Genomic DNA, 52,764 nt, shown 5'->3' with positions numbered 1-52,764 from the left:
CCGCGCTTTGGCCGGCGCCGACCCGAAAGATGCGCTCCCGTGAGCCTGCCGCTGATCACCGATCCCTTCTTCTACGCCGTGGCCATTCCCGCCGTGCTGCTGCTGGGCATCAGCAAGAGCGGCTTCGGCGCGGGCTTCGGCTCGCTGGCCGTGCCCATGATGGCGCTCAGCGTCACCGTGCCGCAGGCTGCCGCCATCCTGATGCCGGTGCTGCTGCTGATGGACCTGCTGGGCCTGGCGGCCTTCCGCAGCGACTTCGACAGGAAGCTGCTGCGTTTCATGCTGCCTTTCGGCCTGCTGGGCATCGTGGTCGGCACGGTGACCTTCAAATTGCTCGACGCCAAACTGGTGGCCGGCATCGTCGGGGGCTTCACCCTGCTGTTCCTGGCCCAGCGCCTGGTCTTTCCGCCGCGGTCCGACAGCGCGCCGCCGCCGCGCTGGTTGGGTGCGCTGCTGACCACTACCTCGGGCTTCACCAGCTTCGTCGCCCACGCCGGAGGGCCGCCGGTCAGTGCCTATGTGATCCCGCTCAAGCTCAGCCCCGTGGTCTTCACCGGCACCATGGCCTTCCTGTTCTTCTTCATCAACCTGGCCAAGTGGATTCCCTATGCCTGGCTGGGACTGCTGGACATGCGCAACTTCGCGACCTCGCTGGTGCTGCTGCCGCTGGCGCCGGCCGGCGTCTGGATCGGCGTGCGCATCGCGCGGCGCATCCAGCCGCAGCTGTTCTACCGCTTCGTCTACGGCGGCATGTTCCTCACGGGCGTGAAGCTGCTGTGGGACGCGTTTCGCTAGCGGGGGACGAGGCGGCTGCGCGCTGCCGCTCGCGCTCGGCGCGCTCCTGCGCCATCTGCTCGGCCAACTGCTGGCGGCCCTGTTTGACCAGGGCGATCAGCTTGGCCTGGTCCTTGTGGTGCGGGTACATCTGCTCCAGCAGGGCCAGGTTGTGGCTGCGGAAGCGCTCAGTGGTCTGGCGCGCCGCTTCGGTGTTGTGGCCCAGCAGTTCCATGACCGAGCGGGCGCTCGCCAGGCTGCTCTCGAACAGCTCGCGCTGACCGTGGGCGATGCCGCGGTCGCGCAGCGCATACCAGTGCGTCACGTCGCGCGCGCGGGCCACGATCTGCAGCTGCGGGAAATGCGCGCGCGCCAGGTCGATGATGGCCAGCGAAGCCTCGACGCCGTCCACCGCGACCACCAGCACCCGGGCCTGGGCCGCGCCCGCGGTGCGCAGCAGGTCCAGCCGCGTGGCATCGCCGTAGAACACCTTGTAGCCGTACTGGCGCGTGGTCTCCACCATGTCCGCGTCGTGGTCGAGCACGGTGGATGCGATGCCCTGGCTCAGCAGGGTGCGGCCGACGATCTGGCCGTAGCGGCCGAAGCCCGCGATGATGACGGGCGCGTCCTGCGGCTCGGAGATCTCGGCCAGCGTGGTGGCCCGGCCGCGCGCATGGCGCGGCATCAGCCAGCGGTCCGAGGCTGCCAGCAGCAGGGGCCCCAGCAGCATGGACAGGGCCACCGCGCCGATCAGCAGCGAGGCCGTCTCGGGCGAGAACACCCGGGCGCCGGCCGCGGCCTGGAACACCACGAAGGCGAATTCGCCGCCTTGCGCCAGCAGCAGCGTGAACAGTGGCCGCTCGGGCACGGGCAGGCCCAGGCCGCGCGCCAGGCCCCCGATCACGGCCAGCTTGATCAGCATGAAGCCCAGCAGCACGGCCAGCATGCGCCCGGGCGAGGCCAGCAGCACGCCGAAGTCGATGCTCATGCCGACCGCCATGAAGAACAGGCCGAGCAGCAGGCCCTTGAAGGGCTCGAGGTCGGTCTCCAGCTCGCGCCGGTACTCGCTCTCGGCCAGCAGCACGCCGGCCAGGAAGGCGCCCAGCGCCATCGACAGGCCCACCGCCTGCATCAGCGCGGCGATGCCGACCACCAGCAGCAGGGCCGCGGCGGTGAAGATTTCGGGCGTGTTGCTCTTGGCAATCCAGCGCAGCACGGGGCGCAGCAGCAGGCGGCCGCCGAGGATGACCACCGCGATCGCGGTGACGACGCGTGCGGCCTCCAGCGCGAGGCCCGCATCGTCGCCGGCGTCCCTGATGCCGCCGAGCAGCGGCACCAGGGCCAGGATGGGGATGGCAGCCACGTCCTGGAACAGCAGGATGGAAAAGCCCGCCTGGCCGCCGCCGGTGCGCTGCAGGTTGCGCGCCTGCAGCGTCTGCAGCGCCATCGCGGTGGACGACAGGGCCAGGCCCAGCGCGGCGACCAGGGCGGTCTTCCAGCCTATGCCGAAGGCCATGGCGGCGGCCGCCAGGGCGGCGGCGCAGGCCAGCAACTGCGCGCTGCCCCAGCCGAAGATGGGCCGGCGCAGGCTCCAGAGCCGGCGCGGCTCGAGCTCGAGCCCGATCAGGAACAGCATCAGCACCACGCCGAACTCGGCGAAGTGCAGGATGTCGTCCACATTGCTGACCAGGCGCAGGCCCCAGGGGCCTATGGCCATGCCGGCGGCCAGGTAGCCGATGATGGGCCCCAGGCCGATCGCCTTGAACAGCGGGACGGCCAGCACGGCGGCGGCGAGGTAGACCAGGCTGTAATTGAGCCAGATGGGGGCTTGTTCCATGCCGCTAACATAGCGGAAAACCCGTGCCGCCTGTCACGGCCTGGACAGGCGCGGACGACCCGCGCCGCTACAGTGGCCGGCATGAGAGTCTTTCAAAGCTTCGACGCGCTGGCCGCCTGCGTGGGCCAGGAGGTCGCCGTCAGCGACTGGGTGGAGGTGACGCAGCAGCAGGTCAACCAGTTCGCCGAGGCCACCGGCGACCACCAGTGGATCCATGTGGATCCCGAGCGCGCCCGGGCCGGCCCGTTCGGCGCGCCGATTGCCCATGGCTTTCTCACGCTCTCGCTGTTGTCCCGCTTCATGGAAAGCTCGATCCGGATGGCCGAGGCGCGCATGGGTCTGAACTATGGCCTCAACCGGGTGCGCTTCACCGCGCCCGTGCCGGTGGGCAGCCGCCTGCGCGCGCGCATCCGGCTCATGGCCGCGGCCCCGATCGACCCAGGGGGCTGCCAGGCCACCTGGGACATGGAAATCGAACGCGAGGGTTCGGATAAATCCGTTTGCTTTGCCGAGTTTCTCACCCGGCATTACGCATAAAAAAAGCGCCAATAACCCGGCCCTCCTGGCCGGCTTATTGGCGCCTCCTTCAGGGAAGTGTTCCTGATTACGGACGGGGCTTGACGTCGCCCGCCGGGCCAGGCATCTTGGCGGCCTTCTTGGCCTCTTCCTTGACCTCGGCGCGCGGGCGGTCGCCTGCGCTCTTGGCCGGTGCCGTGGCGGGCATCACCTCGCCACCGGGCTTGGCCGCATGTTCCTTGGCTGCCACCTTGGCTTCGGCCTTCACGTCGGCACGCGGCTTGCTGCTGGTGCTGCGCTTGGGCTTGCTGGTATCGACGTCACCGACGTCTTTCTTTTCCTTGTTGGCCTGGGCGGCTTCGGCTTTCACCTCGGCGCGGCTCTTGGTCGCCGCGTCCTGGGCAAGGCTGAGGGTCGATGCCAAACCAGCGGCCACAACCAAAAGTGAAGCGATCAATTTCGATTTCATAGCGGATCCCTTTCTGAAGTCGATTCACACGCCTGGACAACTTCCAGACGAGCCCATTCTAGCCATCCCGTTTTACTTATGGACACGCTTTTCTTGTGCTTCATCAAGTAAATCAAATCTAGATCCGAAACGCTGAAAGAAAAACGGCAGCCTCTGCAATGAAATATTTCGGAAAAAGCAACAATAATCCAGCTTGACGGAGGGATGGCCATGGACCGTTTGCAGTCAATGCGCGTGTTCCAGCGCGTAATCGACGAAGGGGGCTTTGCCGCGGCCGCGCGCGCGATGGACATGTCGCCCGCCGGCGTGACCCGCCTGGTCGGCGACCTGGAGCAGCATCTGGGCGTGCGGCTGATCCAGCGCTCCACGCGCCGCCTGGCCCTGACCGAGGCGGGTGAGGCCTATCTGCAACGGGTGCGCAGCATCCTGCACGAGGTCGAGGACGCCGAAGCCGCGGCCACCGCCAGCACGCGCGAGCTGCAGGGCACGCTGCGCATCCTCGCCACCCAGGTGCTGGCGACCTATTTCCTGGCTCCCAGCGTGGCTTGCTGGCGCGAACGCTATCCCAAGGTCGGGCTCGAACTGGCCGTGGACCCCTTTCCCCTGACGCGGGTGGACGAGTTCGACGTGATCTTCATGGCCGTGGAAAACGGCTTCGACGCCAGCGTGGTCGCGCGGCCGCTGGTCAGTACCGAGTCCATCGTCTGTGCCTCGCCGGCCTACGTGCAGCGCGCGGGCATGCCGCTCGAGCCGGACGACCTGCAGCGCCACGATTACCTGAAGTTTCCCTGGCGCGAAGGCTCGGGCCAGGGGTTGCGCCATTTGCGCCTCAAGCCCCTGGAGGAGGGCGGCGCGGCGGTGGAGGTGGACATGCCGGTGGTGCTGCAGTCGGCGAGTTTCGACGTGATCTTCCGCGCCGCGCTCGACGGTGCCGGCGTGGCCATGCTGCCGCGCCAGCTGGTCGCGCCCCAGCTGTCCAGCGGCGCCCTGGTGCACCTGCTGCCCGAATGGATCCTGGGCCGCTACACGACCTACGCCGTGCTGCCCACGCGCAAGCTGATTCCTGCGCGCACGCGCGCCTTTCTGGACTTCCTCACGGAGACGGTGGCAGGGCAAAGCCATTCTGGCGCCAGGCCTCGAACACCGTGACGGCCACCGCGTTGGACAGGTTCAGGCTGCGCTGACCGGGCCGCATGGGCAGCTTCAGGCGCTGCGCCGGCGCGAAGGCTTCCAGCAATTCGGCAGGCAGGCCGCGCGTCTCGGCGCCGAACACCAGCCAGTCGCCGGGTTCGAACGCCACCTCGTGCACCCCGCGCGTGCCGCGGGTGGTCAGCGCGAACATGCGGGCGGCATCGGGCCGTTCGGCGGCCAGGAAGGCCGGCCAGTCGGCATGGCGGCGCAGCTCGGCGTACTCGTGGTAGTCCAGCCCCGCGCGGCGCATGTGCTTGTCGTCCATGGAGAAGCCCAGCGGCTCGACCAGGTGCAGGGTGCAGCCGGTGTTGGCGGCCAGGCGGATCACGTTGCCGGTGTTGGGCGGGATTTCGGGTTCGACCAGGACGATGTGGAACATGCCCGGATTGTCGCCGCCCCGGGCGAGGGTTCTCTCTTCTTATTCGGTTCGCGCCACCACCATGGCCGTGATGTGGGCCACGCCGGCCTGGCGCAGGGCCAAGGCCGCGGCGTGCAGCGAGGCGCCGCTGGTCATCACGTCGTCGACCAGCACCACGCGGCGGCCGGCGAGCTCGGCGGCGCGCAGCGGCTCGACCGCGAAGGCGCCGCGCAGGTTGCGCAGGCGCTCGCGGCGCGGCAGCGCGTGCTGGGCCGGCGTGTCGCGCGTGCGCAGCAGCAGGCCGGCATCGGTCTTGCGCGGGGCCAGCTGGCGGGCCAGCAGCAGCGCCTGGTTGAAGCCGCGCTCGGCCAGGCGCTGGCGCGACAGCGGCATGGGCAGCAGCAGATCGGCCTGTTCGAGTGCCGGCTCGACCCAGGGCTGGCTGCGCAGCAGGGCGGCCAGCGGGCGGGCCCAGCCGCTGTGCTGGTGGAACTTGAAGCGGGCAATCCCCTGCGACCAGGGCCAGGCGTAGGGCACGGCGGCCAGGCAGGCGTCCAGTGGCGGTGGCTCGCGCAGGCAGGCGCCGCAGCGCGTGAGGCCGGCGGGCAGGGGCAGGGCGCAGCCGCTGCAGCGCGGCAAGGGCTGGGCGAAACGCGTCACGCAGGCCTCGCAGACCGGGCGTGCCGGCCAGGCGCGGCACACGGCGCACTGGCTGGGCAGCCGGTCGGCCAGGGGCTCGCCGGCGACCCGGGCGAGGCGCGCCGAGGCCCGGTTCAGCAGGCGGAGGAACATGGAGTCAATATACTGCGCGCCTGATCCCGCCTGCCTATGCCCGCCGACTGTCCCCCCACCATCGATCCCGTTGCCGCCGCCCGCTGGGCTGCAGGGCCGTCCGGCGCCGCCTCGCCCTGGCTGCACGAGGAAGTGGCGCGTCGCATGGCCGAGCGCCTGTCGTGGATACGCCTCAAGCCGCAGCGCTGGGCCCATTGGGAGGCGGTGCGCGGCGGCCTGCAGGCGCAGGCCGAGCTCGCGCGCCGCTATCCGCAGGCCGAGTGCTTCGTGGTCGAGGGCAGCGCGGGGCGCGCCCGGCAGGCGGCCGCGGCGCTGGCCAGGCCCTGGTGGCATCCGGCGCGCTGGCAGGGCGCGGCGCTGCATGTGCAGGCGCCGCCCGAGGGCGGCGTGCAGATGGTCTGGGCCAATATGCTGCTGCACCAGGTGGCCGAGCCGCAGGCGCTGATGGCGGCCTGGCACCGCGCCCTGGCCGTGGACGGCTTCCTGATGTTCTCCTGTCTCGGCCCGGACACGCTGCGCGAGTTGCGCCCGCTCTACCAGTCCCTGGGCTGGCCCGAGCCGGCCCACGAGTTCACCGACATGCACGACTGGGGCGACATGCTGGTGCAGGCCGGCTTCGCCGAGCCGGTGATGGACCAGGAGCGCATCACCCTGAGCTTCGAGACGCCCGAGCGCCTGCTGCAGGAGCTGCGCGAGCTGGGCCGCAACCTGCACATCGGCCGCTTCGCCGGGCTGCGCGGGCGGCGCTGGCGCGAGCAGCTGCTTGCGGCCATGGCGCGGGGCCTGGCCCGCGCCGAGGACGGCGGCCGCCTGAGCCTGAGCTTCGAGGTCATCTACGGCCATGCGCTCAAGCCCGCGCCGCGGCTGAAGCTGCAGGCGCAAAGCGCGATCACGCTGGACGACATGCGCTCCGCGTTGCGCCAGCACAAAAAGAATCCGCCGGCCGTTTGAGAATTGTCAAAGCCCTGTTTCGACTCGGTTAAAATCTGCCGCGGCAAAGGGGGGCCTCCGGGTTTCTCCGTGCGCAGCCGCTGTCCAGAGTTTGGCCCGTGTCAAATCCGGTATTCCATTTCGCCAGAGTCTCCGGTCAAGGGATTGACTGGGTGCTCAAGCGCAATTGCTCCGTCACACCCGCGCAGCTGGGCAGGTGGTACGGCTCCCTGTGCCTGGTGTCGCTGGGCATAGGCTTGTGGTTCTGGTGGCAGGGAGCGAAGCTGGTGATCGGCTTCGCCGGCCTGGAGCTGCTGGCGGTCGGGCTGGCCTTCCTGGTCTATGCGCGGCATGCCACGGACGGCGAGACGATTTCGCTGCGTGGCGCGCGGCTCGTGGTCGAGCTGGAGACGGCAGGGCGGCGTGAGCGGGCCGAGTTCAACCGCGACTGGGTGCGTGTCGAGCCCAGGACCGGCGACCGTTCGCTGATCGAGCTGTCCGGCCAGGGGCGGACGGTGGAGGTGGGGCGCTATGTGCGCCCCGAATTGCGCCCGGTGCTGGCGCGCGAGATTCGATGGGCATTGCGCCAGGCGTGATGCTCCGGTGTGGCGGGTCCGTCCCAGGCGGCTGCCGTGGCGGGTGGTTGGTTCAATAGAGACTTGGAAGTTAGTGAGAACTATGAAAAGCATTCCCAACAAATTGGCGTCGCTGCTGGGTCGTGCCGGCATCTGGACGGCGGCCTGGGTGACGACGGCCGCGCACGCCGTCAACGACCTGCCTGGCGGGCCGGCCGTCAACCAGCTCAACCTGCACCCACCGGTCACCAAGATTGCCGAAGAGCAGCAGTGGCTGCACTGGATGATGCTGATCCTGTGCACGGTGATCTTCATCGCCGTGTTCGCGGTGATGTTCTATTCGATCTGGAAGCACCGCAAGTCCCTGGGCCACAAGCCCGCCAGCTTCCATGAGTCGGTCACCGTCGAGATCATCTGGACCATCGTGCCCTTCATCATCGTGATCCTGATGGCACTGCCCGCGACCAAGGTGCTGGTGGCGCAGAAGGACACCACCAATGCCGACGTGACCATCAAGGCCACGGGCTACCAGTGGAAGTGGGGCTACGACTACCTCAAGGGCGAGGGCGAGGGCATAGGCTTCGTCTCCACGCTCGACGCCAGCCAGCGCGCCCTGTCCGACGCCGGCAAGCCCGAGGGCGACAACTACCTGCTCAAGGTCGACAACCCCCTGGTCGTGCCGGTGGGCAAGAAGGTGCGCATCATCACCACCGCCAACGACGTGATCCACGCCTTCATGGTGCCGGCCTTCGGCATCAAGCAGGACGCCATCCCCGGCTTCGTGCGCGACACCTGGTTCCGCGCCGACAAGACCGGCGACTTCTACGGCCAGTGCGCCGAGCTGTGCGGCAAGGAGCACGCCTACATGCCCATCCACGTGAAGGTGCTGTCGGCCCAGGACTACACCGCCTGGGTGGAAGGCGAGAAGAAGAAGCTCGCCGCCAAGGCCGACGACCCGAACAAGGTCTGGACCCAGGCCGACCTGGTCGCGCGTGGCGAGAAGGTCTACGCCGCCAATTGCGCCGCCTGCCACCAGGCCAACGGCAAGGGTGCCGGCCCGATCAAGGCCCTGGACGGCTCGCCCGTGGTGCTCGACGCCGACAAGGCCAAGCAGATCGCGATCCTGCTCAACGGCGCCGCGGGCGGCGCCATGCCGGCCTGGAAGCAGCTGTCGGACACCGAGATCGCCGCCGTCGTCACCTTCACGAAGAACAACTGGTCGAACAAGACCGGGCAGATCGTGCAGCCCGCCGAAATCAAGGCCGCGCGCAAGTAAGAGCGCAGCGATCTGGACAGTATCGAAAAGGAAACCAAGATGAGTGCCGTTCTCGACCCGCACGATCACGCCCACGACGACCACCACGCGCACGCGCCCTCGGGCTGGCGGCGCTGGGTGTTCGCGACCAACCACAAGGACATCGGTACCCTGTACCTGCTGTTCAGCTTCACCATGCTGATGGTGGGGGGCATCCTGGCCCTGCTGATCCGCGCCGAGCTGTTCCAGCCCGGCCTGCAGCTGGTCAACCCGGAACTGTTCAACCAGTTCACCACCATGCACGGCCTGATCATGGTGTTCGGCGCCATCATGCCGGCCTTCGTCGGCTTCGCGAACTGGATGATCCCGCTGCAGATCGGCGCATCGGACATGGCTTTCGCGCGCATGAACAACTTCAGCTTCTGGCTGATGATCCCGGCCGCCATCATGCTGGTGGCCTCGTTCTTCATGCCCGGCGGCGCACCCGCCGCGGGCTGGACGCTGTACGCGCCGCTGACCCTGCAGATGGGTCCCTCGATGGACGCCGGCATCTTCGCCATGCACATCCTGGGCGCCTCGTCCATCATGGGCTCGATCAACATCATCGTGACCGTCCTCAACATGCGCGCCCCCGGCATGACGCTGATGAAGATGCCGATGTTCGCCTGGACCTGGCTGATCACCGCCTACCTGCTGATCGCCGTCATGCCCGTGCTGGCCGGCGCCATCACCATGACGCTGACCGACCGCCATTTCGGCACCAGCTTCTTCAACCCGGCCGGCGGCGGCGACCCCGTGATGTACCAGCACATCTTCTGGTTCTTCGGCCACCCCGAGGTCTACATCATGATCCTGCCGGCCTTCGGCATCGTGAGCCAGATCGTGCCCGCCTTCGCGCGCAAGAAGCTGTTCGGCTACGCCTCCATGGTCTACGCCACCTCGTCGATCGCCATCCTGTCGTTCATCGTCTGGGCGCACCACATGTTCACCACCGGCATGCCGGTGACGGGCCAGCTGTTCTTCATGTACGCCACCATGCTGATCGCCGTGCCGACGGCCGTGAAGATCTTCAACTGGATCGCCACCATGTGGAAGGGCTCGATGACCTTCGAGACGCCCATGCTGTTCGCCGTGGGCTTCATCTTCGTGTTCACCATGGGCGGCTTCACCGGCCTGATCCTGGCCTTGGCGCCGATCGACATCCAGCTGCAGGACACCTACTACGTGGTGGCCCACTTCCACTACGTGCTGGTGGCCGGCTCGCTCTACGCGCTGTTCGCCGGCTACTACTACTGGGTGCCGAAGTGGACCGGCGTGATGTACAACGAGACGCGCGGCAAGATCCACTTCTGGTGGTCGCTGATCAGCTTCAACATCACCTTCTTCCCGATGCACTTCCTGGGCCTGGCCGGCATGCCGCGCCGCTACGCCGACTACCCCATGCAGTTCACCGACTTCAACGCCATTGCTTCCGTGGGCGCCTTCGCCTTCGGCCTGGCCCAGGTCTACTTCTTCCTGTTCGTCGTGCTGCCCACGATGAAGGGCCAGGGCCAGAAGGCCGCGCAGAAGCCCTGGGAGGCCGCCGAGGGCCTGGAATGGGAAGTGCCGTCGCCGGCGCCCTTCCACACCTTCGAGACCCCCCCGAAGCTGGACGCGACCGCCACCAAGGTGATCGGCTGAGGAGCGCCAGATGACGCCGCAGCAAAAGAAGGGCAACCTGCGCCTGGGCCTGATCCTGGCCTCGGTGGCGCTGGTGTTCTTCCTCGGGTTCATGGTCAAGATGGTGCTGCTGCGCCCCTGACCGGATCCTTGCCATGAGCCTTCGCGCCGAGAACGTCAAGATGGTGGGCAAGCTGGCCGTGGTCGCGGCCGGCATGTTCGCCTTCGGCTACGCCCTGATCCCGATCTACAAGCACATCTGCGAGCTGACCGGCATCAACATCCTGTCGCTGAGCGAGCGCCAGGTGCCCGGCAACGGCGTGGCGGGCAAGGACGTGCGGCTGCCGGCCAACACCCAGGTCGACACCAGCCGCACCATCACCGTCGAGTTCGACGCCAACGCGCGCGGCCCCTGGGACTTCAAGCCGGCCCAGCGCTCGGTGCAGGTGCATCCGGGCCAGCTGACCACGGTGATGTACGAGTTTCAGAACGTGCAGAACCGGCGCATGGCGGCCCAGGCCATACCGAGCTACGCGCCGCGTCAGGCGGCGGCGCACTTCAACAAGCTGGAGTGCTTCTGCTTCAACCAGTACACGCTGGAGCCGGGCGAGAAGAAGCAGTGGCCGGTGGCCTTCGTGATCGACCCCAAGCTGTCCAAGGACGTGACCACGATCACGCTGTCCTACACCTTCTTCGAGGTCGGCGGCAAGACGCCGGCGGCGCCGGCCACCGCCAATGCCGCGACGGCGCTGGGCCAGGAGGCGGGCACATGAGCGATCCGGTGCAGAAGCCGCCCAAGGCCTCGCTGTGGCGCACCGCCCGCGCGGTCGCCTGGTCCTTCGTCGGGCTGCGCAAGAACAGCGAATACCAGAAGGACCTGGCGCAGCTCAATCCCTTCCACATCATCGCGGTGGGCATCGCCGCGGCCGTGATCTTCGTGCTGGGGCTGGTGGCCCTGGTGAATTGGGTGGTGGCGAAGTAAGCCGCCGCCGCACAAAGACAATGCGTATTTGAGAGAGCAGGAGCAACAATGAGTTCAACCGCACAAGGCAGCACGCCCTACTACTTCGTCCCGCACGCCTCGCGCCATCCCGTGATGGCCGCCATCGGCCTGTTCTTCGTGATCCTGGGCGCGGGGCAATGGGTCAACGGCGCCGGCTGGGGCAAGTATTCCCTGTTCTTCGGCCTGGCCTGGTGGCTGGTGGTGCTGTACCAGTGGTTCCGCGACGCCGTCCACGAGAGCGAAGGCGGGCTGTACGGCCATAAGGTCGACCTGTCCTACCGCTGGAGCATGAGCTGGTTCATCTTCTCCGAGGTCATGTTCTTCGGCGCCTTCTTCACCGCGCTGTGGTGGGCCCGCGTGCACTCCGTGCCGGCGCTCGGCAGCCTGGACAATGCCCTGCTGTGGCCCGACTTCAAGGCCGTCTGGCCCAGCGTGGTTGCCGGTGCGACCGCGTCGCCGGCGGGCATCATCGAGCCCTTCCAGACCATGGGTCCGTTCTGGCTGCCGACCATCAACACCGCGCTGCTGCTGAGCTCGGGCGTGACCCTGACCATCGCCCACCACGCGCTGCAGCACGGCAACCGCGGCAAGACCATCGCCTTCATGTGGATGACGGTGATCCTGGGCTTCGTGTTCCTCTGCGTGCAGGGCTACGAGTACTTCCACGCCTACACCGACCTGAACCTCAAGCTCACCTCGGGCGTCTACGGCTCGACCTTCTTCATGCTGACCGGTTTCCACGGCTTCCACGTGCTGGTCGGCATGCTGATGCTGCTGTTCATCACCCTGCGCCTGATGAAGGGCCACTTCACGCCCGAGCGCCACTTCGGCTTCGAAGGCGCGGCTTGGTACTGGCACTTCGTGGACGTGGTGTGGCTGGGCCTGTACATCCTGGTCTACTGGATGTAAGCCGCCCCCGCGGAAAAAAAAGCGCCGGCAGGCGCTTTTTTCGTTTCAGGGAAACCGGCTCACTTGCCCGCAGGGATGCCGGTCGGTTGGATGTAGCCCAGCTTCCAGGCCACCAGGATGCAGATGAACAGCACCACGGACAAGCCGACCCGCAGCGCGAGCGCGCGCACCATGCGGCCGCTGCGGGGCTGGCCGTCTGGCGTGCGCCCGCTGCCTTTCATCATGAAGAACAGGGCCGAGGCCAGGCTGGCGATGATGCCCAGGAACGCGAGCGCGACGAGGAATTTCATGCCCAGGATTATCCCGTGAGCCCACCGCGCGCCGACTGGCGCTTCGGACTGATCACGCTGGCCACGCTGGCCGGCATGGTCACCACCGCCTCGCTGGGGCGCTGGCAGCTCTCGCGCGCCTCCGAGAAAGAGGCGCTGCAGGCCGGCATCGAGGCCAGGCAGCAGCTCGCCGTGCTCGGCGCCGCCGAACTGCTGGCCACACCCGAGGCAGACCGCATGCACCGCCGCGTGCAACTGCGCGGGCGCTGGCTGGCCGAGCGCACCGTGTTCCTCGACAACCGGCAGATGAACGGCCAGCCCGGCTTCTACGTGCTGACCCCGCTGCAGTTGCAGGAGGGCGGGGCCTGGCTGCTGGTGCAGCGCGGCTGGGTGCCGCGCAATTTCGTCGACCGCAACGCGCTGCCCCGGGTCGACACGCCGGCCGGCGAGGTCGCGTTGCAGGGCCGCATCGCCCCCGCACCGTCCAAGCTTTACGCCTTCGAGGGCGCGGAGCAGGGCGTGATCCGGCAAAATCTAGCCCTGGACGCATTCCGCGCCGAAACCCGTCTGCCCCTGCTGGACCAGACCGTGGTGCAAACCGGTCCGCCCTCCGAAGGCCTGCTGCGGCAATGGCCCGAGCCCGCCAGCGGGGTGGAGAAGCATTACGGCTATGCGTTCCAGTGGTTTGGCCTCAGCGGCCTGATGGCAATCCTTTATGTCTGGTTCCAAATTGTCCGACGCTTCCTTTTCCCGCCGCGCGCCTGAGCCCCGGGCCCGGCAAGACGAGCCGCTGGGCCTGACCGTGCACGGCCTGCCGTCGCCGGCACAGGCCGCCCAGGCCGACGCCAAGCGCACCCTCAGCGGGCGCTGGAAGATGCTGGCCGTGCTGCTGGTCTGCGCCGCGCCGGTGATCGCTTCCTATTTCACCTACTACGTGGTCCGTCCCGAAGGGCGGCGCCATTTCGGCGAGCTGATCGACCCGCAGCGTCCGCTGCCCGCGCTGGCAACCACCAGCCTGGGCGGGGAGGGCGGCAACCTGAGCGCGCTCAAGGGCCAGTGGCTGCTGCTCAGCGTGGCCGGCGGCGCCTGCGATGCGGCCTGCCAGAACCACCTGTACCTGCAGCGCCAGTTGCGCGAGAGCCTGGGCAAGGAAAAGGAGCGGCTGGACTGGGTCTGGCTGGTCGACGACGCGGCGCCCATCCCCGAGTCCCTGCGCGCCGGCCTGGCCCAGGCCACGGTGCTGCGCGTGCCGTCCGACGCCCTGGCGCAGTGGCTGGCGCCGGCCGCCGGCCACCGCCTGTCCGAGCATTTGTACGTGGTCGACCCCATGGGCAACTGGATGATGCGCTTTCCGGCCGGCCTGGACCTGGCCGGGGCCGGCAAGGCCAAGCGCGACCTGGAACGCCTGCTGCGCGCCTCGGCGTCCTGGGATCAGGCGGGGCGCTAGATGCAAGCGACCTCGCTCTACGATCTCACGCCCGCGCTGCGCCTCATGCTGATGGGCGTGGTGCTCGCGCTGGCGCCGCTGGCCTGGGTCTGGCTGCGCAACCGCCAGGCCTCGCCCGCGCGCCGCCTGCAGGCCCTGACCGTGCTCACCCTGTTCCTGACTTTCGACCTGGTGCTGTTCGGCGCCTTCACGCGCCTGACCGATTCCGGCCTGGGCTGCCCGGACTGGCCAGGCTGCTACGGCAATGCCAGCCCGGTCGGCGCGCAGGCCGAGATCGCCGCCGCGCAGTCCGCCATGCCCACCGGCCCGGTCACGCACGGCAAGGCCTGGGTCGAGATGATCCACCGCTACCTGGCCACCGGCGTGGGCGTGCTGATCCTCACGCTCACCGTGGCGAGCTGGCTGGCGCGTCGCCGCGGCGCGGGCCAGGCGCTGGCCGTGCACCCGCTGTGGCCCACGCTGACCCTGGCCTGGGTCTGCCTGCAGGGCGCCTTCGGCGCGCTCACCGTGACCATGAAGCTGTTCCCGGCCATCGTCACCCTGCACCTGCTCGGCGGGATAGTCCTGCTGGTGCTGCTGTGCGTGCAGGCGGTGCGCTTCCAGCAGGCGTCGGGGGCGCGCTCGCCGCAGCCGCTGCCGCGCGGCTTGCGCGCGGCGCTCTGGCTGGCCTTCGTCCTGGTGCTGGTCCAGATCACGCTGGGCGGCTGGGTCAGCACCAACTATGCCGTGCTGGCCTGCGAGTCCTTCCCGACCTGCCAGGGCAGCTGGTGGCCGGCCATGGACTTCCGCCAGGGTTTCGAGATCTGGCGCGAGCTCGGCCGCAGCCAGGACGGCGGCCACATCGGTTTCAGCGCGCTCACCGCCATCCACTACACGCATCGCCTGGCGGCCTATCTGGTGCTGGCCGTGCTGGCCGGCCTGGCCTGGCGCCTGCAGCGTGCCGGCCGGCTCTTGGCCCAGGCGCGCTGGATCGCCGGCCTGGCGCTGTGGCAGTTCGTCACCGGCCTGTCCAACGTGGTGCTGGACTGGCCGCTGGTGGCCGCGGTCTCGCACACCGGCGGCGCGGCGGCCCTGGCGGTCGCCCTGACCTGGGCCCTGTGCGCCAGCCGCACCGCCGCCCGATCCGACCTTTCACCGCTGCCGGTGTCGAGCGACGCCGGGCGCCCCCACGCTTCGAGGTTTGCCGCATGACCGCTGCCACCGCCGTTTCCCCGGCATCCCGTATCAGCCAGTTCTACGCCCTGACCAAGCCGCGCGTGGTGCAGCTCATCGTGTTCTGCGCGCTGATCGGCATGGTGCTGGCCGTGCCGGGCTGGCCGAGTTGGCCCGAGCTGAGGCTGGCCCTGCTGGCCAGCCTGGGCATCTGGCTGGTCGCCGGCGCGGCCGCGGCCTTCAATTGCCTGGTCGAGAAGAGCATAGACGCCAAGATGAAGCGCACCGCCTGGCGTCCGACCGCCAAGGGTGAGCTGTCGGACCGGGAGGCGCTGGTTTTCTCGGGCCTGCTGTGCGCGCTGGGCTCGGCCGTCCTGTTCTTCTGGGTCAACCCGCTGACCATGTGGCTGACCTTCGCCACCTTCGTCGGCTATGCGGTGGTCTACACCGTGATCCTCAAGCCGCTGACGCCGCAGAACATCGTGATCGGCGGCGCCTCGGGCGCCATGCCGCCGGTGCTGGGCTGGGCGGCGATGACCGGCGAGGTGGGGCCCGAGGCGCTGATCCTGTTCCTGATCATCTTCCTCTGGACGCCGCCGCATTTCTGGGCCCTGGCCCTGTACCGCGTGGAGGACTACCGCCAGTCCGGCCTGCCCATGCTGCCCGTCACGCACGGCAACGAGTTCACGCGCCTGCAGGTGCTGCTCTACACCCTGGTGCTGTTCGCGGCCTGCCTGATGCCCTTCGCCTATGGCATGAGCTCCTGGCTCTACCTCGCGGCGGCGGTGGGGCTGTCCGGCGGCTTCATAGCCCACGCGTTCAAGCTCTGGCGCAGCTACTCCGACGCGCTGGCGCGCAAGACCTTCCGTTTCTCCCTGATCCACCTGAGCGGGCTGTTCGCCGCGCTGCTGGTCGACCACTACCTGTTCTGAGGTGCCTCCCATGCGCAAGCGCGACGCGCTCCGATTCATCGCCCTGTCCGCCGTCACGGCAGGGACGGCGGGCCTGCTGGCCGCCTGCTCCGAGCAGCGGCTGCAGTTCCAGTCGGTCGACATCACGGGGGCCGACTACGCCAAGGACTTCGCGCTGCCCGACCAGCACGGACAGACGCGCCGCCTGCAGGATTTCCGCGGCAAGGTCGTGGTGCTGTTCTTCGGCTACACCCAGTGCCCGGACGTCTGCCCCACCTCGATGCTCGAGCTGGCCGAGGTCAAGAAGCAGCTCGGCGCCGACGGCGACAAGCTGCAGGGCCTGTTCGTCACGGTGGACCCCGAGCGCGACACCCCCGAGGTGCTCAAGGCCTACATGGCCAACTTCGACCCGGCCTTCCTGGCCCTGCGCGCCAGCACGCCCGAGCAGCTCGCGGCCATGGCCAAGGACTTCAAGGTCTACTACAAGAAGGTCGAAGGCCAGGCCCCGGGCAACTACACCATGGACCACGCCGCGGCCAGCTACGTCTACGACACCCAGGGCCGGCTGCGCCTGTACAGCCGCTACGGCAGCGGGCCGGAGGCGCTGGGGTCCGACATCAAGCTGCTGCTCAGGCAGGCTTCCTGAGCCTGAGCCTTATTCGGCCTTGATGCCGCGCATCGCGATCACCCCGCCCAGCAGCGCGGTGTCGGTCTTGACGCGGTTGGCCAGGCCCTCGCCGGAGCTGCCCACCACCTGCCAGCCCTGCTGGAACAGCTTGATGCGCACCTCGGGGCTGCGCGCGATCTCGCTGACCAGGGTCGACAGCCTGGCCACGATGGGCTTGGGCAGCGAGGTCGGCGCCGCGAAGGCGTTCCAGATCTCGAGGTTGTAGCCCTGGATGCCGGCCTCGCTGAGGCTGGGGAAATCGGGCGCCAGCGTGCTGCGGCCCGAGGAGGTGATGCCGATCACGCGCAGCTTGCCCGCCTTGGCCTGCGCCTGGGCCAGGGCCGGCGGCATCATGGCCAGCTGCAGCTGGCCACCCTGGATCGCGTTGAACACCTGGGGGTAGCCCGGGTAGGGCACGTGGACCGGGGCTATGTTGGTCTTGGTCTTGAGCAGCTCCATGCCGATGTGGCCCACCGTGCCCACGCCCGGCGAGCCGTAGCTCCACTGCTTGCCGGCGTTGCGCGCCGCGACGAAGAAGTCCTGCGCGCTGGCGCCCGGCGAGTTGACCGGCGCGACCAGCACCAGCGGGGCGGTGCCGATCAGGCTGATCGGCACCAGGTCCTTGAGCGGGTCGTAGGGCAGCTTGCCGTTGAGCAGCCTGGCAATCGTCATGTTGCCGTTGATCATCAGGCCCAGGGTGTGGTTGTCCGTGGCCTTGGCCACCGCGTCGGCGCCGATGTTGCCGCCCGCGCCCACCTTGTTCTCGACGACGACCGGCTGGCCCAGCGCCTTGGACAGGGGCTCGGCGAACAGCCGTGCCGTGAGGTCGGGCGAGGAGCCGGCCGGGAATCCCACCACGATCTTGACCGGCTTGCTTGGCCAGGGGGCGGCCGCGGCCTTGGCAGCCTTCTGGGCCCAGGCCCCGCCCGACAGGGCGGCGAGCGCGAGCAGCAGGGCGGCGCGGCGGAAGGGGGTGGGGGTCATCGGAAATCCTCTCTGCTTGTGTTGACGGCGGAAAAAGACAAGGCCCGGAAATCCGGGCCTTGCGAGTCTAAATCGACGGGGCTGTCAGGCGTAGGCCGCCAGCGCCTTTTTCATCTTCTTCATGGCCGCCACCTCGATCTGGCGGATGCGCTCGGCGCTCACGCCGTAGTCGGCCGCCAGCTCGTGCAGCGTCATGCCGCCCGTGCCGTCGTCGCGCACCTTGAGCCAGCGCTCCTCGACGATGCGGCGGCTGCGCCCGTCCAGGGCCTGCAGCGCGGTGGCGATGCCGTCGCTGGCCAGCAGGTCGCGCTGGCGCGCCTCTATCATGGCCGTGGGCTCGTGGCTGGCGTCGGCCAGGTAGGCGATCGGGCCGAAGGCCTGCTCACCGTCGTCAGACGGGGCCGGGTCCAGCAGCACGTCGCCGCCCGACAGCCGGGTTTCCATTTCCACGACTTCCTCGCGCTTGACCTTGAGCTCGTGCGCGACCACGTCGATCTCGCGCTCGCTCAGGGTCTCGCGGTGCGTGGCTTCGCCGGCGTCCGCCTCGGCCTTGAAGCCCTGCTTCATCGAGCGCAGGTTGAAGAACAGCTTGCGCTGGGCCTTGGTGGTGGCCACCTTGACCATGCGCCAGTTCTTCAGGATGTATTCATGGATCTCGGCCTTGATCCAGTGCAGCGCGTAGCTGACCAAGCGCACGCCCTGGTCCGGGTCGAAGCGCTTGACCGCCTTCATCAGGCCCACGTTGCCTTCCTGGATCAGGTCGCCGTGCGGCAGGCCGTAGCCCAGGTACTGGCGCGACACCGAGACCACCAGGCGCAGGTGCGACAGCACCAGCTTTCCGGCCGACTCGAGGTCGTTCTCGTCGCGCAGCTTGCGGGCGAACTCCTGCTCCTGCTCCAGCGTCAGCATGGGCAGGCGGTTGACGGCCGAGATATAGGCGTCCAGATTGCCCAGCGAGGGCACCAGCGCCCAGGGGTTGGCCAGCGCCACCGCGTTCGCAGAAGATCCAGTCAATGCCGTCATCCGAGCAGTCCTTTCCAATACGCCTAAATATTAGCACTCTCTGAGAACGAGTGCTAAGCGCAAAGTTCAATGAAACGGACTGTTTCCGGAGCCGAAACGGTGCCCCGCCTCAAAGCGCGATGCCGTGGGTCTCGCAGAAGGCCTCGAACTGGGCATTGTCCAACTCCATGCCGGCCGCCCCGGCACCGGCCTGCACCGGGACCAGGGTGACCAGGAAGAAATCGGGGTCGTAGGCCTCGTCGGCCTCGCCCTCGACGTCCTGGAACACCGAAGCCACGCGCCAGGACTGGCCGTCGACGGCGGTCAGTTGCTCGCCTTCCCGGGGTGTCCTCATGCCGCGTCTCCTGAGAAAAGGCCCTTGGATTCACTATAGCCGGCCGGCGCCAGGGCGCCAGAGCGGTTCTTCTCTCGGCGCCCGTGATCCCGCGCCTGCGCCAACACACTTGCTGCGATCAAACCGATGAGGTTTAAAACATAAGACATCATATAACAATGGACTTGCTTCGCTGGAGCCGTCCCGCTTGTTCGGGCATCGCCAGCGGTGCGCGGGGATTGCGGCGTGGTGGCTTGGATAAAGGTGTTTTTTGGATGATCCTCCCAACGTCCGACAGGCTCCTGGCCCTGTATGTTTTGCCGCTGGGAGGATTGAAGGTGATTTTTCGGTTGGGGCTTGACAGCTTGGGCGTGCTTGATCAGAATTCATGTCATCAGACAACGTACAACACAATGTCGAGCCCCGAACTTCACCCCACCTTCTTGAAAGCGCAAGCATGAATCCGCAAGAACTCAAGTCCATCATGTCCCAGGGCCTGCTGTCGTTCCCGCTGACCGACTTCGACGCCCGGGGCGACTTCAACGCCCGCGGCTATGCCGAGCGCCTGGAGTGGCTGGCCCCCTACGGCGCCAGCGCCCTGTTCGCCGCCGGCGGCACCGGCGAGTTCTTCTCGCTCACCGGCGACGAGTACCCGGCCATCATCAAGACTGCCGTCGAGACCTGCCGCGGCAAGGTGCCCATCATCGCCGGCGCCGGCGGCCCCACGCGCTTTGCCATCCAGTGCGCCCAGGAAGCCGAGCGCGCCGGCGCGCACGGCATCCTGCTGCTGCCGCATTACCTGACCGAGGCCGGCCAGGAAGGCCTGATCGCCCATGTGGAGCAGGTCTGCAAGAGCGTGAAGTTCGGCGTCATCGTCTACAACCGCAACGTCTGCAAGCTCACGCCCGAGTCGCTGGCCATCCTGGCCGAGCGCTGCCCCAACCTGATAGGCTTCAAGGACGGCATCGGCGACATCGAGCTCATGAGCGCTATCTACATGAAGATGGGCGAGCGCTTCGCCTACCTGGGCGGCCTGCCCACGGCCGAGGTCTATGCCGCGGCCTACAAGGCGCTGGGCACGCCGGTGTACAGCTCGGCGGTGTTCAACTTCATCCCCAGGACCGCGATGGACTTCTACGAGGCCGTGCGCACCGACGACATGGCGACCCAGCATCGCCTGCTCAAGGACTTCTTCATGCCCTACCTGCGGATCCGTAACCAGGGCGCGGGCTACGCGGTCAGCATCGTCAAGGCCGGCGCCAAGCTGGTCGGCCACGACGCCGGCCCGGTGCGCGCGCCGCTGACCGAGCTCAAGCCGGCCGAGCTCGAGCAGCTCGACGCCCTGATCCGCAAGCTGGGCCCGCAGTAAGCCCTGTATCGAGACCCTGCTGACAAAGGAGACTTCATGAAAAAGCTGTTGCTTTCCCTGGCCGCCGCGTGCGCCATGACCTCGGCCCTGGCCTGGCCCGAGAAGCCGGTCACGCTGGTGGTGCCGTTCCCGCCGGGCGGCTCCACCGACCTGATCGCCCGCACCCTGTCGAGCAAGATGCCCGAGAAGCTCGGCGGCACGGTGATCGTGGAGAACAAGGCCGGCGCCACCGGCACCATAGGCGCGGCCCAGGTGGCGCGCGCGCCGGCCGACGGCTACACGCTGCTGGTGTCGTCGCTCGGTCCCTTCGTGATCGCGCCGCACCTGATCAAGGTGCCCTACGACGCGCTCAAGGACCTCGATCCGATCACCGTGGCCGTGCAGGCGCCCAACGTGCTGGTGGTGCCCGCCGCCTCGGCGCACAAGTCGCTGGCCGACGTGATCGCCTACCAGAAGGCCAACCCCGGCAAGATGACCTTCGCCTCCTCGGGCAACGGCAGCAGCGACCACCTGACGGCCGAGCTGTTCTGGCTGCAGACCGCGACCTCCGGCATCCATGTGCCCTACAAGGGCGGCGGCCCGGTCATGACGGACCTGCTGGGCAACCAGGTCGATGCGTCCTTCATGAACATCAACACCGCCATGCCGCAGATCAAGGCCGGCAAGCTCAAGGCCCTGGCCATCACCAGCGCCAAGCGCTCGCCCCTGCTGCCCGCCGTGCCCACGCTGGAAGAAGGCGGCGTCAAGGACGCCAACGTCTATTCGTGGCAGGCCATCGCCGCGCCGCGCGGCCTGCCCGCCGAGGTGAAGAAGCGCCTGCACGCCGCCATCGTGGCCGCCCTGAGCGACCCGCAGGTGACGCCGAAGCTGCTGGAGCTGGGCTTCGAGATGGTGCTCAACACGCCCGAGCAGTTCGCCGCCTACCAGGCCGCCGAGTACGCCCGCTGGCAGAAGCTGATCACCAGCCGCAAGATCACCGCCGACTGACCATGACCACCACTCCCCGCATCCAGCAGATGCGCGTCGTCCCCGTGGCGGGGCGCGACGGTATGCTGCTCAACCTCTCGGGCGCGCATGCGCCCTTCTTCACCCGCAACATCGTCATCGTCACCGACAACGCCGGCCACACCGGCCTGGGCGAGGTGCCCGGCGGCGAGAAGATCCGCCAGACGCTGGAGGACGCCCGTGCCATCGTCGAGGGCCGCCCCATCGGCCAGTTGCAGGCCATCCTCAACGAGATGCGCGCGCGCTTCGCCGACCGCGACGCGGGCGGCCGCGGCCTGCAGACCTTCGACCTGCGCACCACCATCCACGCCGTCACGGCCGTGGAAAGCGCGCTGCTGGACCTGCAGGGCCAGCACCTGGGCGTGCCGGTGGCGGCCCTGCTCGGCGAGGGCCAGCAACGCGAGCGCGTGCAGATGCTGGGCTACCTGTTCTTCGTCGGCGACCGCACCAAGACCGACCTGCCGTATGCCGATGGGGCTAGCGAGCCCGAGGCCGCCGACGACTGGCTGCGCCTGCGCCACGAGGCCGCGATGACGCCCGAGGCCGTGGTGCGCCTGGCCGAGGCGGCCCAGGCCCGCTACGGCTTCCAGGACTTCAAGCTCAAGGGCGGCGTGCTGCGCGGCGAGGAAGAGGTTGAGGCCATCCGCGCGCTGCACGCGCGCTTTCCCGAGGCGCGCGTCACGCTCGACCCCAACGGCGGCTGGCTGCTCAGGGACGCAATCCGCCTGATGCGCGACATGCACGGCGTGATCGCCTACGCCGAGGACCCCTGCGGCGCCGAGGAGGGCTTCTCCGGCCGCGAGGTGATGGCCGAGTTCCGCCGCGCCACGGGCTTGCCGACCGCGACCAACATGATCGCCACCGACTGGCGGCAGATGGCCCATGCGCTGTCGCTGCAGGCGGTGGACATCCCGCTGGCCGACCCGCATTTCTGGACCATGGCCGGCTCGGTCCGCGTGGCCCAGACCTGCCGCGACTGGGGCCTGACCTGGGGCTCGCACTCCAACAACCATTTCGACATCTCGCTGGCCATGTTCACCCATGTGGGCGCGGCCGCGCCGGGCAAGGTGACGGCGATCGACACCCACTGGATCTGGCAGGACGGCCAGCGCCTGACCCGCGAGCCGCTGCAGATCAAGGGCGGCTATGTCGACGTTCCGAACAAGCCGGGCCTGGGCGTGGAGCTGGACATGGCCGAAGTCGAGAAGGCCCACCAGCTCTACCTGCAGCATGGCCTGGGGGCGCGCGACGACGCCATCGCCATGCAGTACCTGATCCCGGGCTGGCGCTTCGACAACAAGCGGCCCTGCCTGGTGCGCTGAGCCGGGACCATAATGGTCGGCGTCCGAACCGGAGCCGACCCATGGCCGAGACCGACGCCCCCTCCATCCTCAGCATCACCACCACCGTGCCCGAGCGCGAGCAGGGGCTGGCGCTGGCCCGCGCGGCGCTGACCGCGCGCCTGGCGGCCTGCGTGCAGGTCGACGCGCAGCCCATCACCTCGGTCTACCGCTGGCAGGGCCGCGTCTGCGAGGAGGCCGAGTGGCGCGTCACCTTCAAGACCGCGCCGGGCTGCGAGCCGGCCCTGCACGAGATGGTCGCGGCGCAGCACCCCTACGCGCTGCCGCAGTGGCTGCTGAGCCCGTTGCAGGCTTCGCGCGCCTACGCCGACTGGGTGCGCGCGGAAACGGTGGGCTGAGGCTCGCTCAGCCCACCACCAGTCGCTTCTCGCCCGCGGGCAGCACCTCGCCGACCACGGCCGCGCGCTCGAAGCCGTGGCGCTGGAACACCGCGAGCACCTGGTCCACGCTGTCCGCGTCACAGGAGACCAGCAGGCCACCGCTGGTCTGGGGGTCACTCAGGAGGGCCTGGTCGGCCGGGTCGAAGCCGGCGGGCAGCTGCACCTCGGCGCCGTAGCCGGCCCAGTTGCGACCCGAGGCGCCGGTCACCATGCCCTGGGCGGCCAGCTCGCGCACGCCGGCCAGCAGCGGCACCCGGGCCCAGTCCAGGCGCACCGTGCACTGGGCGCCGCGCGCCAGCTCCAGCGCATGGCCGGCCAGGCCGAAGCCGGTCACGTCGGTCAGGGCATGCACGCCGGGCAGGGCGGCGAGCTCGGGGCCCGGGGTGTTGAGCTTGGTGGTGTTGGCGATCATCTGCGCATAGCCCTCGGCGGGCAGCGCGTCCTTCTTGAGCGCGGCCGAGAGCACGCCCACGCCCAGCGGCTTGCCCAGCACCAGGCGGTCGCCGGGCCGCGCGTCGGCGTTGCGCTTGACGCGCTTGGGATGCACCAGGCCCAGCGCCACCAGGCCGTAGATGGGCTCGACCGAGTCGATGGTGTGGCCGCCCGCGATCGGGATGCCGGCCGTGCGGCAGACCGAGGCGCCGCCTTCGAGGATCCTGCCTATGGTCTCGGTGGACAGCACGTTGATCGGCATGCCGACCAGGGCCAGCGCCATGATCGGCTGGCCGCCCATGGCGTAGACGTCGGAGATGGCGTTGGTCGCGGCGATGCGGCCGAAGTCGAACGGGTCGTCGACGATGGGCATGAAGAAGTCGGTGGTGGCGATCAGCGCCTGCTCGTCGTTGAGCTGGTAGACGGCCGCGTCGTCCGCGGTCTCGATGCCGACCAGCAGCTCCTTGGGGATGGGCATCTGGGTCGTGCCCTTGAGGATCTCGGACAGCACGCCGGGGGCGATCTTGCAGCCGCAGCCGCCGCCGTGCGAGAGCGAGGTCAGGCGCGGCTGGGCGGCGGCGAGGGGCGAGGCAGGGGTGGTCATGGCATCTCCAGCAAGTCTTGAACCAGTTGGCGCAGGGCGGCCTGCTCGGCGGCGGGGTCGAACAGGGGGGCGCGAAGCTGGCATTGTGCGCGAAGCCGGCCCAGCAGGTCGTCCCCAGGGTTGGCCGGGTGTTGCAGGCCGGCGCGGCAGCGCCTGAGCAGGGCCGCCAGGGCGCGCGCGTCGCCATGCTCGAAATAGCCCTCGTAATCCTCGCCCAGCATGCCCACGTTGCCCGGCACGCGCGAGGCCAGCACCGGCGTGCCGCTGGCCACGGCCTCCATCACCACATGGGCGCCGCCCTCCATGCGGCTGGCGTGCACCAGCACATGGGCGCGCTGTATGCGCCGGCGCACGGTCTCGTGCGGCAGCCCGCCTAGCCAGTGGTAGCCCGGGCATTCCCCGGCCGCGAGGCAGGCCTGGGCGCCCAGCGCCGTGTCCAGCGCCTCGCCCACATGGTCGATCCGGATGTCGGTCTCGTCGCGCAGCAGGTGGGCCGCCTGGAACAGGGTCTGCGGCGACTTCTCCTCGCGCAGGTGGCCCACCATCACGGCGCGCAGGTGCTGGCCGGTCTTGGGCAGGGCCTGGCGCGCCGTGGTCGACTGGAAGATCACGCGTGCCTTGGGGCGCAGCGCCTCTGGCAGGGCCTCGGGCCCGCGCTCCTGCAGCACCACCAGGCGCTGCGCCAGCGCCAGCGATTGCTGGGCCTCGGCGTCGGTCTGGATATCGCGGTACAGGTCGGTGCCGGTCAGCACCACGGCCAGGCCGCGGCCGCGATGGGCGCGCGCCCAGTCGGCGATGGAGAGGGCCGAGCGGCGCGCGTGCAGCGCCAGCATCACCGCATCCGGCCCGGTGCCGGGGTCGTGGTGCCATTCGCGGACGATGCGGGTAGGATAGAGCGGCGACAGCATGCGCTGCCAACGCCAGGCGGTCTGCCAGTTGCCGTTGTTGGCATTGGCGAGCGCCGGGCTGACGATGACCACCGATGTCTTCTTCTGCATGACGGGTTTATAACGCCATGAGGCCGTCGCTTCCCACCACCAGCCCTGCCGAGGCCGCGCGCCGCGCCGGCCGCATCGATCTGGCGCAGGCGCTGCGCGAGACCCGCGCGCGCAGCTTGGCGCTGTTCGCGGCCTACGAGTCGGCGCTGGCCGCCACCGGCTTCGCCGTTCCGCTGTCGCCCGAGCTCAATCCGCCGCTCTGGGAACTGGGCCACATCGCCTGGTTCCAGGAATGGTGGCTGGCGCGCAACGGCGAGCGCGGGCGCGGCGTGGCCTGCGACCCCGACATCCCCCGCCCGTCCTCGCGCCTGGCCGGTGCCGACGCGCTCTACCACTCCGGCCAGGTGCCGCACGACAGCCGCTGGCAGCTGCCGCTGCCGGGCGCCGCGGCCACGCGCGCCTACCTGCAGGCCGTGCAGGAGCAGACCCTGGCCCTGCTGGCCGAGAGTGCCGAGGACGACGCCTCGCTCTATTTCTTGCGCCTGGCCTTGTTCCACGAGGACATGCACGCCGAGGCCGCGGTCTACATGGCGCAGGCCCTGGGCCTGGCGCTGCCGGGCGAGGCGGCGTTTCCCGGCAGGTCCCTGGGCGACGCGATGGGGACCGGCGTGCTGCGGCTGCCGGCCCAGGCCTGGACCCTGGGCAGCGCGCCGGGGCAGGGCTTCGCCTTCGACAACGAGCACGGCACGCAGCCGGTGGAACTGGCCGCGTTCGAGATCGATGCCGCGCCAGTCGACTGGGCGCGCTACCTGCCCTTCGTCGAGGCCGGCGGCTATGCCGATGCGCGCTGGTGGTCGCCCGAGGGCTGGCAATGGCTGCAGCAGTCCGGCCTGACCGCGCCGCGCTACCTGCGCCGCGAAGGCGGCAGTTGGCAGCGCCAGGTCTTCGGCCGCTGGCAGCCGCTGGCCCCGGCGGACCCGGCCTGCCACCTGAGCTGGCACGAGGCCCAGGCCTGGTGCCGCTGGGCCGGCCGCCGCTTGCCCAGCGAGGCCGAATGGGAATGCGCGGCCGTCACGCAGCCGGGTTTGGCCTGGGGCAGGGTCTGGGAATGGACCGCGAGCCCCTTCGAGGCCTTCCCGGGCTTCACGCCCCATCCCTACCGCGACTACTCGGCGCCCTGGTTCGGCACGCGCCCCGTGCTGCGCGGCGCGAGCCGCGCCACCGCGCCGCGCATGGCGCACCCCAAGTACCGCAACTTCTTCACGCCCGAGCGCAACGACATCTTTGCGGGGTTTCGCAGCTGCGCGCCGGGTTGACGAGCGGCTGGGGGCTGGGGTCTTCGGCTGCCGCTGGCTGCCGTCGGGCCTCACGGGTTGCGGATGGCAGGCCTTTGCCCGACCGTGGCCGTTGGTGGCTTGCGTGCCCGATGCAGCCGCTCGCGCTCGTGAAGACCGGTCGTCCGGGGACTGATGGGGACGGCCAGAAGCGATACCCGCTCATATGCAGGGAAGCTGCCGTTCAATGTCCGCTTCAGGAACGGTCGGTAACATTTCAAGCCTGCCGGAGGTCGTCGAATGCACGCGCCAAACGTTGAACAAGGAGTCCGCTCGAGTCGGGCTTTACGCGAGGGCACCATGCAATCGAACATGCAATACGAACCGCGGCCGCGTCGCACCAAGCACAGTCCAAGGGTGGCTCGCTTTCTATTCGCTGCGGCTCTCGTCTTGACGGCCGGCTTCGCAGCGCCACGCACCAGCGTCGCGGCCGAGTTCAGGGTTTCAGGCAGCGGCAGCTTCAAGCCGCCGTCGGCCGCGCAGCTCGCAGCCCTACCCGCCGACCTGGGATTTTCTCGAGCTGATCTCGCATCTGGCAGCTGGTCGTTTTCAGTGCGTTATGACGACAGCATCCGCGACGGGGACCCCGACCCCTATATGGGGCGTTATGCCGGAGCGGTCCGCGCGTTTCGCGTAGCGGTTGGCAGCACCACCATCGATTTGCCCATTGATCAAGCGGAAATTGTCGTCAGTGACGGCGGGGGCAGTTTCCCAAACCGCGAGTCGATTCGGCTGCAGGCCAAGGCCTTGAGCGCCTCTGGCCTTCTGCGTCTTAGCTGGGTTCAGGTCAATCAGCAGCCGAAGGGCAATGACCTGCGCGGCTCCGCCGGGTTGCTGCCGAACGATGGCCTGCCGGCCTATGCGATGGTCGCCAACCTGGCCACCGCGAGTCCGTTCGACAGATTCCTGGAACTTCGCATCGACCGCCCCGGTGGCGAGTCGCGCCCGCTGCTCTACCTCAGTTCGTCCAAGCTTTCGGTGACAGCCGGCCCCGCCTCGGCGCCCTGAGGAGTCCGAGATGTCACACATGACCGCATTCACGCGCAGCCTTCTGCTGCGCAGCGCAGCAGCATCGATTATTTTGGGGAGCCTCGCCGCGTGCGGTGGCGGCGAATTGGCCGTGGGCGTGGTCGTTCCTGTCCAGCAGCCTGTCGTTGCGCCGCTGACGCTTGCCCTGACACGCGTTGGGCCTGAAGCCATCGCGGTGGACTGGAGTGACGATCCCCTTGTCGCCCGGTTCGTGGTTCTTCGCGATGGCGTCTCCCTGGCGACGGTCACCACCACGAGCCTGATCGATGCCTCGGTCTTCATCAACGAGACCTATTGCTATCAGGTGCAGGGCTTCGACGCGGCCTGGCTGTTGGTGGCAGCCAGCAGCATCGGGTGCGTCACGATCTTTCCCTGAGCGGGCCGCCGATGCGATCATCACGACCGCGTCGCGGAGTCAGGCGGCCCCAGGTGCCGATGTGCCGGCCTGACACGTCGGCAGCCAACCGCCTCGAAGCGGCGCCGAGCTGAAATATCCGCCTACTCGACCGCCATCTTCCGCGTCTCCCGTACCCTCTCCTGGGCATCGTAATAGATCACGACCCGGGAAGTCGACTCGTACGAGGCGACGGCTTCAATCGGGGTGCCCACGAGTTCCCATAGCCCCAAGGTGAAGACATCCATCGTCACATGGCCCAAGGCCCGCCCAATGCTGCGGGAATTGCCCTTCACCACCACGTAGCTATCCACGTAGTGGCCTTCGGCGTTCTTGGTGGTGGTTTCGGGCTGCCCAAGCTTTTCGATGACCGCGACGCGCGGCGCGCCGGCGAAGAGAATGGAGGTGTCCTTCTGACTGTTGCCGCTCAATGCCATGCCGACGGAACAGCCTGCCAGGAGCAATACAAACATGAGGGCGATGGCTCGCCGGTAGAGTTTCTTCATCTTCCCTGTCGTATGGGTTGTCTACGTTGGACGATACCACCAATGTGCAGACAAGGGCTCCTGGCCGCCGACGCGGGGGATGAATGAGTCGTGGCGACCCGATGCTGCCGCCCGGACTCGACAAGACCGGCCGTCTGCGAACTGGGGGTGACGGCCAGGAACGGTCCTTCGAGTTCGCGGCCGGACTGACTGCCCCAGGCTGGCTGCTGCCGCTCAGGTCTTGGCGCCGAATGTCAGCTGCGCCCAAGACCTGACATTGAAAGTCCCGCGGTGCGGCTGTCGGCTAAGCTCCGGTACCTGACCTTCATCGGCTGCCGGGCGGACGCGCGTTCGTCGGACCTCAACGAGATTGGCCAGTGACTGCTCCCGCCGCGGGCGAACGGAACTCCCGACCCGAAGCAGCCGTATGCCTGCGCACCTAGAGTTGTTCGCCGGTGATCTCCCGACGCAGCATCTGCCGGCTAGCTGTACCAAGACACGCCGCGGGCCGTGCAGGACAAGACTTTTAGTTGACAAAAGTTGACGATCTGCGTAGTATCGGACGCCTAATGTTGAATGCACCACTCGTCGATGAGGCCATGGTTCGCCTCGGCCTTAACCAAGCTGCGCTGGCCGATGCCTGCGGTGTGAGCCGTGAAGCTGTATCCAAGTGGTTCGCCGGCGACTCGATACCGCGTCCCGCCAAGGTTCGGGCGCTGGCGGCGGCTCTTGGTTTGTCTATCGACAAGCTCGTTGTCCGTGAGGGGGCAGAGCCGGTAGTTGCGTACCGGACTCATCTCAGGGAGCCTCTAACCGGAAAGGCGAAGGCGAAGGCTCAGGAGATGGGCAGGCACTTCAGGCAACTACAGCCTTTTGTCGAAGGTTCTCGGTTGTTTTCGCAGAGGTTTCTAAAAGAGCCTGCCGTGGACGACGGTTATGTGCATCGTGCGGTTAACACTCTGCGTACGTCACTGAATCTAGGTCCCGCTGAGTCGCCCAGCATGGAGCAACTCATCGAGCTGATCATTGACACCGGCGCATTCATCGTGCCGGTTATCTGGGGAAAAGAAAAGGTCGGGCACGAGAACGCGCTTACGGTGTATTTGCCCGAGTCGCAGTCGACTTGGGTGGTCCTGAGCCTTAGCGCTGGTCAGGACGACTTCAAGTATTGGTTGGCCCACGAGCTTGGCCATTGCCTATCCTTGCATAAGTTGGCTGATGATGCGGGTGAACAGTTCGCGGAACGCTTTGCGCAGTTGTTCGTGTTTCCGGATGCGCTCGCTGAACAATGTCTAGCCGCGATGCGATCCTCTACCAATCCTTTGGAGGAGGCGAGCTACTTTGCCGGTCGCCACGGCGTTTCCGTTGTCACAGCGGTGAAGTCGGCCGATCGCATTGCCGCCGACCGAGGGGAAGCGCTCACAGGGGTTGCGACCGAATCGTTCTACGAAGAGTGGAACCGCAATCGGCCCAATCGACCAACTGTTGCTGCGCAGCTCTTCGAGAGCGATGCACCGGGGGTGGAAATTTTCGTTGAGAGGGCGAGCGCCGTGTTTCGGACGGAAGTCTTTGACGCCATCGGCCGTCTGCAGAAGGCTCAGGGTGGACATTCTCCTGCCTTCGTCGGTACGCTGCTCAATGTGGACCTAAGCCAGGCTCTTGAGCTTTCCGTCTACCTGAGCAAGCGTCAAGCCTGAGCGTCGGGCGGCGCCTCGTTGAACAGGGCGCGGTATTCGGTCTGCCAGCTGCGGGGAAGCCGCTCTTCGCTCAGGATCCAACCCCGTGCGGTGGCACGGACTTTGTCCATGCTCATCTGGCCCGCATCTAGGAATAGCTTCAAGACCTGAAGGCTAGACATGATGGGGATCCGTTGATTGTTCTCGTCAGGCTCCACGAACTGAGAGAACTCGCGCAGCGGCCACTCGTCAGTTGCCAGGATGTATCCGCGATCCAGTGCGATGGCCAGCGCTTTGGCGTCCGCCATGGAGAGCTGGCGGATGTCCTCCAGATTCCTGTCCCTGCAGTAGCATTCAAGGTACTCGTCACCTTCGGCGCGGTAGTAGTCCGCATCCTCGTCGTATTGTTCGTCATCACTTTCAGCGAGCTCAAGGATGGCGGCATTCAGATCAGCCTGAACATCGGCACCGGTGAGCCAGGGGTGCCGCACCGTCAGCCCGGTGTTCGCGGTCGTTTCGTTCGCCAGTTCCTTGATGGTCATCAGCTTGTGGCCAGCGACCTCGATGCCCAGCAATGGGCGAAGGTCCGAGAAGTAAAGCCGGACGAAGCAATTGGTGTCAACGATGACGATCTTTGTACACATCCCCGGGGAAAAGTATCAGCAAAGGCGACAGTGTATGCCCCTTCCACTACCTACAAAGGGACTCTCGTTATCAATCCGCTCGCAGTCGAACCAGAAAAAGCCCGTCCCTGCTCCAGGCGACCGGCAGTTCACCAGTCGTCTCGAACGTCCCCCTTTTTCGCGCCACTGTGGAGAGCGAAGAGCAAAGCGTATGCGCTTTTTTAGAAAATTGAGTCGAGGACGTCTAACTGGCGCAGTCGAATCGTCATTGCTTGCTCACTGACACCAAATTCTGCTGCTAGTGCTGCGACGTCAAGTTCGTCCCAGAACTCTCGACCAACTGTCTTGGAAAGAAGCAACTCTCTCGGCATCAATAGAGCGGACGCAAACTGATTTGCTTCCTTCTCTTCGGCTGGAGTAGTTGTGGAGCCAGGTTCTTCATAGACACCAGAAGCTGCGGAGCCTCTGCGCTGATACGCGCGCAAATGTGTGTCTATGAACAGCCTGTCGCCAGAGTTGTGATGCAGTACTAGATGCCCCAGCTCGTGCGCTATGGTGAATCTCTGACGATTGGGATGGTGGGCTTTATTCACCATGATGTGGCGCTCATCTCCTCGTATGAGGAGAACACCAGAGACCATGTCTTCAAAAGTCTGCTGATGTATTTCTGCCTTCAAGAACGTCGCAATCCTGTGCAGAGGGATTGGAGTTTTGAGAACGCCTACGCTGTGAAGCAGGTCACTCGCGGAGCGTTCGATTTCTTCGTTTCGCATCAGGAGCTCCTAAGTCGTTCCAACACAGCTTGTTTGACAAGTGGAGTCATTTCCACAGTGTTGCTCGCGAAGGAGAACTCCTCCAATGTTGCTTCGGCTTCGGCCTGAACTTCGGCGATACGAGGCATGACATCAAAAATCGGGGCTCGCAGAGCCTCGCAAATTCGATAGAGAACGTGCAGCGGCACCTTCTGGTTCCCACGTTCAATGTTTGTGATGGAGGTCCGTTCTAGGCCAACCATCTCCGCCAATTCAGCTTGCGTTAAGCGCGCTCGACTGCCTGTTTGTGCCTCACGCAACTGGCGAATCTTCTGACCGACCTCCTTGAACAGGCGTCGTTCATCAATCATGTAGTACGTCTCCCGATACCTACCTTCATCCTAGTCCCGACCTTGCTATATGTCAAGGATGTTGACATAAGGCCATGCATCTTACATTAGTCAGTATAATTGACATTGTGTTTAATGTTGACATTCCGGCTGGATTGTCGTTAAATCCTTCTACTTGCCCAACGGATGGGCTGGGAGCTTGAGATGAGCAACGACAACAAGCCGTCGAAAACCTACTTCTTCTTCGTCGGCACCACTAGGTACGAGACCGAGCTGTCGGTCGTTAGCGGCGCGTACGTCAAATCGCGCATCGCCGACCTCCCCGACAAGGCCGGTCTGGAGCTGGAGGGCCATGGCAACGATATCGACAAGCCGTTCGGCGATGCCGACACGGTGTCGCTCGAGCTCGGCCACGGCGAAGGCCCGCGCCGTTTCAACATCGTGCCGCCTGCCAACTTCGGCTGAGGTGTCGCCATGGGGCCGCTTGAGACTCAGCTGCAGCGCCTGAAGGAGCGCTACGCGGATGCGACCTGGGAGGACAGGGGGCACCTGGGGTTGTTCGTAACCATCCCCAACTTCAGCCTGCCGCCGGGCTGGAACAAACCCGTGGCCCAAGTGAAATTCCTGGTCCCGCAGGGCTTCCCGTATTCGCCGCCTGACTGCTTCTGGGCAGATGGCGACCTTCGGGTCCAAGGTCGTCCGGAGATGCCCCACGCGACCCAGAACAACGCGATGGTTCCTGAGATGGCTGGCTGGGTGTGGTTCTCGTGGCACCTGGCGCAGTGGAATCCCAACCGGGACGACTTGCTCAGCTGGGTGGCCTGTATTCGCGACCGCTTCTTGAGGGTCCAGTGACGATGCTTCGGCTCCAACTGCCCCAAGCCCTGCAGCTGCAATCAGCTGCCTCTTCGCGCGATGTCGAGACGTGCGCTGCCGGCTTGGTTTTCCCTGCGGGAACCCGCGACGGCGAGCCGGTCTTTACCGTCCGGCAGCTCCGTGAAGTCCAACCTGAGGCCTACGACGAGCGCACCGCGCGTGCGGCTTCACTGAAGCCGGCTTTCTGCACCGAAATTGCCAACGCTGCAAAGCTGGCCGGTGCCGGTGTGCTGTTGGCGCACACGCACGTGGGAGAGCGCCCCCTCGAGGAGTTTTCCGGGACGGACGACGACGGCGAAGTGCCGCTTGCGGAGTACTTCGGCCGCCGCCTTCCGGGTGTTCCTTGCTTCACTGCAGTCTTCACCGGCCAGACGGTTCGGGCTCGGGCCCTGGGCGGCAGTGCAGTAGGCATCACCTTCGTTGGTCGCGAGTTGCTGCCGCAACATCAGCATCAGGTCGTCCAGGGCGACCGTTACCACCGCCAGGTCCTCGCGTTTGGCGAGCGCGGCCAGGCGGCTGTGTCCAGTCTCAGAGTCGCTGTAGTGGGTCTCGGGGGAACAGGTTCGGTCGTGGCGTCACAGCTCGCCCACCTCGGAGTGCGCAGCATGCTGCTCATTGACCCGGACACGGTGGAGGCCACAAACCTCAATCGCCTGGTCGGCGCAACTCCTGGTGACGTTGGCGCTGCCAAAGTTAATGTGGCTGCGCGTCAGGTGAAGGCCATTAGCTCGGACGTTGAAGTCGTCGCCTTGCAAGGCGACGTGGCGAACGACGAGGTAGCACGCGCACTGCTGGAGACGGACTTCATCTTCGGGTGTACCGATTCGATGGCGAGCCGTGCCGTCTTGAACCAGCTGGCCTACCAATTCCTCATTCCCTGCATCGACATGGGCGTGGGCATCCATGTCGTCGATGGCGACGTGCGGTTCATCGCAGGTCGAGTCCAGATGCTCAGTCCTGGGCTTGCGTGTCTGGTGTGCACCGACAAGCTTGACTTCGAGCAGGTCCGGCGGGAAATGATGACTGAAGCGCAGCGCAAGGCGGACCCTTACATTCAGGGCGAAGCGGTGCCGCAGCCGGCCGTGATTTCCCTGAATTCCACGGTCTCATCTGCTGCAGTGACGATGTTCCTGGCGGCGGTCGCTGGCGTGCCGTCCGCCGCACGGATGCTTACCTACGACGGCAAACTGGGCACGATGCGCGCGGTTGGCATGGACCCGCGAGCGGGCTGCGTTGCGTGCGCGGAAGAAGGTGGGCTGGGCCGCGGCGATAGGTGGCTCTTGCCAACGCGCAGAGGCTCCTAGCGATGCAGCGGCCGCAGCTTTACTGGTTCGGAAAGGCCCCGGACGAGCAGCAGGTGGCGCTGGTGCAGGAGCACAAGCTCGAACTGCGAGTTCACGCAAATGGCCAACCGCCCGATTTTCAGCACGCGTGTGCGGCGCTCTTCTGGGCCACGGAAGGGCACTTTGCGCCAGCAGCTGTGTGCCTGCGGGACCATGTCAAGAACGCCTTGGATGATGGCGTCTACGTTGTTGCCGTCGTGTCCGCAGCCGAAGATGATGAGCGCCTGAAAAACGTTTCCAAGCTGTTCGATGGCGTCGACCCTTCAAATGCGCGCAAGTCTCACCATCGGGTGTTGTCCGCGCCCGTCGACCTTCACCAGCTGCTGCATCAGGTCCTGGTGCACGCACCCGGGGTGGCGAGGAACACAGCTTTGACCATCGCCGGTGACGTGCAGGTCCCCAAAGAGGGCAGGTTCTTGCTGCAGCGTGCGTTTCATGACTGCACCTCGGTCTCCCTGGAGCCCATCGCCCCAGGTTTCTCCGGCGCGGACACGTTCATCGTCAAGGCAACGTTGAAGGATTCGTTCGCAGGGCCCGAGCCGCGCCCGTTCTTCGCGAAGGTCGGCGGCTCAGCCGAGCTCCAGAAGGAGATGCAGGCTTTCAGCAGTTTTGCCGAGCATCATGTGCCTTGGTACCTGCGGCCGAACTTCGTTGCCGAGCGGACCACTTACGGGGTCGAACACGGGATTCTCGTCGGCACGTTCGTGCAGAACTCGTGTTCTCTCGCAGAAGCAGTTCGCACGCCGAACGGTGCGCGCCACATCAAGAGCTTGTTCGAAGAAACCCTGGCGGGTTTGCGGCAGCAAAAGCGAGCGACGGCGACTGCTTCAGAGCAAAGGTCGGTCGTGAGTGCCCTGAAGGATTTCTGCAAGCGCGAAAAGGTGCCGCCGCAGCGGTGGAAGGATGCCACCGCCAAGTTCGGCGGGGAGCTCGTGGACGCGGATACGCTTTGGTGGAGGCTGTTGGACCTTCCCAAGCGGGAGTGGCGCTGCTCCGCCATTCACGGCGACCTGCACGGGGAGAACGTGCGGGTGCGCAAGGAAGACGCAATCGTCATTGACTTTGCGCACGCCTCTACCGGGCCAGCCTGTGCAGATTTGGCTCACCTCGAGGTCTCATTGGTCTTCGACACGAGCAAGGGCGACCAGCAGGGCGACGATTGGCGACGCGTGGTCGACGGCTTGTACGAGTCCGACGCCATCTCGGCTAGCCTGACCCCTGGCGCCCCTGTACAGGGAAGCACGTGGATTCACGAGGCGGTTGCCGAAATCCGCGCCCTTGTGCCTGCATCGGTCGTGGATGCAGATGAGTACAAGCGGGTTTTGGCCGTGTACCTGCTGCGTCAGGCCAGCTATCCGGCCAGCAAGAAGTTTCCGGAGCACGATGAGTACCGGCGGACGTTCGCGTACTGGCTTGCGTGCCGGCTCACCGAGAGTCTGCAAGCCGAGGCTTCGTCTACAGTGGCGGTGCAATGAGTAAGCGAGCAGACCGGCTCACCTTCAAGGGTGAGGTCACCCACCGCCACGAGGCCGACGAACTCCTGGGCAAGCCAGGTGAGGCCGCCCTCGTGCGGCGCGGCGTGCTTCGTTCCATGGTCATGGCCTGCCCCGATGGTTGCGGCGAGATGCTGACCATCAACTTGGACGGCCGCGCGGGCAAGGCCTGGCGTTTCTACGCCCACGGTAACGACCTGTCGCTCTTCCCCTCGGTGTGGAGGGACAGCGGATGCGAAAGTCACTTCATCCTGTGGCGCTCGCGCATCTACTGGTGCGATTGGGGTGACGAGCTCGAGGTGCCCATGGTCGAAGTTGTAGCCAAGGTGCACGAAGCGCTGGGTCCGCAGCTCGAAAGCTACACGAGCATCGCCGAGCGGCTCGAGTTAGTCCCTTGGGCAGTGCTCTCTGCTTGCGGCAAGCTGCGGCGAGAAGGTCTCGCCGTCGAGGGCAAGGACAAGCTACGCGCCCACTTTATGAAAGCGCCGGGTCGCGGATAGCGCTCCTACGCGCCGAAGTGCTCATGGGCACTTACGCGTTACGGCATTCACATGCAGGAGTCACCTATAGCTTCGACGGACCGATGACGCGGGGCCGCGTCAACCGTGTCCGCGTATGTCAGCAGTTCACGCCAGACAAGACGTTGACTTGACCAGCACCGGCGCGTGGCGATGACTGGTATGTGGCCGAGACCGTGAATTCGGTTGGCGGCTGCCACCGGCAGCAACCGCTGCAAAGCTGACCTCTACCCGAGTGAGCCGAAAGACCGCATCGGGCACGTCTCGCGCTTTGACGGTTCGCTCTTCGCCGCAACGTTGTCCGTCGCTTCATGGCCGTCACTTCCAGTTCGCGGACGGCCGATCTTTTCGAGTGCGGGCGGCAGCAACGGGTCATGCTGCGCATCGACAGTCGGGTCTGCGGCACGAGATCGGCCGTCGTCTCCTTGCATGCCGGTGTTAGTGAGCGCGAGCGTCAGGTCTCATCCGGCCGGTGTGGCGACGAGCCATGAGCTTGCCCGTCGCGGCCGCGGATCGGCAAGGCCCACGCGCAGCGCCGCTGATCCAGATCAACGGCGGCGCGGGTGCGATGGATTGCCGCTCAGGCTCTCAGCCCAGCCAGCCCTTGATGCGGCCGGCCAGGGCCTCGCGGCTGATGCCGTAGCGCTCGTGCAGGGTCGGCAGGGCGCCTGCATCGAGGAAGGCGTCGGGCAGGCCCGCCAGCTGGAAGCCCGCGGGGTGGACCCGGTGGCGCAGCAGCGCGCTCGCGACCGCCTCTCCCAGACCGCCGATCACCGAGTGGTTCTCGGCGACCACGACGAGGCGCGCCTTGCGGCCCACCTCCTCGACGATGCGGGCCTCGTCCAGCGGCTTGATGGTCGGGCAGTGCAGTACCGCGACGCCCAGCCCGTCGGCCTGCAGCGTCTGGGCGACCTCGAGCGAGCGCATGGTCATGAAGCCGCTGGAGATGATCAGCACGTCAGCGCCGTCGCGCAGCAGCTTGGCCTTGCCCAGCTCGAAGCGGTAGTCGTATTCGTCGAGCACCAGCGGCACGTTGCCGCGCAGCAAGCGCATGTAGACCGGGCCCTGGTGGGCGGCGATCTGCGGCACGGCCTGCCCGATGTCCAGCGCGTCGCAGGGGTCGACGATGGTCAGGCCGGGGATGGCGCGCATCATCGCCAGGTCTTCGGTGGCCTGGTGGCTGGGGCCGTAGCCGGTCGTCAGCCCGGGCAGGGCGCAGCACAGCTTGACGTTGAGGTTTTCCTCGGCGATGACCTGGTGGATGAAGTCGTAGGCTCGGCGGGTGCCGAACACGGCATAGGTGGTGGCAAACGGCACCAGGCCCACCTTGGCCATGCCGCCCGCCGCCCCCATGAGCAGCTGCTCGGCCATGCCCATCTGGAAGAAGCGCTCGGGGTGGGCCTGTGCGAACAGGTGCAGGTCGGTGTACTTGGCCAGGTCCGCCGTCATGCCCACCACTTCGGGGTGGCTGGCGGCATATTCGGTCAGGGCCTTGCCAAAGGGCGCGGCCTTCACCCGCTGCCCTTCGGCCGCGATCGAGGCGATCATGGCCGAGGTGGTCAGGCGGGGTTTCTTTTCGGTCACGGCATTCATGCTCTTGCTCCTGGGCGTCAGGGACGGTTGGCGTCCAGCCAGTCGAGGGCCTGCTGCCACTCCGGCTGATCGACGCGAATGAAGTGGTTCTTCTCGCGGGCCTCGAGGAAGGGCACGCCCTTGCCCATCAGGGTGTCGCACAGGATCACGCGCGGCTTGGCATCGGGCAGCTGGCGCGCCGTGTCGAAGGCGCGCAGCACGGCGGGCAGGTGGTTGCCGTCCACGCGCTGCACATGCCAGCCGAACGAGGCCCATTTGTCGGCCAGGGGCTCGAAACCCAGCACCTTGGACGAGGGCCCGTCGGCCTGCTGGTTGTTGACGTCCACGATGCAGATGAGATTGGACAGACCGTGGTGGCTCGCGGCCATGGCCGCCTCCCAGGTGGAGCCCTCGTCCAGCTCGCCATCGGACATGGAGTTGTAGACGAAGGCCGGGTTGCCGCGCGTGCGCAGGCCCAGCGCCATGCCGACGCCGATGGGCAGGCCCTGGCCCAGCGAGCCGCCGGACATCTCCATGCCCGGGGTGTAGGTCGCCATGCCCGACATGGGCAGGCGGCTGTCGTCGCTGCCATAGGTCTCGAGCTCGGACTCGGGAACGATGCCCGCCTCGATCAGGGCCGCGTAGAACGCGATGGCATAGTGGCCGTGCGAGAGCAGGAAGCGGTCACGGCCGTCCCACTGCGGGTCATCGGGCCGGAAGCTGAGCGCGTGGCCATAGGCCACGGCCAGCACATCGGCGTAGCCCAGGGCCTGGCCGACATAGCCCTGGCCCTGCACCTCGCCCATGCGCACCGCATAGCGGCGGATGCGCCAGGCGCAGTGCGCGATCTCGGACAGTTTGTCCTGTTGGTTCGTCATGGATAGCTCCGGAACATGCATCACTTGAAGATCAATGCGGGGAAATAGGACACCAGCAGCAGAACGCCGAAGGCCACCAGGTAGAACGGCCCCAGCTCGCGCACCGTCTCACCCACCTTGACCTTGGCCACCGCGCTGGTGATGAACAGCGTGGTGCCCACCGGCGGGGTGTACAGGCCGATCGCCAGGTTCACGGTCATCATGATCCCCAGTTGCACCAGGTCCATGCCGATCGCATTGGCCAGCGGCACGAACACCGGCGTCAGCAGCAGCACGGCGGCCGGCAGGTCGATGAACATGCCGCAGACCAGCATCAAAAGGTTCATCAGCAGGATCACGCTCCAGCCACTGGAGAGATGGGCCTGGGCCCAGCCCACCACGCCATCGGGCATGCGGTCGAAGGTCAGCAGCCAGCCGATCGCGGCCGACGCCATGATCACCAGCAGCACCACCCCCGTGGCCAGGCCGGCCTCGACGACGCAGGCATGCAGGCGCTTGAAGCCCAGGTCGCGGTAAATGACGGCGGACACCACGCCGGCATACAGCGTGGACAGCACGCTGACCTCGGTCGGCGTGGCAATGCCGAAGCGCAGGAACACCACGATCAGCACGGGCAGCACGAGCGCCGGCGAGGCGTAGAGGAGTTGGCCTCGAAACACCGTCCAGTCCAGCTTGCGCATTTCGCGCGGGAAGTTGCGGCGCCTGCCGACCCACCAGCACACGGCCATGAAGCCGACGCACATCAGCAGGCCCGGCAGGATGCCCGCGACGAACAGGGCCGCAACCGAGGTGTTGCTCGACAAGGCGAACAGGATCATCGGGATCGAGGGCGGGATCAGGATGTCGATCGTCGCTGCCGCCGCCAGCGTGGCCGCCGAGAACGCTGGCGGGTAGCCCAGGCGCTTCTGCCAGGGAATCAGCAGCGAACCTATGGCCGAGGCATCCGCCACCGCCGAGCCGGAGACGCCGCCGAAGATGGTGGACGACAGCACGCCCACCTGGCCGGGGCCGCCGTGGAAGCGGCCGATCAGGCTGGAGAGCACACTGATCAGGGCCTCACCCAGCCGGCCCCCCATCATCAGCGAGCCGGTCAGCATGAAGAAGGGGATGGCGATCAGCGGGAAGCTCTGGACCTGGGCCACCATCTGCTGAACCAGCAGATCCAGCGGCACGCGATCCGAGGTCGCTGCGGCCGCCATGGCGGCGACCAGCAAGGCATGCGCGATCGGCACGGCGATCACCGCGGCACCGAGAAAAACGAAGAGGATCAGGGCAGTCATGTCGGTCCTTCTTTCACCAGTGAGCCTCGGGGACGCCCACGGCCGCTGATACCTGAGGTCCTTCGCGCCAGGCATTCCAGGCCGAAATCAAAGCCAGCAGGGACAGCATCAGCATGCCGCTCATGACGCAGGCGTAGGTCACCGAGCCCGGAATCTGCAGAATGGGCGACTTCTCGTCGTGCACGATCTCGAGCATGCGGTAGGTGGCCAGCGCCAAGGTGGCGTACAGGCCGCAGACCATCAGCCATCCCAGCACGGCCAGTCCCTGGCGCAAGTGGCCAGGCAGCTTTTCGACCAGGAAGGTGGTGGTGATATGTGCTCCGCGCTGCGCCGCCAGCACCACGCCGGCGGTCACGAGCCAGGGGAAGAGCAATTCAGGGACTTCGTTGGCCCACTGCAGGCTGGAGCCCGTGGCGTAACGCAACACGGTGTTGGCCGCCAGGATCAGGAAAATCACCAAAGTGCTGACCCACAGCAGCGCCTGGCATACGGCCGTGATGGCCCGCTCAAGATAATTCATGGATGGCTCCCGCCCGCACGCTCGACACGTGCGGGCCAGGGTTGATCAAAACGTTCAGCGTGCGGCGGCGATCACCTTCTTGAGGAAGGGACCGATAGGCGAAGCCAGCCACTTTTCATCCACGTTGGCCGTGGCCTTGGCAAACGGGGCCTTGTCGACAGCGTTGATCTGCACGCCCTTGGCCTTGAGTTCGGCCAGCAGCTTGTCGTCGCTCTCCTTGGACAGCTTGCGCTGCAACTGGGTGGCTTCGGCCGCGGCCTCCTGCAGGACCTTGCGATCCGCTTCGCCCAGGCGGTCCCAGACGCGCTTGCTCATGAGCAGCGGTGTCATCTCGTACTTGTGGCCGGTCAGCGAGATGTACTTGTTCACCTCGTAGAGCTTGCTGGCGTGGATGTTCATCAGCGGGTTTTCCTGGCCATCGACCACCCCCTGCTGCAGAGCCACGTACAGCTCGGCGAACTTGATCTGCTGGGCCTCGGCGCCGAGCGCCTGCATGATGTCCACGGTCACCGCGTCGGGCGGGGTGCGCATCTTCAGGCCCTTGAGGTCCTCGGGCTTGGCCAAGGGCCGCTTGCTGTTGCTCATGTGGCGGATGCCGTTGTCCCAGTAGCCCAGCACGACGAGCCCTTTCTCTGCGGACTTGTCGGCCAGCTCCTTGCCCAGCGGGCCATCCAGCACCTTCCAGACCTGGGGCAGGTCGCTGAACAGGAACGGCATGCCGAAGGCCGCGTACTCGGGCACGGCATTGGCGATGGCCCCCTGCGAGTTGGCACTGATGTCCAGCGCGCCGGTGCGCAGGGCCGTCACCATGGCCGCGTCGTCGCCCAGCTGGGCCGAAGGCGCGACCTGGATCTCGATGCGACCGTTGGACTTGGCCTTGGCCACTTCCGCCATCTTGAGGGCCGCTTCATGGCGCGGATTGCCGGGTGCAGCCCCGTGGCCGAGGGTGAGCTTGACGGCCTGGGCCGAAGCCATCGTCGAGATGGCCAGCAGCGCCGATGCCAGGAGCGTGCGACGCAGGGTGTTGAAGCGATTCATGATCTTGTCTCCTATAGGGTCTTGGGGGGAACTTCGGCCGAGGGCGGGTTCCGTCAGTGGATCAGCATGCCGCCGTTCACATCCAGCGTGACGCCCGTGCAGTACTTGGACAGGTCGCTGGCGAGGAACACCACGCAACCGGCCACGTCGCTGGGGTCGCCGATCCGCGCCAGCGGGATGCCGTCCAGGATGGACTGGCGCTTGTCCTCGGGAATCTTGCCCTTGTTGATGTCGGTGGCGATCAGGCCCGGCGTCACGCAGTTGACCCGGATGTTGTTGCCGCCGTACTCGCGGGCCATGGCACGGGCCAGACCCAGCACGCCGGCCTTGGCCGCCGAGTAGTGCGGGCCGCCCAGGATGCCGCCGCCGCGCTGCGCGGACACCGAGGAAATGCAGACGATGGAGCCGCTGTTCTGGGCCAGCATGAGCGGCAGCACGGCCTGGGAGGCATACAGCGTGCCGCGCAGGCTGACGTCCATGATGCGGTCGTAGTCCGCGCCGCTGATCTCGAGGAACTTCACGGGCTGGGTGATGCCGGCGTTGTTGACCAGGATGTCGACGCGGCCCAGCTGGGCCTTGATCTGGGCGACAGCGGCTTCGCACGAAGCCTTGTCGGTCACGTCGGCCACCAGGCCGAGGTGCTGGGGGCCGAGCCGGGCCGCTGCCCCCTGCGGCTCCGCCACCGCGAGGTCCAGGATCACCACCGTGGCGCCCTGCTCGGCCATCATGCGGGCGGTCGCGAAACCCAGACCGTTGATACCCGCGCCGCCGGTGATGACGGCCACCTTGTCTTTCAGCAGCATGCGTGTCTCCTTTGCTTGAACTGCGTTGATGAACTTGGCGCGATTCTGGGTGGCCGCTTGGTTGAAGACAAACGATATAAACTCAAGCTCAATTCAATTTCGTTCATGCTGCATTGCAGCAATCGAAGGCCTTTCTCAAACCATGATCCCCCCCTTGAGTGCCTTGCAGGCCTTCGAGGCCGTCGCCCGGCGCAAGAGCTTTGCGCTGGCGGCCAATGAGCTGCATCTCACCCCTTCTGCGGTCAGCCACCAGGTCGCCAAGCTCGAAGCTCTGCTGGGGCTGAGGTTGTTCGAGCGGTCGGCCAGGGGGGTGGAGCTGACCCCTGCAGGGCAGAACTATCTGCAGCGTGTGGGCAGCGCGCTTGGCGCGATCAATGCGGCCACGGAGGATTTGCGTCATGGCGTGCAGGACAGCTTGTACGTGCACTGCAGTCCCAGCTTCGCCAGCCTTTGGCTGATGCCGCGCATAGCGCGTTTCGCCCAGCTTTATCCAAAGACCTCGTTGATGTTGTCGGCCTCGCATGTCCATTCCGACTTCCAGGTCGGACAGGTGGACCTGGACATCCGTTACGGCTTGCCCAACTGGCCCCACCTGGAGGTGGAACCGATCTTCACGGAAAAGGTCCTGCCGCTGGCCAGCCCCGAGTTCATCCGTACCCATGCCCTGCACGAGCCTGCCGACCTGCTGCGCGTTCCGCTCATCCAGTCCAGCGTGAACGTGGCGCAATGGCCCGAATGGTTTTCGCGCTTCGACCCGGCCAAGCGTCCTGAGCGGATGGCGCTGCGTTTCGACCGCGCCATGATGAGTCTGGATGCGGCGGTGCAGTCACTCGGCGTGGCGCTGGAAAGCGCCAGCCTGGGTCAAGCCCTGATTGCCAGCGGGCGGCTGCAGCCCGTGTTCGAGGAGCAGATGAGCCTGGAGGTGCAGGCGCACTTCCTCGTCTATCCTGCGCGCCACGCGTCACGGCCCGAGGTCCGTGGCTTCATCGACTGGCTGCGCGAAGAGGCGCAACCCGCGCGCCCGCCGCGTGCCTGACTCTGCGTCGCGGGCCAAGCACTCGAGCATGGATGAGAACGATTCATCCACCCGTGAATATTCTTCGCTTGTATTCATGTGTTGAGGCCGGAAGAATCGCGGCCAGATCCTTCATCACCCAGGAGACATGCGCTTCGCCCCTGGCGCGGCGCAACACAGAATATGAGCGCGCACCCGCTGCAACCGCTGGCCCACGCCATCCGCTTTCTCTCCATCGACGCCATCGTGCGTGCCACCGAAGGCCACCAGGGCGTGCCTCTGGGCATGGCCGACATCGCCACCGCACTCTACGCCCGGCACCTGAAATTCAATCCCGCCGACCCCGACTGGTCGGACCGCGACCGCGTGGTGCTCTCCAACGGCCACGGCTCGATGCTGCTGTACGCGCTGCTGTACCTGACGGGCTACGAGCAGATCTCGCTGGAGGAAATCCAGCGCTTTCGCGAACTGGGTTCCCGCTGCGAGGGGCATCCGGAGCGGGACACCGCTTGCGGCATCGAAGTCACCACCGGACCCTTGGGCCAGGGCGTTGCCAATGCCTTCGGCATGGCGGTCGCCGAGGCCTATTTGAATGCCCGCTTTGGCGATGGGCTGGTCAACCATCGCACCTACGCCTTCGTGGGCGACGGCTGCCTGCAGGAGGGGATTGGCCAGGAGATGATCTCGCTGGCCGGGCACCTGCGTCTGTCCAAGCTGACCCTGCTGTGGGACGACAACCGGATCACCGACGACGGCAGCACGGCGCTGTCGATCAGCGAGAACGTCGCCGAGCGCTTCCGCGTGGCCAACTGGCATGTGGAGGAGGTGGACGGTCACGACATCGAGGCGGTGTCGGCTGCCTTGGCGGCAGCGCGTGCCGACGACCGACCGTCCATGATTGCCTGCCGCACGGTGATCGGCAAAGGCATCCCCCGGCTCCAGGGGCAGCGCGGCGGCCACAGCGCCCGCCTGTTCGAAGAGGACGCCCAAGCGGCCCGCGAGCTGCTGCAATGGCCGCACGGCGCCTTTGAAATTCCCGGGGACGTGCTGGCGGCCTGGCGCGAGGCGGGCCGGCGCAGCGGCGCCGAACACGCCGCCTGGCAATCGCGTGTGGCTGCGCTGCCTGCCGTCGAACGAGCGGAGTTCGAGCGCGTGATGCGCGGAGAGCTGCCCGAGGGATGGCAACAGGTCCTGCTGGACTACAAGCAGCGCGCCATCGCTTCGCCGCAGGAAACCGGCGGCATCCTGATCTCGGCCGAGATCAACGACCTGCTGGCCCCGGTCCTGCCCGAGCGCATGGTGGGCTGCGCCGACCTGGAAGCCCCGACCAGCCACAAGCGCGGCCTGCAGGCCTTCACCGCCAGCGACCGCGCGGGCGCCTATGTGCACTGCGGCGTGCGGGAGCATGTGATGGGCGCCATGGCCAACGGCATGGCGGCGCATGGGGGCATCGTGCCGCTGAGCGTGACCTACCTGGCGTTCTCGGACTACGAGCGCCCCGCGATGCGGATGGCAGCGCTGATGGGCTTGCCGGTCAAGTTCGTTTTCAGCCACGACTCCATTGGCGTCGGCAAGAACGGCCCGACCCACCAGCCGGTGGAAATCCTGGCTTCGCTGCGCGCCATGCCGAACATGCTGGTGATGCGCCCGGCCGACGCGGTGGAAGCCGCGGAATGCTGGGAGGTCGCGATGACCCACCGCGACGGCCCCGTCAGCCTGATCTTTGCCAGGCAGAACTTGCCGCCGGTGCGCCGGGAGCACACCCGCGAGAACCTGGCGCGTCGCGGCGGATATGTCTTGCAGGAAGCCGCCTGCGGCCCTCGGCAGGTCACGCTGCTGGCCACCGGCTCCGAAGTGGCGCTGGCGCTGCAGGCGCGCCAGCAACTGGAGGCGGACAGCATCGGCACCGCGGTGGTCTCGCTGCCATGCTGGGAGCTGTTCGACGCGCAGGATGCCGCCTATCGCCGACAGGTGCTGGGCTCGGCCGTGCGAGTGGGCGTGGAAGCCGCGTGCCGCCAGGGCTGGGACGCCTACCTGGGGGCCCGCGGCGGCTTTGTCGGCATGAAGGGTTTCGGCGCCTCCGGTCCGGCCGATGCCCTGTACCGCCTGTTCGGCATCACCGCCGACGCCGTCGCCGCCGAGGCGCGCCGCCTGCTCGACTGAACGGCCGCCGCTGGGCCGGGCGATGTTTGCCGGTCTTGCCAAATTTTGCCAAAGCGCCTAGGCTTGCGCCATGAGCACGATGAACATCTCCCTGCCCGACAGCCTGAAGGCCTTCGTGGACGAGCAGGTGAGCCAGCGCGGCTACGGCACCAGCAGCGAGTACCTGCGCGAACTGATCCGCCGCGATCAGGACAGGCTGCAACTGCGTGGCCTGCTGCTGGCCGGCGCGGCGTCCGGCCCCACGGCGCCGGTGGACGAGTCCTACTTCGAGGGGCTGCGTGAGCGCGTGCGCCGGGCAGCCAAGACCCGCGCGAGGGCGTGAAGGCCAAGCCCGTCATCCCGCGCGAGCGGGCCAGCCGGGACGTCGACGAGGCCTTGGCTTACTACCTCGGTGAGGGATCCGAACAGGCGGCGCTGGGCTTCATCGACGCGCTGGCGGATGCCTACGCCCATATCGGGCGCCATCCGGCCACCGGCTCGCCGCGCCATGCGCACGAGCTGAACCTCCCCGGCCTGCGCTCGTGGCCGCTGACGCGCTACCCCTACCTGGTTTTCTATGTCGAGCGCGCCGACCACATCGATGTCTGGCGCGTGCTGCACGGACAGCGGGATATTCCGGCTTGGATGCGGGAGCCGGATACGTTGTGATGGCGGTTTCTTCGCACCCGAGCGTAACGACACTTGCTTGTTAATCCCAGAACCGAAACCCCAGCCAGGCCACGCCCGCGACCGTGGCCAGCGGCACCGCCATCACGCTGGGCACGAAGAAAAAGGCGGAGACCAGGGGACTGGCCTGCTCGATCAGCCAGCCCAGGCCGAACAGCAGGCAGCCGCTGACCAGGTAGCGCTTGATGTAGCGCGGCAGCCAGCGCGACTGGCCCTTGTTGTAGCGCCAGGCCGCCGCACGCGCGAGCAGGTCGTACTCGCTGGCATCCTTGAACAGCCAGGCGAAGAAGAAATAGCGGTACAGCAGCGCGTGGAATGGGAGTTCCATCGGCGGTCACCTCCCGCCGCCAGATTACTCCGACCGCCGCCGCGGCTCAAGCGTGTTGGCGTACAAAGGCGCAAATACCTTCAGTCGCCGGCCTGCGCCGCGAACACTGCGAACCAGCCGCGTGCGTCGGTCCAGTGCCGGGTGGCGGCAAAGCCGGCCTGGCGCAGCAGGGCGTCGAAGTCGGCGAGCACCCACTTGTAGGAGTTCTCGGTGTGGATGCGTTCGCCGGCGGCGAAGCGCCGCTCGCCGCCGGGCCAGCGCAGCGTCAGCGCCTGGCGGGTTTCGAGGTGCATCTCGATGCGCGAGGCCGCGGCGTCGAAGAAGGCCCGGTGGCGCCAGTCGGCCAGCCGGAAGTCGCTGCCGGCCAGGGCGTTGACATGCAGCAGCAGGTTCAGGTTGAAGGCGGCCGTGACGCCCAGCGCGTCGTCATAGGCCGGCTCCACGATCTCGGCCGGCTTGGCCAGGTCCACCCCGATCAGCAGGGCGCCGCCGGCGCAGGCCGCACGGGCCTGGCGCAGGAAGGCCAGTGCCGCCTCGGGGCTGAAGTTGCCTATGCTCGAGCCCGGGTAGAACAGCAGGCGCGGGCCCTCCTGTGCGGCACCGGCCTCGGGCGGCAGCGCCAGCGACTGCGAGAAGTCCATGCCCACGCCCACGATGTCGAGCGCCGGGTGCTGGCGCTGCAGGCAGCCCAGGGCGTGGCGCAGGTAGTCGACCGAGATGTCCACCGCCACGTAGCGCCGTGGGCGCAGGGCCTCGAACAGGCGCGCGGCCTTCTCGCAGTTGCCCGCGCCCAGGTCCACCAGGGTGGCGCCCGCCGGCAGGTGGTCGGCCATCGCGGCGCCGTGCGCCGCGAAGATGCCGGCCTCGGTGCGCGTGGGGTAGTACTCGGGCAGCTCGGTGATCGCGTCGAACAGGCGCGAGCCCAGCGCGTCGTAGAGGTACTTGGGCGCGATGGAGGGGCGGGGCGCCTGCAGGCCGCGCAGCAGTTCCTCGCGCACCGCCGCGCGATCCTCGTGGTAGAGCTGGACGAAGCGGGGCAGGCGCGGAGCGGGGAGGGTGTCGGCCATGGCGCGAATGTAGCAGGGCGCGACGGGGAGGGTGTGACGGTCTTGGGGTCTAATCCGGGTTGTTGCATTTAGCGGAGGTCTTTTCATGTTCAACCCGTCCGTTTCGCGCGGCACCTTCCTCAAGGCGCTGGCTGCCGCCGCGCTGCTGGCCCTGGGCGCCCAGGCCTCAGCCCAGGCCGTGTTCCGCTTCACCGCGATTCCCGACGAGTCGCCGACCGAGCTCGCGCGCAAGGCCTCGCCCCTGGTCAAGTACCTGGAGGCCCGGCTGGGCATGAAGGTCGAGTTCACCCCGGTGACCGACTACGCGGCTGCGGTGGAGGTGCTGGCCAACAAGCAGGTCGACATGGCCTGGTTCGGCGGCTTCACCTTCGTGCAGGCCCAGGTGCGCTCGGGCGGCAAGGCCCAGCCGCTGGTGCAGCGCGAGGAGGACGAGAAGTTCCGCTCGGTCTTCATCACCACCGCCCCGGAGATCAAGACCCTGGCCGACCTCAAGGGCAAGAACGTGAGCTTCGGCTCCCAATCCAGCACCTCGGGCCACCTGATGCCGCGCAGCTTCCTGCTGGAAGCCAGGATCGATCCCGACAAGGACTTCAAGCGCGTGGCCTACTCGGGCGCGCACGACGCGACCATCGCCGCCGTCGCGGCCGGCAAGGTCGATGCCGGCGCGCTCAACATCTCGGTGTGGGAGAAGTTCGTCGCCGACAAGAAGGTCGACCCGGCCAAGGTGCGCGTCTTCTACACCACGCCGCCCTATTACGACTACAACTGGACCGTGCACGCCGACATGCCGGCCGCGACCAAGGACAAGCTGGCCAAGGCCTTCCTGGACCTGAGCCGCAACACGCCCGAAGGCAAGGAGATCCTGGAGCTGCAGCGCGCCACGCGCTTCGTGCCGACCAAGGCCGAGAACTACAAGGGCATAGAGGCCGCCGCGCGCAGCGCCGGCCTGCTCAAGTAAGCCCGGAGCTGAACCCATGATGCTGCGGCTGGACCAGGTCTCGGCGCGCCACCCGGCGGCCCGCGCGGCCAGCGCCGCGGCCCTGCGCCGGCTGACGCTGGAGGTGGCGGCGGGCGAGCAGCTCGCGGTGATCGGCCCCTCGGGCGCCGGCAAGACCACGCTGCTGCACTTGCTGGCCTGCGCGCTGCGGCCCTCGGAAGGCGGTCTGACGCTGGCCGGCCGCGACCCCTGGGCCCTGTCGCGCGGCGAGCTGCAAAGCCTGCGCGGCCAGCTGTTCCTGGCGCCGCAGGTGCCGCCGCTGCCGCCGCGCCAGCGCGTGGTTACGGCCGTGCTGGCCGGGCGCCTGCCGCAGATCGGCCTGTGGCACAGCCTGCGCAGCCTGTTCTACCCCACGGCCATCGCCGAGGCCGACGCCGCCCTGGCGCGCTTCGACCTCGGCGACAAGCTGTTCGCGCGCGTCGACCGGCTCTCGGGCGGAGAGCGCCAGCGCGTGGGCCTGGCGCGCGCCTTGGTCGCCGAGGCCAGCCTGTTGTTGGTGGACGAGCCGCTCTCGGCGCTGGACCCCACGCGCGCGGCCCAGGCCATTGCTTCGCTGACCGAGGCCGCGCGCGAGCGCGGCGCCACGCTGGTGACCACGCTGCACCATGTGGAGATGGCGCTGCGGCATTTCCCGCGCATCGTCGGCCTGCGCGAGGGCGAGCTGGCCTTCGACCTGCCGGCCAGCCAGGTCACACCCGAGCGGCTGCAGGCGCTGTACGCCCAGCACCTGGACGAGCTCACCGGGCCCGCGCCTTCGGTGCTGGATACGCCCGCGCCGCCGCCCCAGCCCGCGGTCATGCACTGCCGCTGAGCCATGGCTGCCGCCGCCGCTACCCCTGCTTCGCCCGCGCGGCGCGACCCGGCCTGGCAGGGCAGGCTGTTCTGGACCCTGGCCGCCGGCCTGCTGCTGTGGCCGCTGCTGGTGCTCAGCGAGTTCCGGCCCTGGGTGCTGTGGTCGCCCGAGAGCCTCAAGCCCACGCTGAACTTCCTGGCCGACTTCGTGCCGCCCAAGCTCGAGCCCGACTTCCTCTGGCTGGTGGCGCGCGAGACCTGGCGCACCGTGGCCATGGCCACGGCCGGCATCGCGCTGGCCCTGGTGCTGGCCATACCGCTGACCCTCATGTCGGTGCGCGTGCTCTCGATCTCGGGCCTGGCCGGCCGCATGGCCGCCGGGCCGGCGGTCGTCCGCGCGGCGGTGCGCTGGCTGCTGATCGTGCTGCGCAGCGTGCCCGAGCTGATCTGGGCCCTGGTCTTCGTGCGCGTGGTCGGCCTGGGCCCCACGGCCGGCGTGCTGGCCATCGCGCTGACCTACGGCGGCATGCTGGGCAAGGTCTACGCCGAGATCCTGGAGTCGGGCGAGACCGACGCCACCAAGGCCCTGCTGCGCAACGGCGCGGGCCGCCTGCAGGCCTTCTTCTACGGCCTGCTGCCGCAGAACGCGGCCGAGCTCACCAGCTACACGGTCTACCGCTGGGAATGCGCGATCCGCTCCTCGGCGGTGCTGGGCTTCGTGGGCGCCGGCGGCCTGGGCCAGGAGATGGATTCGTCCATGAAGATGTTCAACGGCTCCGAGGTCGCGACCATGCTGCTGGTCTTCATGGCCCTGGTCTGGCTGGCGGACCGGGCCAGCAGCTGGTTGCGCAAGGCCTTGGGCTGAAGCGTAGACATGATGCAGGAAGAACGGACATGAGCGCCACCGGGCCGCCCCAAGGCGCGATGCCCCCCCCGGGGGGCAGCGAGGACACGGCCGTGCCGGGCGTGGGGGCACGTTCAGCCGCGAACGAGGTCTATCGCCTGCCGCCGCCGCTGTTCGACGCGCGCTGCAAGGCCTGCTGGTTCGTCGCCGGCCTGGTCGTGCTCACGCTGCTGAGCTTCTGGTCGCTGGACCTGCAGTGGGCCAGGTTCATCTCGCTGGACGCGCTGCGCAAGATGGGGCGCTTCCTCGGCGAGCTGCTCTCGCCCAACACCGAGGCGGTTTTCCTGAAGAAGCTGCTGCCGGCCACGCTGGAGACCCTGGCCATGTCGGCCGTGGGCACGCTGCTCGCGGCCGTGCTGGGCCTGCTGCTCGCGCTGCCGGCCAGCAAGACCCATGCGGGGGACCCGGCGCGCTGGCGCGGCGCCACGCGGCTGCTGCTCAACGCGCTGCGCAGCATCCCCGAACTGGTCTGGGCCGCGCTGCTGCTGATCGCGGCCGGCCTGGGGCCGCTGGCCGGCACGCTGGCTCTGGCGCTGCACACCAGCGGGGTATTGGGCCGGCTGTTCGCGGAAGCCGTCGAGAACGCGCCCGAGGGCCCGGCGTTTGCGCTGCGGCTGCGCGGCATCGGCGAGGGGCGGGTGTTCTGCTACGCGACCCTGCCGCAGGTGCTGCCCCAGCTCATGAGCTACACCCTGTACCGCTGGGAGAACAACATCCGCGCCGCCGCCGTGCTGGGCGTGGTCGGCGCCGGAGGCCTGGGCCAGATGCTGGCCTTCCACATGGGCTTGTTCCAGATGGGCGAGACGGCCTCGGTGCTGGCCGCCATGATGGCCCTGGTGTCCTTGGTCGACGCCTGCAGCTACGCGGCGCGCCGCCTCATGGCGCGCTGACGCTGGCGGTGGCCGTGCGGCCGAAGGCGATGTCGCCGACGAAGCCGAGGCTGCGGTCCGCCGTGTTGTCGGCGTCGGCGCCGATCAGCACCCCCTCCAGCGCCGGCACCGTGCCGTTTTCCGGATTGAAGGCGCGCAGGAAGTCGGCGTGGATGTCGCGTTCGTGCATGACCCACTGGCGCAGGCGCTGCTCGCCGCTGTCGAGCACGATCATGCGCAGGCTGGCGGTGAAGGCGTTCTTCAGCACGGTGCCGACCGGCATCGCATGGTCCCAGACATAGCAGAGCGTGGCCGAGGGCAGGGCCTCGCCGCTCATCGCGCGACCTGCGCGCAGCAGTTGCCGGTCCATGAAGCCGAGCTGGTCCATGGGCAGGTCGAACAGCACGCAGACCTTGAGCGGCGAGTCGTCGCCGCGCTTGACTCTGAGGTCGGTATTGAGCAGCGGCTCGTCCAGCCGCCAGCGCCAGCGCAGCAGGGTGCCGGGCGCCGGCGACGCCTTGGCCAGCGCGTGCACCAGGGTGCCGTAGGACTTCTGCGCTTCCACGCGCAGCACCTTGCCGCCGTCGACCTCGGCGATCTGGAAGCTGGTCAGCGGCTTCTTGTCCTTGAACACGCTGACCACGCGCCAGGGCGCCGGCGGATCGCCGGGCGGTGCACTGGAAAACGGCGCCACGGTCTGTGCCTGCGCCCAGCCCAAGCAGGCGGCCAACAGGCCGGCTGCGCCCCTTTGCCACCTCCATCGCAACTGCTTCATGACACATCTCCCGATCTGTCATTTGTAGCGCCTGCGGCGCTTTGTTTCAAACCGCAACCGTCAAATCCAAGGCGGTTTGGTTGCGGCCGATGCTCAGTTCAGCAGCGCCTGGGCGAATTCGCGCGCGTCGAAGGTCTCGAGGTCCTCGAGCTTTTCGCCGACGCCGATGAAGTAGACGGGCACCGGCTTCTCGCGCGCGATCGCGGCCAGCACGCCGCCCTTGGCCGTGCCGTCGAGCTTGGTGACGATCAGGCCGGTCAGCTGCAGGGCCTCGTCGAAGGCGCGCACCTGGGCCAGGGCGTTCTGGCCGGTGTTGCCGTCGATCACCAGCAGCACCTCGTGCGGCGCCGTGGCATCGGCTTTCTGCACCACGCGCTTGATCTTGCGCAGCTCCTCCATCAGGTGCAGCTGGGTCGGCAGCCGGCCGGCCGTGTCGACCAGCACCACGTCCTTGCCGCGCGCGCGGCCGGCGCTCACGGCGTCGAAGCTCACGGCCGCCGGGTCGCCGCCCTGCTGGCTGACGATCTCGACCATGTTGCGGTCGGCCCAGACCGAAAGCTGCTCGCGCGCGGCGGCGCGGAAGGTGTCGGCCGCCGCCAGCAGCACGGTCGCGCCCTCCTGGGCCAGGTGCTTGGTCAGCTTGCCTATCGAGGTGGTCTTGCCCGCGCCGTTGACGCCGGCGACCATGATCACCGTGGGCTTGTGCTCGCCGATCACCAGGGGTTTTTGCAGCGGCGCCAGCAGCTCGGCGATGGCGTCGGCCAGCAGGGCCTTGACGGCGGCCGGCTCGGTGGCCTTGGCTTGCTTGACGCGCTGCTTGAGGTCGGCCAGCAGCTGCTCGGTGGCCTTGACCCCGGTGTCGGCCATCAGCAGGGCGGCTTCCAGCTCCTCGTAGAGCGCGTCGTCGATCTGGGTGCCGGTGAACACCGTGGCGATGCTGGAGCCGGTCTTGCGCAAGCCGGCGCTCAGGCGCTCCAGCCAGCCCTTGCGCTCGGCGGCCGGTTCGGGGGCCGGCGGCGCGGTCTGGGGCGCGACGGGTGCCGTGGCCGCCGCGGGCACGCCGGCCGCGGCCGGCGCGGGCGCTGCCGCGGGTTCCACGGC

At 67.5% G+C, this 52,764-nt stretch carries 61 protein-coding genes; 37 read left to right on the top strand and 24 right to left on the bottom strand.

All coding sequences use genetic code 11. The annotated features are described in order from the left end of the window. Nucleotides 1-39 precede the first annotated feature (39 nt). A complete protein-coding gene (locus FFS10_RS11530) occupies nucleotides 40-795 on the top strand; it encodes a sulfite exporter TauE/SafE family protein (protein ID WP_137894618.1) in 756 nt (251 codons plus the stop codon). Here FFS10_RS11530 and kefC read toward each other — a convergent pair. Next, nucleotides 758-2,611 (bottom strand): glutathione-regulated potassium-efflux system protein KefC, encoded by a 1,854-nt coding sequence (kefC, locus tag FFS10_RS11525; protein ID WP_137894617.1) that lies wholly within the window; start codon nucleotides 2,609-2,611, stop codon nucleotides 758-760. The genes FFS10_RS11530 and kefC overlap by 38 nt on opposite strands. Before the next feature lie 81 nt (nucleotides 2,612-2,692). On the opposite strand from kefC, the gene FFS10_RS11520 reads away from it, so the two are divergent. Beyond that, nucleotides 2,693-3,148 (top strand): MaoC family dehydratase, encoded by a 456-nt coding sequence (locus tag FFS10_RS11520; RefSeq protein ID WP_137894616.1) that lies wholly within the window; start codon nucleotides 2,693-2,695, stop codon nucleotides 3,146-3,148. A gap of 67 nt (nucleotides 3,149-3,215) precedes the next feature. Here the strand turns inward: FFS10_RS11520 and FFS10_RS11515 are convergent, their stop codons facing one another. Next, nucleotides 3,216-3,596: a DUF4148 domain-containing protein gene (locus tag FFS10_RS11515; protein WP_137894615.1), complete on the bottom strand. Its 381-nt coding sequence runs from the start codon at nucleotides 3,594-3,596 to the stop codon at nucleotides 3,216-3,218. Between the two features lie 210 nt (nucleotides 3,597-3,806). Between FFS10_RS11515 and FFS10_RS11510 the strand changes: the two genes are divergently transcribed. After that, nucleotides 3,807-4,745: a LysR family transcriptional regulator gene (locus tag FFS10_RS11510; protein ID WP_137894614.1), complete on the top strand. Its 939-nt coding sequence runs from the start codon at nucleotides 3,807-3,809 to the stop codon at nucleotides 4,743-4,745. Here the strand turns inward: FFS10_RS11510 and trmL are convergent. Then, the gene (gene trmL, locus FFS10_RS11505) at nucleotides 4,690-5,166 is read right to left on the bottom strand and encodes a tRNA (uridine(34)/cytosine(34)/5-carboxymethylaminomethyluridine(34)-2'-O)-methyltransferase TrmL (RefSeq protein WP_137894613.1); all 477 of its coding nucleotides are present in this window, start codon (nucleotides 5,164-5,166) and stop codon (nucleotides 4,690-4,692) included. The genes FFS10_RS11510 and trmL overlap by 56 nt on opposite strands. Before the next feature lie 39 nt (nucleotides 5,167-5,205). Then, nucleotides 5,206-5,937: a ComFC family protein gene (locus FFS10_RS11500; RefSeq protein ID WP_137894612.1), complete on the bottom strand. Its 732-nt coding sequence runs from the start codon at nucleotides 5,935-5,937 to the stop codon at nucleotides 5,206-5,208. A 36-nt stretch (nucleotides 5,938-5,973) separates the two neighbouring features. Between FFS10_RS11500 and FFS10_RS11495 the strand changes: the two genes are divergently transcribed. From FFS10_RS11495 to FFS10_RS11465, 8 genes are all read left to right on the top strand, one after another. Next, the gene (locus tag FFS10_RS11495) at nucleotides 5,974-6,888 is read left to right on the top strand and encodes a methyltransferase domain-containing protein (RefSeq protein ID WP_137894611.1); all 915 of its coding nucleotides are present in this window, start codon (nucleotides 5,974-5,976) and stop codon (nucleotides 6,886-6,888) included. Between the two features lie 98 nt (nucleotides 6,889-6,986). Then, complete coding sequence (locus FFS10_RS11490; RefSeq protein WP_137894610.1) at nucleotides 6,987-7,463, top strand: DUF2244 domain-containing protein; 477 nt, start codon at nucleotides 6,987-6,989, stop codon at nucleotides 7,461-7,463. A gap of 82 nt (nucleotides 7,464-7,545) precedes the next feature. Continuing rightward, nucleotides 7,546-8,718 (top strand): cytochrome c oxidase subunit II, encoded by a 1,173-nt coding sequence (gene coxB, locus FFS10_RS11485; RefSeq protein ID WP_137894609.1) that lies wholly within the window; start codon nucleotides 7,546-7,548, stop codon nucleotides 8,716-8,718. A 39-nt stretch (nucleotides 8,719-8,757) separates the two neighbouring features. Continuing rightward, nucleotides 8,758-10,377: a cytochrome c oxidase subunit I gene (ctaD, locus tag FFS10_RS11480; protein WP_137894608.1), complete on the top strand. Its 1,620-nt coding sequence runs from the start codon at nucleotides 8,758-8,760 to the stop codon at nucleotides 10,375-10,377. A 10-nt stretch (nucleotides 10,378-10,387) separates the two neighbouring features. Beyond that, nucleotides 10,388-10,498: a cytochrome oxidase small assembly protein gene (locus tag FFS10_RS23155; protein ID WP_212744122.1), complete on the top strand. Its 111-nt coding sequence runs from the start codon at nucleotides 10,388-10,390 to the stop codon at nucleotides 10,496-10,498. 13 nt (nucleotides 10,499-10,511) lie between these two features. Next, complete coding sequence (locus FFS10_RS11475; protein WP_137894607.1) at nucleotides 10,512-11,129, top strand: cytochrome c oxidase assembly protein; 618 nt, start codon at nucleotides 10,512-10,514, stop codon at nucleotides 11,127-11,129. After that, nucleotides 11,126-11,338, top strand: coding sequence for a DUF2970 domain-containing protein (locus tag FFS10_RS11470; RefSeq protein WP_137894606.1), 213 nt, complete (start codon nucleotides 11,126-11,128; stop codon nucleotides 11,336-11,338). The genes FFS10_RS11475 and FFS10_RS11470 overlap by 4 nt, the downstream gene beginning before the upstream one ends. A 48-nt stretch (nucleotides 11,339-11,386) precedes the next feature. Continuing rightward, a complete protein-coding gene (locus FFS10_RS11465; RefSeq protein ID WP_137894605.1) occupies nucleotides 11,387-12,268 on the top strand; it encodes a cytochrome c oxidase subunit 3 in 882 nt (293 codons plus the stop codon). Between the two features lie 59 nt (nucleotides 12,269-12,327). Here the strand turns inward: FFS10_RS11465 and FFS10_RS11460 are convergent, their stop codons facing one another. Further along, nucleotides 12,328-12,558 carry a twin transmembrane helix small protein gene (locus FFS10_RS11460; RefSeq protein ID WP_171016143.1) on the bottom strand — a complete coding sequence of 77 codons (231 nt, stop codon included), beginning with the start codon at nucleotides 12,556-12,558 and terminating at the stop codon, nucleotides 12,328-12,330. Between the two features lie 15 nt (nucleotides 12,559-12,573). On the opposite strand from FFS10_RS11460, the gene FFS10_RS11455 reads away from it, so the two are divergent. Genes FFS10_RS11455 through FFS10_RS11435 form a run of 5 tightly spaced genes read left to right on the top strand, consistent with a single transcriptional unit; the run spans nucleotide 12,574 to nucleotide 16,693 of the window. Continuing rightward, a complete protein-coding gene (locus tag FFS10_RS11455; RefSeq protein ID WP_137894604.1) occupies nucleotides 12,574-13,302 on the top strand; it encodes an SURF1 family protein in 729 nt (242 codons plus the stop codon). Beyond that, nucleotides 13,253-13,984 (top strand): redox-active disulfide-containing membrane protein, encoded by a 732-nt coding sequence (locus FFS10_RS11450; RefSeq protein ID WP_137894603.1) that lies wholly within the window; start codon nucleotides 13,253-13,255, stop codon nucleotides 13,982-13,984. The genes FFS10_RS11455 and FFS10_RS11450 overlap by 50 nt, the downstream gene beginning before the upstream one ends. After that, on the top strand, nucleotides 13,985-15,175 hold the full coding sequence (locus FFS10_RS11445; RefSeq protein WP_137894602.1) for a COX15/CtaA family protein: 1,191 nt from the start codon (nucleotides 13,985-13,987) through the stop codon (nucleotides 15,173-15,175). Further along, complete coding sequence (gene cyoE, locus FFS10_RS11440) at nucleotides 15,172-16,068, top strand: heme o synthase (protein WP_137894601.1); 897 nt, start codon at nucleotides 15,172-15,174, stop codon at nucleotides 16,066-16,068. Before FFS10_RS11445 ends, cyoE begins: the two co-directional genes overlap by 4 nt. 10 nt (nucleotides 16,069-16,078) lie before the next feature. Continuing rightward, nucleotides 16,079-16,693 carry an SCO family protein gene (locus FFS10_RS11435; protein ID WP_137894600.1) on the top strand — a complete coding sequence of 205 codons (615 nt, stop codon included), beginning with the start codon at nucleotides 16,079-16,081 and terminating at the stop codon, nucleotides 16,691-16,693. Nucleotides 16,694-16,702: 9 nt separating this feature from the next. Here FFS10_RS11435 and FFS10_RS11430 read toward each other — a convergent pair whose 3' ends face one another. The 3 genes from FFS10_RS11430 to FFS10_RS11420 form a co-directional block, all read right to left on the bottom strand. After that, complete coding sequence (locus FFS10_RS11430; protein WP_137894599.1) at nucleotides 16,703-17,698, bottom strand: Bug family tripartite tricarboxylate transporter substrate binding protein; 996 nt, start codon at nucleotides 17,696-17,698, stop codon at nucleotides 16,703-16,705. Between the two features lie 84 nt (nucleotides 17,699-17,782). After that, nucleotides 17,783-18,721 carry an RNA polymerase sigma factor RpoH gene (gene rpoH / locus FFS10_RS11425; protein ID WP_137894598.1) on the bottom strand — a complete coding sequence of 313 codons (939 nt, stop codon included), beginning with the start codon at nucleotides 18,719-18,721 and terminating at the stop codon, nucleotides 17,783-17,785. Nucleotides 18,722-18,830: 109 nt separating this feature from the next. Further along, entirely contained in the window at nucleotides 18,831-19,055 is a 225-nt protein-coding gene (locus tag FFS10_RS11420; RefSeq protein ID WP_137894597.1) for a hypothetical protein, read from the bottom strand. Nucleotides 19,056-19,491: 436 nt separating this feature from the next. Between FFS10_RS11420 and kdgD the strand changes: the two genes are divergently transcribed. From kdgD to cutA, 4 genes are read left to right on the top strand one after another with little or no spacing between them, the layout of a single operon-like run. Then, a complete protein-coding gene (gene kdgD / locus FFS10_RS11415) occupies nucleotides 19,492-20,403 on the top strand; it encodes a 5-dehydro-4-deoxyglucarate dehydratase (protein WP_137894596.1) in 912 nt (303 codons plus the stop codon). A gap of 36 nt (nucleotides 20,404-20,439) precedes the next feature. Further along, a complete protein-coding gene (locus tag FFS10_RS11410) occupies nucleotides 20,440-21,390 on the top strand; it encodes a Bug family tripartite tricarboxylate transporter substrate binding protein (protein ID WP_137894595.1) in 951 nt (316 codons plus the stop codon). A gap of 2 nt (nucleotides 21,391-21,392) precedes the next feature. Continuing rightward, nucleotides 21,393-22,730: a glucarate dehydratase gene (gene gudD / locus FFS10_RS11405; protein WP_137894593.1), complete on the top strand. Its 1,338-nt coding sequence runs from the start codon at nucleotides 21,393-21,395 to the stop codon at nucleotides 22,728-22,730. Nucleotides 22,731-22,771: 41 nt separating this feature from the next. Continuing rightward, nucleotides 22,772-23,107: a divalent-cation tolerance protein CutA gene (gene cutA, locus FFS10_RS11400; protein WP_137894591.1), complete on the top strand. Its 336-nt coding sequence runs from the start codon at nucleotides 22,772-22,774 to the stop codon at nucleotides 23,105-23,107. 7 nt (nucleotides 23,108-23,114) lie between these two features. Here cutA and selD read toward each other — a convergent pair whose 3' ends face one another. Together selD and senB are read right to left on the bottom strand one after the other, a co-directional pair. Next, a complete protein-coding gene (selD, locus tag FFS10_RS11395; RefSeq protein WP_137894589.1) occupies nucleotides 23,115-24,185 on the bottom strand; it encodes a selenide, water dikinase SelD in 1,071 nt (356 codons plus the stop codon). Next, on the bottom strand, nucleotides 24,182-25,183 hold the full coding sequence (gene senB / locus FFS10_RS11390; protein ID WP_137894587.1) for a selenoneine biosynthesis selenosugar synthase SenB: 1,002 nt from the start codon (nucleotides 25,181-25,183) through the stop codon (nucleotides 24,182-24,184). Before senB ends, selD begins: the two co-directional genes overlap by 4 nt. 17 nt (nucleotides 25,184-25,200) lie before the next feature. On the opposite strand from senB, the gene senA reads away from it, so the two are divergent. The 3 genes from senA to FFS10_RS11375 all read left to right on the top strand — a co-directional run bounded on the left by senA (nucleotide 25,201) and on the right by FFS10_RS11375 (nucleotide 27,862). Further along, nucleotides 25,201-26,439, top strand: a complete 1,239-nt coding sequence (senA, locus tag FFS10_RS11385) for a selenoneine synthase SenA (RefSeq protein WP_137894585.1) — start codon at nucleotides 25,201-25,203, stop codon at nucleotides 26,437-26,439. 318 nt (nucleotides 26,440-26,757) lie between these two features. After that, complete coding sequence (locus tag FFS10_RS11380) at nucleotides 26,758-27,465, top strand: hypothetical protein (RefSeq protein ID WP_137916441.1); 708 nt, start codon at nucleotides 26,758-26,760, stop codon at nucleotides 27,463-27,465. Nucleotides 27,466-27,475: 10 nt separating this feature from the next. Next, nucleotides 27,476-27,862, top strand: a complete 387-nt coding sequence (locus tag FFS10_RS11375; protein ID WP_137894580.1) for a hypothetical protein — start codon at nucleotides 27,476-27,478, stop codon at nucleotides 27,860-27,862. A gap of 122 nt (nucleotides 27,863-27,984) precedes the next feature. Here the strand turns inward: FFS10_RS11375 and FFS10_RS11370 are convergent, their stop codons facing one another. Continuing rightward, a complete protein-coding gene (locus tag FFS10_RS11370; protein ID WP_137894578.1) occupies nucleotides 27,985-28,386 on the bottom strand; it encodes a hypothetical protein in 402 nt (133 codons plus the stop codon). A 509-nt stretch (nucleotides 28,387-28,895) separates the two neighbouring features. Here FFS10_RS11370 and FFS10_RS11365 point away from each other — a divergent pair. Then, the gene (locus FFS10_RS11365; RefSeq protein WP_137916440.1) at nucleotides 28,896-30,062 is read left to right on the top strand and encodes an ImmA/IrrE family metallo-endopeptidase; all 1,167 of its coding nucleotides are present in this window, start codon (nucleotides 28,896-28,898) and stop codon (nucleotides 30,060-30,062) included. Here the strand turns inward: FFS10_RS11365 and FFS10_RS11360 are convergent. The 3 genes from FFS10_RS11360 to FFS10_RS11350 form a co-directional block, all read right to left on the bottom strand. Then, entirely contained in the window at nucleotides 30,053-30,583 is a 531-nt protein-coding gene (locus FFS10_RS11360; protein ID WP_137916439.1) for a P-loop NTPase family protein, read from the bottom strand. The two genes, FFS10_RS11365 and FFS10_RS11360, sit on opposite strands and share 10 nt — an antisense overlap. A gap of 302 nt (nucleotides 30,584-30,885) precedes the next feature. Then, nucleotides 30,886-31,437, bottom strand: coding sequence for an ImmA/IrrE family metallo-endopeptidase (locus FFS10_RS11355; RefSeq protein ID WP_137894572.1), 552 nt, complete (start codon nucleotides 31,435-31,437; stop codon nucleotides 30,886-30,888). Continuing rightward, on the bottom strand, nucleotides 31,437-31,787 hold the full coding sequence (locus tag FFS10_RS11350; protein WP_137894570.1) for a helix-turn-helix transcriptional regulator: 351 nt from the start codon (nucleotides 31,785-31,787) through the stop codon (nucleotides 31,437-31,439). The genes FFS10_RS11355 and FFS10_RS11350 overlap by 1 nt, the downstream gene beginning before the upstream one ends. 183 nt (nucleotides 31,788-31,970) lie before the next feature. Here FFS10_RS11350 and FFS10_RS11345 point away from each other — a divergent pair, with 183 nt between their 5' ends. From FFS10_RS11345 to FFS10_RS11325, 5 genes are read left to right on the top strand one after another with little or no spacing between them, the layout of a single operon-like run. Further along, on the top strand, nucleotides 31,971-32,231 hold the full coding sequence (locus FFS10_RS11345) for a hypothetical protein (protein WP_137894568.1): 261 nt from the start codon (nucleotides 31,971-31,973) through the stop codon (nucleotides 32,229-32,231). Nucleotides 32,232-32,240: 9 nt separating this feature from the next. Continuing rightward, nucleotides 32,241-32,621: an E2/UBC family protein gene (locus FFS10_RS11340; RefSeq protein WP_137894565.1), complete on the top strand. Its 381-nt coding sequence runs from the start codon at nucleotides 32,241-32,243 to the stop codon at nucleotides 32,619-32,621. 2 nt (nucleotides 32,622-32,623) lie between these two features. After that, a complete protein-coding gene (locus FFS10_RS11335) occupies nucleotides 32,624-33,946 on the top strand; it encodes a HesA/MoeB/ThiF family protein (protein ID WP_137894563.1) in 1,323 nt (440 codons plus the stop codon). Between the two features lie 2 nt (nucleotides 33,947-33,948). Further along, nucleotides 33,949-35,460 (top strand): phosphotransferase, encoded by a 1,512-nt coding sequence (locus FFS10_RS11330; protein WP_137894561.1) that lies wholly within the window; start codon nucleotides 33,949-33,951, stop codon nucleotides 35,458-35,460. Further along, a complete protein-coding gene (locus FFS10_RS11325) occupies nucleotides 35,457-35,978 on the top strand; it encodes a ubiquitination-like system serine protease family protein (protein WP_137894559.1) in 522 nt (173 codons plus the stop codon). Before FFS10_RS11330 ends, FFS10_RS11325 begins: the two co-directional genes overlap by 4 nt. Before the next feature lie 606 nt (nucleotides 35,979-36,584). On the opposite strand, the gene FFS10_RS11320 is transcribed toward FFS10_RS11325, so the two are convergent. The 6 genes from FFS10_RS11320 to FFS10_RS11295 are packed head-to-tail and all read right to left on the bottom strand — an operon-like array spanning nucleotide 36,585 to nucleotide 42,087. Next, nucleotides 36,585-37,589, bottom strand: coding sequence for a transketolase family protein (locus FFS10_RS11320; RefSeq protein WP_137894557.1), 1,005 nt, complete (start codon nucleotides 37,587-37,589; stop codon nucleotides 36,585-36,587). A 17-nt stretch (nucleotides 37,590-37,606) separates the two neighbouring features. Next, nucleotides 37,607-38,446 carry a transketolase gene (locus FFS10_RS11315; RefSeq protein WP_137894555.1) on the bottom strand — a complete coding sequence of 280 codons (840 nt, stop codon included), beginning with the start codon at nucleotides 38,444-38,446 and terminating at the stop codon, nucleotides 37,607-37,609. A gap of 20 nt (nucleotides 38,447-38,466) precedes the next feature. Next, nucleotides 38,467-39,726: a TRAP transporter large permease gene (locus tag FFS10_RS11310; protein WP_137894552.1), complete on the bottom strand. Its 1,260-nt coding sequence runs from the start codon at nucleotides 39,724-39,726 to the stop codon at nucleotides 38,467-38,469. Between the two features lie 13 nt (nucleotides 39,727-39,739). Then, nucleotides 39,740-40,246, bottom strand: a complete 507-nt coding sequence (locus FFS10_RS11305; protein WP_137894550.1) for a TRAP transporter small permease — start codon at nucleotides 40,244-40,246, stop codon at nucleotides 39,740-39,742. A gap of 54 nt (nucleotides 40,247-40,300) precedes the next feature. Beyond that, complete coding sequence (locus tag FFS10_RS11300; RefSeq protein ID WP_137894548.1) at nucleotides 40,301-41,284, bottom strand: TRAP transporter substrate-binding protein; 984 nt, start codon at nucleotides 41,282-41,284, stop codon at nucleotides 40,301-40,303. 53 nt (nucleotides 41,285-41,337) lie between these two features. Further along, entirely contained in the window at nucleotides 41,338-42,087 is a 750-nt protein-coding gene (locus tag FFS10_RS11295; RefSeq protein WP_137894546.1) for an SDR family NAD(P)-dependent oxidoreductase, read from the bottom strand. Between the two features lie 142 nt (nucleotides 42,088-42,229). Between FFS10_RS11295 and FFS10_RS11290 the strand changes: the two genes are divergently transcribed. From FFS10_RS11290 to FFS10_RS11275, 4 genes are all read left to right on the top strand, one after another. Beyond that, nucleotides 42,230-43,123 (top strand): LysR substrate-binding domain-containing protein, encoded by an 894-nt coding sequence (locus tag FFS10_RS11290; protein WP_137894642.1) that lies wholly within the window; start codon nucleotides 42,230-42,232, stop codon nucleotides 43,121-43,123. 162 nt (nucleotides 43,124-43,285) lie between these two features. Further along, on the top strand, nucleotides 43,286-45,265 hold the full coding sequence (gene tkt, locus FFS10_RS11285) for a transketolase (protein ID WP_137894544.1): 1,980 nt from the start codon (nucleotides 43,286-43,288) through the stop codon (nucleotides 45,263-45,265). A gap of 70 nt (nucleotides 45,266-45,335) precedes the next feature. Further along, nucleotides 45,336-45,587 carry a type II toxin-antitoxin system ParD family antitoxin gene (locus FFS10_RS11280; protein WP_137894542.1) on the top strand — a complete coding sequence of 84 codons (252 nt, stop codon included), beginning with the start codon at nucleotides 45,336-45,338 and terminating at the stop codon, nucleotides 45,585-45,587. Further along, nucleotides 45,584-45,913: a type II toxin-antitoxin system RelE/ParE family toxin gene (locus FFS10_RS11275; protein WP_137894540.1), complete on the top strand. Its 330-nt coding sequence runs from the start codon at nucleotides 45,584-45,586 to the stop codon at nucleotides 45,911-45,913. The genes FFS10_RS11280 and FFS10_RS11275 overlap by 4 nt, the downstream gene beginning before the upstream one ends. A 40-nt stretch (nucleotides 45,914-45,953) precedes the next feature. Here FFS10_RS11275 and FFS10_RS11270 read toward each other — a convergent pair whose 3' ends face one another. Next, nucleotides 45,954-46,259 (bottom strand): hypothetical protein, encoded by a 306-nt coding sequence (locus tag FFS10_RS11270; protein WP_137894538.1) that lies wholly within the window; start codon nucleotides 46,257-46,259, stop codon nucleotides 45,954-45,956. A gap of 80 nt (nucleotides 46,260-46,339) precedes the next feature. Further along, nucleotides 46,340-47,326 (bottom strand): L-histidine N(alpha)-methyltransferase, encoded by a 987-nt coding sequence (gene egtD / locus FFS10_RS11265; RefSeq protein ID WP_137894536.1) that lies wholly within the window; start codon nucleotides 47,324-47,326, stop codon nucleotides 46,340-46,342. Nucleotides 47,327-47,411: 85 nt separating this feature from the next. On the opposite strand from egtD, the gene FFS10_RS11260 reads away from it, so the two are divergent. The 4 genes from FFS10_RS11260 to phnE are packed head-to-tail and all read left to right on the top strand — an operon-like array spanning nucleotide 47,412 to nucleotide 50,909. Then, nucleotides 47,412-48,284, top strand: a complete 873-nt coding sequence (locus tag FFS10_RS11260) for a putative selenate ABC transporter substrate-binding protein (protein ID WP_137894534.1) — start codon at nucleotides 47,412-47,414, stop codon at nucleotides 48,282-48,284. A 16-nt stretch (nucleotides 48,285-48,300) separates the two neighbouring features. Beyond that, entirely contained in the window at nucleotides 48,301-49,134 is an 834-nt protein-coding gene (locus FFS10_RS11255; RefSeq protein ID WP_137894532.1) for a phosphonate ABC transporter ATP-binding protein, read from the top strand. Between the two features lie 3 nt (nucleotides 49,135-49,137). Beyond that, nucleotides 49,138-49,980 (top strand): PhnE/PtxC family ABC transporter permease, encoded by an 843-nt coding sequence (locus FFS10_RS11250; protein WP_137894530.1) that lies wholly within the window; start codon nucleotides 49,138-49,140, stop codon nucleotides 49,978-49,980. A gap of 59 nt (nucleotides 49,981-50,039) precedes the next feature. Then, entirely contained in the window at nucleotides 50,040-50,909 is an 870-nt protein-coding gene (phnE, locus tag FFS10_RS11245; protein ID WP_137894641.1) for a phosphonate ABC transporter, permease protein PhnE, read from the top strand. Here the strand turns inward: phnE and FFS10_RS11240 are convergent. Further along, nucleotides 50,896-51,663: a DUF3047 domain-containing protein gene (locus FFS10_RS11240; RefSeq protein WP_137894528.1), complete on the bottom strand. Its 768-nt coding sequence runs from the start codon at nucleotides 51,661-51,663 to the stop codon at nucleotides 50,896-50,898. The two genes, phnE and FFS10_RS11240, sit on opposite strands and share 14 nt — an antisense overlap. Before the next feature lie 93 nt (nucleotides 51,664-51,756). After that, nucleotides 51,757-52,761: a signal recognition particle-docking protein FtsY gene (gene ftsY, locus FFS10_RS11235; protein WP_137894640.1), complete on the bottom strand. Its 1,005-nt coding sequence runs from the start codon at nucleotides 52,759-52,761 to the stop codon at nucleotides 51,757-51,759. Between the last annotated feature and the right edge of the window lie 3 nt (nucleotides 52,762-52,764).

It is taken from the genome of Ramlibacter sp. 2FC, assembly GCF_005503345.1.
Classification (GTDB): domain Bacteria; phylum Pseudomonadota; class Gammaproteobacteria; order Burkholderiales; family Burkholderiaceae_C; genus SCMQ01.
The sequence above is the reverse complement of the archived record's forward strand: the minus strand, read 5'-3'. Positions and strand labels throughout refer to the sequence as shown.

Bases quoted from the DNA above. Each gene is read 5' to 3' on its own strand.
- FFS10_RS11350 (WP_137894570.1), bottom strand. From the start codon at position 31,787: ATGATTGATGAACGACGCCTGTTCAAGGAGGTCGGTCAGAAGATTCGC.
- FFS10_RS11515 (WP_137894615.1), bottom strand. From the start codon at position 3,596: ATGAAATCGAAATTGATCGCTTCACTTTTGGTTGTGGCCGCTGGTTTG.
- FFS10_RS11250 (WP_137894530.1), top strand. From the start codon at position 49,138: ATGGCTGCCGCCGCCGCTACCCCTGCTTCGCCCGCGCGGCGCGACCCG.
- senA (WP_137894585.1), top strand. From the start codon at position 25,201: ATGAGGCCGTCGCTTCCCACCACCAGCCCTGCCGAGGCCGCGCGCCGC.
- FFS10_RS11260 (WP_137894534.1), top strand. From the start codon at position 47,412: ATGTTCAACCCGTCCGTTTCGCGCGGCACCTTCCTCAAGGCGCTGGCT.
- FFS10_RS11355 (WP_137894572.1), bottom strand. From the start codon at position 31,437: ATGCGAAACGAAGAAATCGAACGCTCCGCGAGTGACCTGCTTCACAGC.
- FFS10_RS11320 (WP_137894557.1), bottom strand. From the start codon at position 37,589: ATGAATGCCGTGACCGAAAAGAAACCCCGCCTGACCACCTCGGCCATG.
- FFS10_RS11310 (WP_137894552.1), bottom strand. From the start codon at position 39,726: ATGACTGCCCTGATCCTCTTCGTTTTTCTCGGTGCCGCGGTGATCGCC.
- FFS10_RS11465 (WP_137894605.1), top strand. From the start codon at position 11,387: ATGAGTTCAACCGCACAAGGCAGCACGCCCTACTACTTCGTCCCGCAC.
- FFS10_RS11360 (WP_137916439.1), bottom strand. From the start codon at position 30,583: ATGACCATCAAGGAACTGGCGAACGAAACGACCGCGAACACCGGGCTG.
- FFS10_RS11475 (WP_137894607.1), top strand. From the start codon at position 10,512: ATGAGCCTTCGCGCCGAGAACGTCAAGATGGTGGGCAAGCTGGCCGTG.
- senB (WP_137894587.1), bottom strand. From the start codon at position 25,183: ATGCAGAAGAAGACATCGGTGGTCATCGTCAGCCCGGCGCTCGCCAAT.
- FFS10_RS11375 (WP_137894580.1), top strand. From the start codon at position 27,476: ATGTCACACATGACCGCATTCACGCGCAGCCTTCTGCTGCGCAGCGCA.
- FFS10_RS11305 (WP_137894550.1), bottom strand. From the start codon at position 40,246: ATGAATTATCTTGAGCGGGCCATCACGGCCGTATGCCAGGCGCTGCTG.
- coxB (WP_137894609.1), top strand. From the start codon at position 7,546: ATGAAAAGCATTCCCAACAAATTGGCGTCGCTGCTGGGTCGTGCCGGC.
- tkt (WP_137894544.1), top strand. From the start codon at position 43,286: ATGAGCGCGCACCCGCTGCAACCGCTGGCCCACGCCATCCGCTTTCTC.
- phnE (WP_137894641.1), top strand. From the start codon at position 50,040: ATGCCCCCCCCGGGGGGCAGCGAGGACACGGCCGTGCCGGGCGTGGGG.
- FFS10_RS11300 (WP_137894548.1), bottom strand. From the start codon at position 41,284: ATGAATCGCTTCAACACCCTGCGTCGCACGCTCCTGGCATCGGCGCTG.
- FFS10_RS11435 (WP_137894600.1), top strand. From the start codon at position 16,079: ATGCGCAAGCGCGACGCGCTCCGATTCATCGCCCTGTCCGCCGTCACG.
- FFS10_RS11340 (WP_137894565.1), top strand. From the start codon at position 32,241: ATGGGGCCGCTTGAGACTCAGCTGCAGCGCCTGAAGGAGCGCTACGCG.
- FFS10_RS11280 (WP_137894542.1), top strand. From the start codon at position 45,336: ATGAGCACGATGAACATCTCCCTGCCCGACAGCCTGAAGGCCTTCGTG.
- FFS10_RS11370 (WP_137894578.1), bottom strand. From the start codon at position 28,386: ATGAAGAAACTCTACCGGCGAGCCATCGCCCTCATGTTTGTATTGCTC.
- FFS10_RS11500 (WP_137894612.1), bottom strand. From the start codon at position 5,937: ATGTTCCTCCGCCTGCTGAACCGGGCCTCGGCGCGCCTCGCCCGGGTC.
- trmL (WP_137894613.1), bottom strand. From the start codon at position 5,166: ATGTTCCACATCGTCCTGGTCGAACCCGAAATCCCGCCCAACACCGGC.
- ctaD (WP_137894608.1), top strand. From the start codon at position 8,758: ATGAGTGCCGTTCTCGACCCGCACGATCACGCCCACGACGACCACCAC.
- FFS10_RS11410 (WP_137894595.1), top strand. From the start codon at position 20,440: ATGAAAAAGCTGTTGCTTTCCCTGGCCGCCGCGTGCGCCATGACCTCG.
- FFS10_RS11240 (WP_137894528.1), bottom strand. From the start codon at position 51,663: ATGAAGCAGTTGCGATGGAGGTGGCAAAGGGGCGCAGCCGGCCTGTTG.
- FFS10_RS11445 (WP_137894602.1), top strand. From the start codon at position 13,985: ATGCAAGCGACCTCGCTCTACGATCTCACGCCCGCGCTGCGCCTCATG.
- FFS10_RS11330 (WP_137894561.1), top strand. From the start codon at position 33,949: ATGCAGCGGCCGCAGCTTTACTGGTTCGGAAAGGCCCCGGACGAGCAG.
- FFS10_RS11290 (WP_137894642.1), top strand. From the start codon at position 42,230: ATGATCCCCCCCTTGAGTGCCTTGCAGGCCTTCGAGGCCGTCGCCCGG.
- FFS10_RS23155 (WP_212744122.1), top strand. From the start codon at position 10,388: ATGACGCCGCAGCAAAAGAAGGGCAACCTGCGCCTGGGCCTGATCCTG.
- FFS10_RS11450 (WP_137894603.1), top strand. From the start codon at position 13,253: ATGTCTGGTTCCAAATTGTCCGACGCTTCCTTTTCCCGCCGCGCGCCT.
- gudD (WP_137894593.1), top strand. From the start codon at position 21,393: ATGACCACCACTCCCCGCATCCAGCAGATGCGCGTCGTCCCCGTGGCG.
- FFS10_RS11420 (WP_137894597.1), bottom strand. From the start codon at position 19,055: ATGAGGACACCCCGGGAAGGCGAGCAACTGACCGCCGTCGACGGCCAG.
- FFS10_RS11460 (WP_171016143.1), bottom strand. From the start codon at position 12,558: ATGAAATTCCTCGTCGCGCTCGCGTTCCTGGGCATCATCGCCAGCCTG.
- FFS10_RS11315 (WP_137894555.1), bottom strand. From the start codon at position 38,446: ATGACGAACCAACAGGACAAACTGTCCGAGATCGCGCACTGCGCCTGG.
- FFS10_RS11295 (WP_137894546.1), bottom strand. From the start codon at position 42,087: ATGCTGCTGAAAGACAAGGTGGCCGTCATCACCGGCGGCGCGGGTATC.
- FFS10_RS11270 (WP_137894538.1), bottom strand. From the start codon at position 46,259: ATGGAACTCCCATTCCACGCGCTGCTGTACCGCTATTTCTTCTTCGCC.
- kefC (WP_137894617.1), bottom strand. From the start codon at position 2,611: ATGGAACAAGCCCCCATCTGGCTCAATTACAGCCTGGTCTACCTCGCC.
- FFS10_RS11430 (WP_137894599.1), bottom strand. From the start codon at position 17,698: ATGACCCCCACCCCCTTCCGCCGCGCCGCCCTGCTGCTCGCGCTCGCC.
- egtD (WP_137894536.1), bottom strand. From the start codon at position 47,326: ATGGCCGACACCCTCCCCGCTCCGCGCCTGCCCCGCTTCGTCCAGCTC.
- FFS10_RS11495 (WP_137894611.1), top strand. From the start codon at position 5,974: ATGCCCGCCGACTGTCCCCCCACCATCGATCCCGTTGCCGCCGCCCGC.
- FFS10_RS11325 (WP_137894559.1), top strand. From the start codon at position 35,457: ATGAGTAAGCGAGCAGACCGGCTCACCTTCAAGGGTGAGGTCACCCAC.
- rpoH (WP_137894598.1), bottom strand. From the start codon at position 18,721: ATGACGGCATTGACTGGATCTTCTGCGAACGCGGTGGCGCTGGCCAAC.
- FFS10_RS11510 (WP_137894614.1), top strand. From the start codon at position 3,807: ATGGACCGTTTGCAGTCAATGCGCGTGTTCCAGCGCGTAATCGACGAA.
- FFS10_RS11520 (WP_137894616.1), top strand. From the start codon at position 2,693: ATGAGAGTCTTTCAAAGCTTCGACGCGCTGGCCGCCTGCGTGGGCCAG.
- FFS10_RS11255 (WP_137894532.1), top strand. From the start codon at position 48,301: ATGATGCTGCGGCTGGACCAGGTCTCGGCGCGCCACCCGGCGGCCCGC.
- FFS10_RS11380 (WP_137916441.1), top strand. From the start codon at position 26,758: ATGCAATCGAACATGCAATACGAACCGCGGCCGCGTCGCACCAAGCAC.
- kdgD (WP_137894596.1), top strand. From the start codon at position 19,492: ATGAATCCGCAAGAACTCAAGTCCATCATGTCCCAGGGCCTGCTGTCG.
- FFS10_RS11470 (WP_137894606.1), top strand. From the start codon at position 11,126: ATGAGCGATCCGGTGCAGAAGCCGCCCAAGGCCTCGCTGTGGCGCACC.
- cutA (WP_137894591.1), top strand. From the start codon at position 22,772: ATGGCCGAGACCGACGCCCCCTCCATCCTCAGCATCACCACCACCGTG.
- FFS10_RS11335 (WP_137894563.1), top strand. From the start codon at position 32,624: ATGCTTCGGCTCCAACTGCCCCAAGCCCTGCAGCTGCAATCAGCTGCC.
- cyoE (WP_137894601.1), top strand. From the start codon at position 15,172: ATGACCGCTGCCACCGCCGTTTCCCCGGCATCCCGTATCAGCCAGTTC.
- selD (WP_137894589.1), bottom strand. From the start codon at position 24,185: ATGACCACCCCTGCCTCGCCCCTCGCCGCCGCCCAGCCGCGCCTGACC.
- FFS10_RS11345 (WP_137894568.1), top strand. From the start codon at position 31,971: ATGAGCAACGACAACAAGCCGTCGAAAACCTACTTCTTCTTCGTCGGC.